General features: G+C 38.7%; 49 protein-coding genes, 11 tRNA genes, 6 rRNA genes and 1 pseudogene (2 of these 67 only partly in view). 66 read left to right on the top strand and 1 reads right to left on the bottom strand.

Annotation, left to right across the window (positions count from 1 at the left end):
* From JFT95_RS25170 to rsmI, 11 genes are all read left to right on the top strand, one after another.
* A 23S ribosomal RNA gene (locus tag JFT95_RS25170) occupies positions 1 to 2,232 on the top strand; it begins 690 nt to the left of the window's first position.
* A gap of 49 nt (positions 2,233 to 2,281) precedes the next feature.
* Positions 2,282 to 2,397 (top strand): 5S ribosomal RNA (gene rrf / locus JFT95_RS25175).
* Positions 2,398 to 2,595: 198 nt separating this feature from the next.
* Complete coding sequence (locus JFT95_RS25180) at positions 2,596 to 2,775, top strand: sigma factor G inhibitor Gin (protein ID WP_002130199.1); 180 nt, start codon at positions 2,596 to 2,598, stop codon at positions 2,773 to 2,775.
* 79 nt (positions 2,776 to 2,854) lie between these two features.
* Positions 2,855 to 4,276, top strand: coding sequence for an aminotransferase class I/II-fold pyridoxal phosphate-dependent enzyme (locus tag JFT95_RS25185; RefSeq protein WP_201053509.1), 1,422 nt, complete (start codon positions 2,855 to 2,857; stop codon positions 4,274 to 4,276).
* 1 nt (position 4,277) lies between these two features.
* On the top strand, positions 4,278 to 4,904 hold the full coding sequence (gene tmk, locus JFT95_RS25190; protein WP_016093696.1) for a dTMP kinase: 627 nt from the start codon (positions 4,278 to 4,280) through the stop codon (positions 4,902 to 4,904).
* A gap of 35 nt (positions 4,905 to 4,939) precedes the next feature.
* A complete protein-coding gene (gene holB / locus JFT95_RS25195; RefSeq protein WP_201053511.1) occupies positions 4,940 to 5,923 on the top strand; it encodes a DNA polymerase III subunit delta' in 984 nt (327 codons plus the stop codon).
* Positions 5,924 to 5,928: 5 nt separating this feature from the next.
* Positions 5,929 to 6,756, top strand: a complete 828-nt coding sequence (locus JFT95_RS25200) for a PSP1 domain-containing protein (RefSeq protein ID WP_002009637.1) — start codon at positions 5,929 to 5,931, stop codon at positions 6,754 to 6,756.
* A 14-nt stretch (positions 6,757 to 6,770) separates the two neighbouring features.
* Positions 6,771 to 7,121 carry a DNA replication initiation control protein YabA gene (gene yabA, locus JFT95_RS25205; protein WP_002009639.1) on the top strand — a complete coding sequence of 117 codons (351 nt, stop codon included), beginning with the start codon at positions 6,771 to 6,773 and terminating at the stop codon, positions 7,119 to 7,121.
* A gap of 120 nt (positions 7,122 to 7,241) precedes the next feature.
* Entirely contained in the window at positions 7,242 to 7,982 is a 741-nt protein-coding gene (locus JFT95_RS25210) for a tRNA1(Val) (adenine(37)-N6)-methyltransferase (protein ID WP_002029328.1), read from the top strand.
* Positions 7,969 to 8,259, top strand: coding sequence for a GIY-YIG nuclease family protein (locus tag JFT95_RS25215; protein WP_201053697.1), 291 nt, complete (start codon positions 7,969 to 7,971; stop codon positions 8,257 to 8,259). The genes JFT95_RS25210 and JFT95_RS25215 overlap by 14 nt, the downstream gene beginning before the upstream one ends.
* Complete coding sequence (gene rsmI / locus JFT95_RS25220; protein WP_201053512.1) at positions 8,228 to 9,103, top strand: 16S rRNA (cytidine(1402)-2'-O)-methyltransferase; 876 nt, start codon at positions 8,228 to 8,230, stop codon at positions 9,101 to 9,103. Before JFT95_RS25215 ends, rsmI begins: the two co-directional genes overlap by 32 nt.
* 20 nt (positions 9,104 to 9,123) lie before the next feature.
* On the opposite strand, the gene JFT95_RS25225 is transcribed toward rsmI, so the two are convergent.
* On the bottom strand, positions 9,124 to 9,408 hold the full coding sequence (locus JFT95_RS25225; protein WP_000843037.1) for a transition state genes transcriptional regulator AbrB: 285 nt from the start codon (positions 9,406 to 9,408) through the stop codon (positions 9,124 to 9,126).
* A 521-nt stretch (positions 9,409 to 9,929) separates the two neighbouring features.
* Between JFT95_RS25225 and metG the strand changes: the two genes are divergently transcribed.
* The 55 genes and pseudogenes from metG to JFT95_RS25500 form a co-directional block, all read left to right on the top strand.
* Complete coding sequence (metG, locus tag JFT95_RS25230; protein ID WP_002029324.1) at positions 9,930 to 11,912, top strand: methionine--tRNA ligase; 1,983 nt, start codon at positions 9,930 to 9,932, stop codon at positions 11,910 to 11,912.
* Positions 11,913 to 12,077: 165 nt separating this feature from the next.
* Positions 12,078 to 12,845, top strand: a complete 768-nt coding sequence (locus JFT95_RS25235; protein ID WP_002009645.1) for a TatD family hydrolase — start codon at positions 12,078 to 12,080, stop codon at positions 12,843 to 12,845.
* A gap of 260 nt (positions 12,846 to 13,105) precedes the next feature.
* Positions 13,106 to 13,663, top strand: coding sequence for a ribonuclease M5 (rnmV, locus tag JFT95_RS25240; protein WP_002029323.1), 558 nt, complete (start codon positions 13,106 to 13,108; stop codon positions 13,661 to 13,663).
* Positions 13,660 to 14,538 (top strand): 16S rRNA (adenine(1518)-N(6)/adenine(1519)-N(6))-dimethyltransferase RsmA, encoded by an 879-nt coding sequence (gene rsmA, locus JFT95_RS25245; RefSeq protein ID WP_002091590.1) that lies wholly within the window; start codon positions 13,660 to 13,662, stop codon positions 14,536 to 14,538. The genes rnmV and rsmA overlap by 4 nt, the downstream gene beginning before the upstream one ends.
* A 117-nt stretch (positions 14,539 to 14,655) precedes the next feature.
* Positions 14,656 to 15,519, top strand: coding sequence for a sporulation peptidase YabG (yabG, locus tag JFT95_RS25250; RefSeq protein ID WP_002009651.1), 864 nt, complete (start codon positions 14,656 to 14,658; stop codon positions 15,517 to 15,519).
* 238 nt (positions 15,520 to 15,757) lie between these two features.
* A complete protein-coding gene (veg, locus tag JFT95_RS25255) occupies positions 15,758 to 16,021 on the top strand; it encodes a biofilm formation stimulator Veg (RefSeq protein ID WP_002009653.1) in 264 nt (87 codons plus the stop codon).
* 91 nt (positions 16,022 to 16,112) lie between these two features.
* A complete protein-coding gene (gene sspF / locus JFT95_RS25260) occupies positions 16,113 to 16,292 on the top strand; it encodes an acid-soluble spore protein SspF (protein WP_002094215.1) in 180 nt (59 codons plus the stop codon).
* A gap of 196 nt (positions 16,293 to 16,488) precedes the next feature.
* Positions 16,489 to 17,358 (top strand): 4-(cytidine 5'-diphospho)-2-C-methyl-D-erythritol kinase, encoded by an 870-nt coding sequence (gene ispE / locus JFT95_RS25265; protein ID WP_012260164.1) that lies wholly within the window; start codon positions 16,489 to 16,491, stop codon positions 17,356 to 17,358.
* Between the two features lie 54 nt (positions 17,359 to 17,412).
* Complete coding sequence (gene purR / locus JFT95_RS25270) at positions 17,413 to 18,261, top strand: pur operon repressor (protein WP_002091587.1); 849 nt, start codon at positions 17,413 to 17,415, stop codon at positions 18,259 to 18,261.
* Positions 18,262 to 18,384: 123 nt separating this feature from the next.
* Entirely contained in the window at positions 18,385 to 18,759 is a 375-nt protein-coding gene (locus JFT95_RS25275; protein ID WP_000869819.1) for a RidA family protein, read from the top strand.
* 152 nt (positions 18,760 to 18,911) lie between these two features.
* A complete protein-coding gene (spoVG, locus tag JFT95_RS25280) occupies positions 18,912 to 19,205 on the top strand; it encodes a septation regulator SpoVG (protein ID WP_000454042.1) in 294 nt (97 codons plus the stop codon).
* 323 nt (positions 19,206 to 19,528) lie between these two features.
* On the top strand, positions 19,529 to 20,908 hold the full coding sequence (gene glmU / locus JFT95_RS25285) for a bifunctional UDP-N-acetylglucosamine diphosphorylase/glucosamine-1-phosphate N-acetyltransferase GlmU (RefSeq protein ID WP_002091584.1): 1,380 nt from the start codon (positions 19,529 to 19,531) through the stop codon (positions 20,906 to 20,908).
* 18 nt (positions 20,909 to 20,926) lie between these two features.
* Complete coding sequence (locus tag JFT95_RS25290; protein WP_002091580.1) at positions 20,927 to 21,880, top strand: ribose-phosphate diphosphokinase; 954 nt, start codon at positions 20,927 to 20,929, stop codon at positions 21,878 to 21,880.
* A 72-nt stretch (positions 21,881 to 21,952) separates the two neighbouring features.
* Complete coding sequence (gene pth, locus JFT95_RS25295; protein WP_002144538.1) at positions 21,953 to 22,513, top strand: aminoacyl-tRNA hydrolase; 561 nt, start codon at positions 21,953 to 21,955, stop codon at positions 22,511 to 22,513.
* Positions 22,514 to 22,583: 70 nt separating this feature from the next.
* Positions 22,584 to 22,808 (top strand): anti-sigma-F factor Fin family protein, encoded by a 225-nt coding sequence (locus JFT95_RS25300; protein ID WP_002091576.1) that lies wholly within the window; start codon positions 22,584 to 22,586, stop codon positions 22,806 to 22,808.
* 105 nt (positions 22,809 to 22,913) lie between these two features.
* Entirely contained in the window at positions 22,914 to 26,444 is a 3,531-nt protein-coding gene (gene mfd, locus JFT95_RS25305; protein WP_201053513.1) for a transcription-repair coupling factor, read from the top strand.
* 135 nt (positions 26,445 to 26,579) lie between these two features.
* Positions 26,580 to 27,116 (top strand): stage V sporulation protein T, encoded by a 537-nt coding sequence (spoVT, locus tag JFT95_RS25310; protein WP_002009670.1) that lies wholly within the window; start codon positions 26,580 to 26,582, stop codon positions 27,114 to 27,116.
* Between the two features lie 231 nt (positions 27,117 to 27,347).
* Entirely contained in the window at positions 27,348 to 28,949 is a 1,602-nt protein-coding gene (locus tag JFT95_RS25315) for a putative polysaccharide biosynthesis protein (protein WP_201053514.1), read from the top strand.
* A 12-nt stretch (positions 28,950 to 28,961) separates the two neighbouring features.
* Positions 28,962 to 30,422, top strand: a complete 1,461-nt coding sequence (gene yabN / locus JFT95_RS25320; protein WP_201053515.1) for a bifunctional methyltransferase/pyrophosphohydrolase YabN — start codon at positions 28,962 to 28,964, stop codon at positions 30,420 to 30,422.
* A gap of 14 nt (positions 30,423 to 30,436) precedes the next feature.
* A complete protein-coding gene (locus JFT95_RS25325) occupies positions 30,437 to 30,712 on the top strand; it encodes an RNA-binding S4 domain-containing protein (RefSeq protein ID WP_002009677.1) in 276 nt (91 codons plus the stop codon).
* Between the two features lie 58 nt (positions 30,713 to 30,770).
* Entirely contained in the window at positions 30,771 to 31,079 is a 309-nt protein-coding gene (yabP, locus tag JFT95_RS25330; protein WP_001059101.1) for a sporulation protein YabP, read from the top strand.
* Positions 31,076 to 31,729, top strand: a complete 654-nt coding sequence (yabQ, locus tag JFT95_RS25335) for a spore cortex biosynthesis protein YabQ (RefSeq protein WP_002091573.1) — start codon at positions 31,076 to 31,078, stop codon at positions 31,727 to 31,729. The genes yabP and yabQ overlap by 4 nt, the downstream gene beginning before the upstream one ends.
* Positions 31,726 to 32,085 carry a cell division protein DivIC gene (gene divIC, locus JFT95_RS25340; protein WP_002091572.1) on the top strand — a complete coding sequence of 120 codons (360 nt, stop codon included), beginning with the start codon at positions 31,726 to 31,728 and terminating at the stop codon, positions 32,083 to 32,085. The genes yabQ and divIC overlap by 4 nt, the downstream gene beginning before the upstream one ends.
* Before the next feature lie 87 nt (positions 32,086 to 32,172).
* Positions 32,173 to 32,658: a S1 domain-containing RNA-binding protein gene (locus tag JFT95_RS25345; protein ID WP_002009683.1), complete on the top strand. Its 486-nt coding sequence runs from the start codon at positions 32,173 to 32,175 to the stop codon at positions 32,656 to 32,658.
* 159 nt (positions 32,659 to 32,817) lie between these two features.
* Positions 32,818 to 32,891, top strand: a tRNA-Met gene (locus JFT95_RS25350).
* Positions 32,892 to 32,904: 13 nt separating this feature from the next.
* A tRNA-Glu gene (locus JFT95_RS25355) sits at positions 32,905 to 32,976 on the top strand.
* A gap of 261 nt (positions 32,977 to 33,237) precedes the next feature.
* A complete protein-coding gene (spoIIE, locus tag JFT95_RS25360; RefSeq protein ID WP_201053516.1) occupies positions 33,238 to 35,709 on the top strand; it encodes a stage II sporulation protein E in 2,472 nt (823 codons plus the stop codon).
* 203 nt (positions 35,710 to 35,912) lie between these two features.
* Positions 35,913 to 37,342, top strand: a pseudogene (gene tilS / locus JFT95_RS25365) (tRNA lysidine(34) synthetase TilS).
* Positions 37,339 to 37,881 carry a hypoxanthine phosphoribosyltransferase gene (hpt, locus tag JFT95_RS25370; protein ID WP_002124550.1) on the top strand — a complete coding sequence of 181 codons (543 nt, stop codon included), beginning with the start codon at positions 37,339 to 37,341 and terminating at the stop codon, positions 37,879 to 37,881. The pseudogene tilS and the gene hpt overlap by 4 nt, the downstream one beginning before the upstream one ends.
* Before the next feature lie 85 nt (positions 37,882 to 37,966).
* Positions 37,967 to 39,868, top strand: a complete 1,902-nt coding sequence (gene ftsH / locus JFT95_RS25375) for an ATP-dependent zinc metalloprotease FtsH (protein ID WP_002091565.1) — start codon at positions 37,967 to 37,969, stop codon at positions 39,866 to 39,868.
* Positions 39,869 to 40,067: 199 nt separating this feature from the next.
* Positions 40,068 to 40,856, top strand: coding sequence for a type III pantothenate kinase (locus JFT95_RS25380; RefSeq protein WP_002009692.1), 789 nt, complete (start codon positions 40,068 to 40,070; stop codon positions 40,854 to 40,856).
* Positions 40,857 to 40,862: 6 nt separating this feature from the next.
* Entirely contained in the window at positions 40,863 to 41,738 is an 876-nt protein-coding gene (gene hslO / locus JFT95_RS25385) for a redox-regulated molecular chaperone HslO (protein ID WP_002009693.1), read from the top strand.
* Positions 41,739 to 41,855: 117 nt separating this feature from the next.
* Complete coding sequence (cysK, locus tag JFT95_RS25390; RefSeq protein ID WP_002130221.1) at positions 41,856 to 42,779, top strand: cysteine synthase A; 924 nt, start codon at positions 41,856 to 41,858, stop codon at positions 42,777 to 42,779.
* A 223-nt stretch (positions 42,780 to 43,002) separates the two neighbouring features.
* A complete protein-coding gene (gene trpE / locus JFT95_RS25395) occupies positions 43,003 to 44,400 on the top strand; it encodes an anthranilate synthase component I (protein WP_201053519.1) in 1,398 nt (465 codons plus the stop codon).
* A gap of 5 nt (positions 44,401 to 44,405) precedes the next feature.
* Complete coding sequence (gene pabA, locus JFT95_RS25400; protein ID WP_002113273.1) at positions 44,406 to 44,993, top strand: aminodeoxychorismate/anthranilate synthase component II; 588 nt, start codon at positions 44,406 to 44,408, stop codon at positions 44,991 to 44,993.
* A complete protein-coding gene (gene pabC / locus JFT95_RS25405) occupies positions 44,987 to 45,859 on the top strand; it encodes an aminodeoxychorismate lyase (RefSeq protein WP_002091560.1) in 873 nt (290 codons plus the stop codon). Before pabA ends, pabC begins: the two co-directional genes overlap by 7 nt.
* Positions 45,834 to 46,694: a dihydropteroate synthase gene (folP, locus tag JFT95_RS25410; protein ID WP_061689485.1), complete on the top strand. Its 861-nt coding sequence runs from the start codon at positions 45,834 to 45,836 to the stop codon at positions 46,692 to 46,694. The genes pabC and folP overlap by 26 nt, the downstream gene beginning before the upstream one ends.
* Positions 46,695 to 47,057: a dihydroneopterin aldolase gene (gene folB, locus JFT95_RS25415; RefSeq protein WP_000358063.1), complete on the top strand. Its 363-nt coding sequence runs from the start codon at positions 46,695 to 46,697 to the stop codon at positions 47,055 to 47,057.
* Positions 47,054 to 47,569 carry a 2-amino-4-hydroxy-6-hydroxymethyldihydropteridine diphosphokinase gene (gene folK / locus JFT95_RS25420; RefSeq protein ID WP_002138868.1) on the top strand — a complete coding sequence of 172 codons (516 nt, stop codon included), beginning with the start codon at positions 47,054 to 47,056 and terminating at the stop codon, positions 47,567 to 47,569. Before folB ends, folK begins: the two co-directional genes overlap by 4 nt.
* The gene (locus JFT95_RS25425; RefSeq protein ID WP_002009706.1) at positions 47,521 to 47,724 is read left to right on the top strand and encodes a helix-turn-helix domain-containing protein; all 204 of its coding nucleotides are present in this window, start codon (positions 47,521 to 47,523) and stop codon (positions 47,722 to 47,724) included. The genes folK and JFT95_RS25425 overlap by 49 nt, the downstream gene beginning before the upstream one ends.
* Before the next feature lie 23 nt (positions 47,725 to 47,747).
* A complete protein-coding gene (gene dusB, locus JFT95_RS25430; RefSeq protein WP_002009708.1) occupies positions 47,748 to 48,746 on the top strand; it encodes a tRNA dihydrouridine synthase DusB in 999 nt (332 codons plus the stop codon).
* A gap of 160 nt (positions 48,747 to 48,906) precedes the next feature.
* Positions 48,907 to 50,406: a lysine--tRNA ligase gene (gene lysS / locus JFT95_RS25435; RefSeq protein ID WP_002009709.1), complete on the top strand. Its 1,500-nt coding sequence runs from the start codon at positions 48,907 to 48,909 to the stop codon at positions 50,404 to 50,406.
* Between the two features lie 401 nt (positions 50,407 to 50,807).
* Positions 50,808 to 52,359 (top strand): 16S ribosomal RNA (locus JFT95_RS25440).
* Between the two features lie 146 nt (positions 52,360 to 52,505).
* Positions 52,506 to 55,427: ribosomal RNA gene (locus JFT95_RS25445) — 23S ribosomal RNA — on the top strand.
* Between the two features lie 101 nt (positions 55,428 to 55,528).
* A 5S ribosomal RNA gene (gene rrf / locus JFT95_RS25450) occupies positions 55,529 to 55,644 on the top strand.
* 5 nt (positions 55,645 to 55,649) lie between these two features.
* Positions 55,650 to 55,725 (top strand) — tRNA-Val (locus JFT95_RS25455).
* Positions 55,726 to 55,729: 4 nt separating this feature from the next.
* Positions 55,730 to 55,805, top strand: a tRNA-Thr gene (locus JFT95_RS25460).
* Positions 55,806 to 55,818: 13 nt separating this feature from the next.
* A tRNA-Lys gene (locus tag JFT95_RS25465) sits at positions 55,819 to 55,894 on the top strand.
* A gap of 14 nt (positions 55,895 to 55,908) precedes the next feature.
* Positions 55,909 to 55,989 (top strand) — tRNA-Leu (locus JFT95_RS25470).
* 29 nt (positions 55,990 to 56,018) lie between these two features.
* Positions 56,019 to 56,093: transfer RNA gene (locus JFT95_RS25475), tRNA-Gly, on the top strand.
* 16 nt (positions 56,094 to 56,109) lie between these two features.
* Positions 56,110 to 56,198: transfer RNA gene (locus tag JFT95_RS25480), tRNA-Leu, on the top strand.
* 3 nt (positions 56,199 to 56,201) lie between these two features.
* Positions 56,202 to 56,275 (top strand) — tRNA-Arg (locus JFT95_RS25485).
* An 8-nt stretch (positions 56,276 to 56,283) separates the two neighbouring features.
* Positions 56,284 to 56,357: transfer RNA gene (locus JFT95_RS25490), tRNA-Pro, on the top strand.
* A gap of 9 nt (positions 56,358 to 56,366) precedes the next feature.
* Positions 56,367 to 56,442: transfer RNA gene (locus JFT95_RS25495), tRNA-Ala, on the top strand.
* Between the two features lie 77 nt (positions 56,443 to 56,519).
* A 16S ribosomal RNA gene (locus JFT95_RS25500) occupies positions 56,520 to 57,671 on the top strand; it runs 400 nt beyond the window's last position.
* The 16S, 23S and 5S rRNA genes sit together here with 9 tRNA genes alongside, the layout of an rRNA operon.

Here is a 57,671-nt window from a genome sequence, read left to right on the forward strand (position 1 = left end):
TAGGGCGTTTAGTACGTGGTCGTAGACCCGAAACCAGGTGATCTACCCATGTCCAGGGTGAAGTTCAGGTAACACTGAATGGAGGCCCGAACCCACGCACGTTGAAAAGTGCGGGGATGAGGTGTGGGTAGCGGAGAAATTCCAATCGAACCTGGAGATAGCTGGTTCTCCCCGAAATAGCTTTAGGGCTAGCCTTAAGTGTAAGAGTCTTGGAGGTAGAGCACTGATTGAACTAGGGGTCCTCATCGGATTACCGAATTCAGTCAAACTCCGAATGCCAATGACTTATCCTTAGGAGTCAGACTGCGAGTGATAAGATCCGTAGTCAAGAGGGAAACAGCCCAGATCGCCAGCTAAGGTCCCAAAGTGTGTATTAAGTGGAAAAGGATGTGGAGTTGCTTAGACAACTAGGATGTTGGCTCAGAAGCAGCCACCATTTAAAGAGTGCGTAATAGCTCACTAGTCGAGTGACTCTGCGCCGAAAATGTACCGGGGCTAAATACACCACCGAAGCTGCGAATTGATACCAATGGTATCAGTGGTAGGGGAGCGTTCTAAGTGCAGTGAAGTCAGACCGGAAGGACTGGTGGAGCGCTTAGAAGTGAGAATGCCGGTATGAGTAGCGAAAGACGGGTGAGAATCCCGTCCACCGAATGCCTAAGGTTTCCTGAGGAAGGCTCGTCCGCTCAGGGTTAGTCAGGACCTAAGCCGAGGCCGACAGGCGTAGGCGATGGACAACAGGTTGATATTCCTGTACCACCTCTTTATCGTTTGAGCAATGGAGGGACGCAGAAGGATAGAAGAAGCGTGCGATTGGTTGTGCACGTCCAAGCAGTTAGGCTGATAAGTAGGCAAATCCGCTTATCGTGAAGGCTGAGCTGTGATGGGGAAGCTCCTTATGGAGCGAAGTCTTTGATTCCCCGCTGCCAAGAAAAGCTTCTAGCGAGATAAAAGGTGCCTGTACCGCAAACCGACACAGGTAGGCGAGGAGAGAATCCTAAGGTGTGCGAGAGAACTCTGGTTAAGGAACTCGGCAAAATGACCCCGTAACTTCGGGAGAAGGGGTGCTTTCTTAACGGAAAGCCGCAGTGAATAGGCCCAAGCGACTGTTTAGCAAAAACACAGGTCTCTGCGAAGCCGTAAGGCGAAGTATAGGGGCTGACACCTGCCCGGTGCTGGAAGGTTAAGGAGAGGGGTTAGCGTAAGCGAAGCTCTGAACTGAAGCCCCAGTAAACGGCGGCCGTAACTATAACGGTCCTAAGGTAGCGAAATTCCTTGTCGGGTAAGTTCCGACCCGCACGAAAGGTGTAACGATTTGGGCACTGTCTCAACCAGAGACTCGGTGAAATTATAGTACCTGTGAAGATGCAGGTTACCCGCGACAGGACGGAAAGACCCCGTGGAGCTTTACTGTAGCCTGATATTGAATTTTGGTACAGTTTGTACAGGATAGGCGGGAGCCATTGAAACCGGAGCGCTAGCTTCGGTGGAGGCGCTGGTGGGATACCGCCCTGACTGTATTGAAATTCTAACCTACGGGTCTTATCGACCCGGGAGACAGTGTCAGGTGGGCAGTTTGACTGGGGCGGTCGCCTCCTAAAGTGTAACGGAGGCGCCCAAAGGTTCCCTCAGAATGGTTGGAAATCATTCGTAGAGTGCAAAGGCATAAGGGAGCTTGACTGCGAGACCTACAAGTCGAGCAGGGACGAAAGTCGGGCTTAGTGATCCGGTGGTTCCGCATGGAAGGGCCATCGCTCAACGGATAAAAGCTACCCCGGGGATAACAGGCTTATCTCCCCCAAGAGTCCACATCGACGGGGAGGTTTGGCACCTCGATGTCGGCTCATCGCATCCTGGGGCTGTAGTCGGTCCCAAGGGTTGGGCTGTTCGCCCATTAAAGCGGTACGCGAGCTGGGTTCAGAACGTCGTGAGACAGTTCGGTCCCTATCCGTCGTGGGCGCAGGAAATTTGAGAGGAGCTGTCCTTAGTACGAGAGGACCGGGATGGACGCACCGCTGGTGTACCAGTTGTTCTGCCAAGGGCATAGCTGGGTAGCTATGTGCGGAAGGGATAAGTGCTGAAAGCATCTAAGCATGAAGCCCCCCTCAAGATGAGATTTCCCATAGCGTAAGCTAGTAAGATCCCTGAAAGATGATCAGGTTGATAGGTTCGAGGTGGAAGCATGGTGACATGTGGAGCTGACGAATACTAATAGATCGAGGACTTAACCATATAATATGAAGCTAATGTTATCTAGTTTTGAAGGAATATACCTTCATAGTTTGGTGATGATGGCAGAGAGGTCACACCCGTTCCCATACCGAACACGGAAGTTAAGCTCTCTAGCGCCGATGGTAGTTGGGACCTTGTCCCTGTGAGAGTAGGACGTCGCCAAGCAAGCTAAAACACAAGTCTTTTGACTTGTGTTTTTTTGTTTTTAAACAGTACATGAAAGAAGTAAAGGGAATACATAAGTAATACAAACACGTTGCCCAAGAATAAATCATATTATATAAAAAATTGATGTATATTTTCCGGAAATTTGTTAAGGAATAGAGGTATATAATATGTTTATTTAAAAAGGGAGGAAAGATTATGAAATTACCAAGTGAAATTTGCATCGTTTGTGAGACAAAAAGAGGGGAAGGAATATATGTATATAATAATTTAATATGTTACGAGTGCGAAAGAAATCTGGTGAATACTGAGACAACTGACCCGAAGTATATACATTATTTAAAACAACTGCGAAAATTAGAAGTATCATATTTTTAAATAGGCATTATGCCTATTATTTTTTTTGCCCTAATATCTGTATAATAGATACAGAATGAATAATAAGGAAGAGATATATATGAATCAAAATCGTATGCCTTTATATGAGGCGCTAATGGAATTTAAAGAAAGGCGACTACTATCTTTTCATGTTCCAGGTCATAAGAATGGTTTAAACTTCCCTCAGAAAGCTTCAGGGGGGTTTAAGGACATATTATCAATTGATGTAACAGAGTTAACAGGATTAGATGATTTACATAGCCCGTTTGAATGTATAGATGAAGCACAGCAATTATTAGCTGAAGTATATGGCGTGCACAAAAGTTATTTTTTAATTAATGGTTCAACAGTTGGAAATTTAACAATGATTTTGTCTTGCTGCGGCGAACATGATATTGTCCTCGTACAAAGAAATTGTCATAAATCGATCATTAATGGTTTGAAATTAGCAGGGGCTAATCCGGTCTTTTTAAATCCATGGATTGATGAAGTACATAACGTACCAGTAGGTGTTCATGATGAAATTATTAAGGAGGCAATTACAAAGTATCCAAATGCAAAAGCACTTATTTTAACACATCCTAATTACTATGGTATGGGAATTGATTTAGAGGCAAGTATCGCTTACGCACATGCACATAAAATTCCTGTTCTAGTAGATGAAGCCCATGGGGCGCATTTTTGTATAGGGGACCCCTTCCCGAAGTCAGCATTAGTTTATGGTGCGGATATTGTGGTTCATTCCGCACATAAAACATTACCTGCGATGACAATGGGATCTTATTTACATATAAATAGCCGTTTGGTGAGCGAAGAAAAAGTTTCTTCCTATTTAAGTATGCTACAATCTAGTAGCCCATCGTATCCAATTATGGCTTCTCTTGATATAGCACGTTTTGCAATAGCAGTTATAAAGGAAGAGGGTCATGATGAAATCGTTGAGTTTTTACGCCGATTTAAAGAAGGATTGCGATCTATCCCACAAATAGCCATTTTGCAATATCCATCGCAAGATGAATTAAAAGTTACGGTGCAAACTCGCTGTCAGTTATCGGGGTATGAATTACAGTCTGTATTTGAAAAAGTCGGTATATATACGGAAATGGCAGATCCATATAACGTCCTATTTATATTACCGTTACAAGTAAATGAGGGGTATATGAAAGCTATAGAGATCATTCGATTAGCTATGCAGCAATATAAGGTAAAAGACAAGATAGCATCAATTCGTTATACTTATAAAGGGGAGATTTCCCCTTTACCGTATACGTATAAACAATTAGAGAGATACGAAACGAAGTTAGTATCTATAGAAGAAGCCGTTGGTATGATAGCTGCAGAAATGGTGATTCCGTATCCACCTGGAATTCCATTGATCATGTATGGAGAGAGAATTACTCAAGAACATACAAAGCAAATTACTCATTTAGAGAAAACAGGGGCTCGTTTTCAAGGTAGTACGAAATATATGAACGTGTATGATATAGAAAGTAGGTTTTAGGATGAAGGGATTATTTGTAACAATTGAAGGGCCAGAAGGTTCGGGTAAAACAACATTAATTAAAAGTTTATTACCATATTTTGAGCAAAAGGAACAAAAGGTAATGGCGACCAGAGAACCGGGTGGTATTGCAATTTCTGAAGATATTAGAACAATTTTACATAAACAAGAGTATACGATGATGGAAGCACGTACAGAGGCGCTCTTATATGCTGCTGCACGTAGACAACATTTAGTGGAAAAAGTTATGCCAGCACTTGAGGAAAACTATCTTGTACTATGTGATCGTTTTATAGATAGCTCTTTAGCATATCAAGGATATGCAAGAGGCTTAGGTATGGATAAAGTATTTGAAATTAATCGTTTCGCAACGGAAGATTGTATGCCTAGTTTAACAATCTATTTAGATATTGAGCCAGAGGTAGGTTTAGCACGAATTGGAAAAGATGCAGGACGTGAAGTAAATCGACTAGATATGGAAGATATCTCTTTCCATAAACGTGTGCGTGAAGGGTATTTACAAGTTGTAGAGCGTTTCTCTAATCGCGTTGTATTAGTAAATGCTGATCAACCAATGAAAAAACTTATAGAAGAAGTTGTTCAGATTATAGAAGATAAATTGTTATAATAGAAGGAAAGAATGAAATAAGTGAGGTATGCAGTATGATAAATACGTGGGAGCAGCTTTCTGCTATACAGCCCATCGGTGTCAAAATGTTGATGAATAGCATTGCAAAAGAGCGTATATCCCACGCTTACTTGTTAGAGGGAGGGAAAGGGACTGGGAAGTTCGCCACAGCAATTCAAATGGCAAAAAGTTTTCTCTGTTCACAAAGAAATGGTGTAGAGCCTTGTCATGTATGTACGAATTGTCGCCGAATTGATTCAGGTAACTACCCAAACTTATATATTGTAAAACCCGATGGATTATCTATTAAAAAACAGCAAATTCATGATTTACAAGAAGAGTTTTCAAAAACAGGATTAGAAGCAAATAAAAAAGTATATATTATTGAGCATGCAGATCGTATGACAGCAAATGCAGCGAATACGCTCTTAAAGTTTTTAGAAGAACCAAGTAGTGATACAACAGCTATTTTACTTACTGAACAAAGTCATCAGATTTTAAATACAATCTTATCGCGTTGTCAAGTTGTTACGTTTAGGCCGTTGCCTACAGAATCTTTAATTAAGAGGTTAGAGGAAGAAGGTATTACAGTTTCTTTATCTACACTTGCTGCGCAGCTTACAAATAGTTTTGAAGAAGCTTTATTAATGTGTAATGATGAATGGTTTGCACAAGCGAGAGCTTTAGTGATAAAATTATGTGAAGCGCTCGAAAAAGATAAGGCCTCTATTTTTTTTGTACAAGAAAAATGGGGGAAGCACTTTGGAGAGAAAGAACAATTACAGCAAGGCTTAGATATGTTACTCCTTATTTATAAGGATTTATTATATGTTCAACTTGGAGAAGAAGATCGTCTTGTTTTTCATGAGCAGAAAGAGATGTTTGAATGCTTTTCTTATGCTCAGAAGCGCATTGTATCAGCTCTCTTTAATATATTAGAGGCAAAAAATAGAATCAACGCTAATGTAAATGCGCAGCTTGTGTTCGAACAGTTAGTGTTGCGGTTGCAGGAGGGATGACCGTTTTGTATGATGTAGTAGGTGTTCGCTTTAAGAAGGCCGGAAAGGTATATTACTTTGATCCAAATCAGTTCGATATCTCAGAAAATGAGTTTGTAATTGTAGAAACGGTAAGAGGTATTGAGTACGGAAAAGTAGTTATTACCAAAAAGCAAGTTGATGAAAATGACGTTGTATTACCGCTAAAAAAAGTTATTCGTATTGCAAATGAAAATGATCGTACCATTGTTGAAGAGAATAGGCATGCTGCGAAAGAAGCATATCAAGTTTGTCAACAAAAGGTAGGAGAACATAATCTTGATATGAAGCTTGTAGATGTAGAGTATACGTTCGATCGTAATAAGATTATTTTTTACTTTACTGCGGATGGTCGGATTGATTTCCGGGAACTAGTGAAAGACTTAGCGGCAATTTTTAGGACAAGAATTGAGCTGAGACAGATCGGGGTTCGTGACGAAGCAAAAATGCTTGGTGGTATTGGTCCATGTGGTCGTATGCTTTGTTGTTCTACTTTTTTAGGAGATTTTGAACCTGTATCCATTAAAATGGCAAAGGATCAAAATTTATCATTAAATCCTGCAAAAATCTCTGGTTTATGTGGTCGCTTAATGTGTTGCTTAAAATATGAGAATGATGAATATGAGGCAGCAAAGGAACAACTTCCTGATTTAGATCAACGTATACAAACACCGCACGGTACTGGCCGTGTTATCGGATTAAATATTTTAGAAAGATTAATTCAAGTGGAACTAGTAGACAAGGAACGGATAGTAGAATATACGTTAGATGAATTAATGAATAAAGGGGTCGTTTCGAGTCAAACCACAGATTAATGAGGTGGGTGCTTGTGGAGAAAAAGGATATTTTTGCATCGGTTTCTAGTATGGAAGAGCAAATTGGACATTTATACAAACAGTTGGGAGAATTAAAACAACATCTTGCAGAATTATTGGAAGAAAACCAACATATAAAAATGGAAAATGAAAATTTGCGACATCGTTTTGAAGAAGTGCAGAACAAGGAAAAACAAAAAACTCAAAAACGCAAAGAAATGAAGGCGAAGACAGATATTGGTGAAGGCTACGATAATCTAGCGAGACTATATCAAGAAGGTTTTCATATTTGCAATCTACATTATGGAAGTGTACGTAAAGAGGGAGATTGTTTATTCTGTCTGTCATTTTTAAATAAAAAGTGAGATTACCTTTCCAATATAATTGGAAAGGTAATTTTTTATACATGAGAGTAGAATGAAATTTATTTTTACATTAATAGAAGATGAAATAGGGTAGGTTAAGTGTAAGAAAGGGAGCAATATATGAATTTATATGAAGATGAGCGTTTAGATTACTTATTAGCGCAAGATATGAAGATTGTACAAAGTCCATCAGTATTTAATTTTTCTTTGGATGCTGTTTTACTTGCAGATTTTGCTTGGGTGCCAATTCAAAAAGGTAATTTACTTGATTTGTGTACAGGTAACGCAGTTATCCCTCTTTTATTAAGTACAAGGACAAAAGGGAAAATTACAGGTGTAGAAATTCAAGAGCGCTTATATGATATGGGAATAAGAAGCGTTCAATACAATAATTTAGCAGAAAGAATTCATTTAATCCATGGAGATTTGAAAGATATGCCGGAGAAACTTGGACGTCATCAATATGATGTTGTAACATGTAATCCTCCTTATTTTCAAACACCACAAACTTCTGAGAAGAATATGAATGAACATTTAGCGATAGCTCGTCATGAAATTATGTGCACACTAGAAGATGTTGTATACGCAAGTAGCCAGCTAGTGAAGCAGGGTGGGAAAGTAGCGTTTGTACATCGTCCAGGTCGTTTGCTCGACATCGTCACATTAATGCGTAAATACAAAATTGAACCGAAACGTGTGCGATTTGTTTATCCTAAGGCTGGTAAAGAAGCGAATACATTGTTAATTGAAGGAATTAAGGATGGGAATGCTGATTTAAAAATCTTACCACCTCTTTTTGTATATGAAGAAAACAATGAATATACAAAGGAGCTTCGTTCAATTTTATATGGAGAAGAATAAGCATTGTTTTTATGTGGTGGAGTGTTCTGATGGAAGTTATTATGCTGGATACACGAATCATATAGAAAAACGGATTCAGACCCATAATAGTGGAAAAGGTGCTAGATATACACGCGCTAGACTTCCAGTTGTTTTAAAATATGTAGAGGATCATGAGGATAAACGAACGGCTATGCAAGCTGAGTATCACTTTAAGCAGTTAACGAGGGAAAAAAAAGAAGAATATATGCAAAAAGGAGAACGCTATGTGGCAGCAAAAAAGCTTTCAGCAAAATGAAAAGGGAGTTTTATATTTAGTACCGACTCCAATCGGAAATTTAGAGGATATGACATTTCGTGCAATCCGAATTTTAAAAGAGGCAGACATTATTGCAGCGGAAGATACAAGGCAAACGAAGAAACTTTGTAATTACTTTGAAATTGAAACACCAGTTATGAGTTATCATGAGCATAATAAAGGAGTAAGTGGACGGAAAATTTTAGATAAGTTAGAAGAAGGTAAGACTGTAGCCATTGTGAGCGATGCTGGTATGCCATGTATTTCAGATCCTGGTTATGATATCGTTGTAGAGGCTGTAGCAGAAAAATATCATGTTATCCCGCTTCCTGGGGCAAATGCAGCCCTTACAGCATTGATTGCATCAGGACTTGAGACAAAACATTTTTATTTCTATGGTTTCCTGCAAAGAAATAAAAAGGGACGTAAGCTTGAATTAGAAAAACTACGCTATATTCCAACTACAATGATGTTTTATGAGGCGCCACATCGTTTAGATGATACTTTAATCTCTATGCAAGAAGTATTAGGAAATAGGGAAATCGTATTATGTCGTGAGCTAACGAAAAAATTTGAAGAATTTATTCGTGGAACAATTGAAGAAGCGATTGAGTGGACGAAGCAAAATGAAGTTCGTGGTGAGTTTTGTATTTTAGTAGCAGGTTCAACAGAAGAACCTACTCCAGAAGAACAATGGTGGGAAGCTATTTCAGTATATAATCATATTGAACATTATATAAATGAAAAAGGTATGAATTCAAAAGAAGCGATAAAAACAGTCGCTAAAGATCGAGATTTGTCGAAACGAGACGTATATCAAATCTATCATGTGGATAAAAAATAAGCTTCTCATAATTGAGAAGCTTATTTTGCTGTTTCGATATAATCTTGAAGTTCGTTTAAGACTTGTTCAGCGCCTTCTTTACTTAAGATAATTTTACCTTCAGCTAAAGATAGGTTACCATCAGATACTTCACCAGTTACTTGGCAAGTCATGTTTGGTTTATATTTCTTTAAGATGATTTTTTCATCATCAACGTAGATTTCAAGAGCATCCTTTTCTGCAATACCTAAAGTACGGCGTAATTCGATTGGAATTACTACACGACCCAATTCATCAACTTTACGAACGATACCAGTAGATTTCATAATTCTTTTCCTCCTAAATAAATAGTTTATAAGTTTCGAGTCTATTTTTTTGATTCGTCATTTTTCGACAAAATACCCTATGGACATATGATACCAATCATTTACATTTCCGTCAATTATTAAATTCTATATTTTTAAAAAAGATTTATAGATTTTTATACTTCTTATATATGATAGAATGTAAGTCATTTCTACAATTGTTTTGTATTATTTTTTGTAATGTTTATACTTTTCGGGAAATATATTGTATATTTTTTTTGAATATGAGTAATAGATGATAAAGATATCGAGCATTAACTCGTTTTTATCCCGCTATTTGCGAGCAGTAAGACTCCCACTTTAAAATTTAGCCAGAGCAAAGAAGTTAAGTGGGAGTCGGGCTGCTCGTAAAAGCCCGATTGGTGTGGGCTAATAATCCATGGGGGATGAACCCTCCCCACGGATTAAAGTTTCACTTTATATATGAGTTTTTGATATACTGTTTATAAATACATATGAGGTTATTCGGGAGGTCCAAAACGATGAAAGAGGAAAATAAGTCCTTTTATATTACTACCCCAATTTATTATCCAAGTGGAAAGTTACACATTGGACATGCTTATACGACAGTAGCAGGAGATGCGATGGCACGATATAAGCGTATGCAAGGATACAATGTTCATTATTTAACAGGAACTGATGAGCATGGACAGAAGATCCAAAAGAAAGCAGAAGAACTAAATGTTACACCACAGGCATATGTGGATAACATTGTATCAGGGATTAAAGAACTTTGGGAGAAGATGGATATCTCTTATGATGATTTTATTCGTACAACTGAAGATCGTCATAAAGATGTTGTTGAGAAAATCTTCAAGCAGCTAGTAGATCAAGGCGATATTTATCTTGATGAATATGAAGGTTGGTATTCTGTACAAGATGAAACATTCTATACAGCGCATCAATTAGTAGATCCAATTATGGAAGGTGACAAAGTAGTTGGTGGAAAAAGCCCAGATAGTGGTCACGCTGTAGAACTTGTTCGCGAAGAGTCTTATTTCTTTAGAATGGGTAAATATGTAGACCGACTATTAAAGTTCTATGAAGATAACCCACATTTCATTCAGCCGGAGTCCCGTAAAAATGAAATGATTAATAACTTCATTAAACCAGGATTAGAAGATTTAGCTGTTTCTCGTACTTCATTTGACTGGGGAGTTCGTGTTCCAGGTAACCCAAAACACGTTATTTACGTATGGGTAGATGCGTTGTCTAATTACATTACTGCATTAGGATATGGAACAGAAAATGAAGAGAAGTATAAAAAATTCTGGCCAGCAGATGTCCATTTAGTTGGGAAAGAAATCGTTCGTTTCCACACAATTTATTGGCCAATTATTTTAATGGCTTTAGATTTACCACTTCCGAAGAAAGTCTTTGCTCATGGCTGGATTTTAATGAAGGATGGAAAAATGAGTAAGTCAAAAGGAAACGTAGTAGATCCAGTTACACTAATTGATCGTTACGGATTAGATGCATTGCGTTACTACTTACTTCGCGAAGTTCCATTTGGATCTGATGGAGTATTCACACCAGAAGGATTTGTTGAACGAATCAACTTTGATTTAGCGAATGATTTAGGTAACTTATTAAATCGTACAGTAGCTATGATTGATAAATACTTTAACGGGGAAATCCCTGCATTTAAAGCAAATGTAACTGAGTTCGATGAAACGTTAGTGACATTTGCCAAAGATACATTGAAAAAAGTAGAAGAGGCAATGGAGAATATGGAATTCTCTGTAGCGCTAAGTTCCATTTGGCAATTAGTTAGCCGTACGAACAAATATATTGATGAAACGCAGCCGTGGGTATTAGCGAAGGATGAGAATGATCGCGAAAAACTTGCGTCTGTAATGGCCCACTTAGCTGAGGTACTTCGTCAAACAGGTATTATGCTTATGCCATTCCTAACAGTAGCACCAAGTAAGATGTTTGCTCAACTTGGACTTACTGAAGAGGCGCATAAATCTTGGGAAAGCCTATCTACAATTGGATGTATTCCAGCTGGAACAAAAGTAGAAAAAGGAAATCCAATCTTCCCTCGTTTGGAAATGGAAGTAGAAGTGGGGTATATTAAAGAACAAATGCAAGGTTCTGCTCCTAAAGTAGAAGAGAAAAAAGCAGAAGAACCAAAGGCAGAAGAAATTACAATTGATGATTTCTTTAAAGTAGAATTACGAGTAGCTGAAGTAATATCCGCTGAACCTGTGAAAAAAGCAGATAAGTTGTTAAAAATTCAGCTTGATTTAGGTACAGAGAAGCGCCAAGTGGTTTCTGGGATTGCTAAATTCTATTCCCCAGAAGAACTAAAAGGTAAAAAGGTTATTTGTGTAACGAATTTAAAACCTGTAAAATTACGTGGTGAATTATCACAAGGTATGATTTTAGCAGGTGAAGAGAATGGCGTATTGTCATTAGCATCAATTGACCAGAATTTACCAAATGGTACAAAAATCAAGTAATTGAGACAAGAAAAGAGATGTTTCACGTGTAACATTGGTGAAGCGTCTTTTTTCTTTTTACATTCCGTTTTTTGCATTAAAATTGAAGTATTGTTATCGTTAAGTTAGAAAGAGTGTAGTTTTTCTATGAGAGAATTGATTTCAATATAAAAGGAGTTATTTATTATGTTGTTTGATACACATTCACATTTAAATGCAGAGCAATTTGAAGAAGATTTACAAGAAGTTATCGCGAGAATGAAAGAAGCGGGAGTTACATATACAGTTGTTGTTGGATTTGATGAAGTAACGATAAAGAAAGCAATTGAATTAGCAGAGGCTTATGATTTTATTTACGCTGCAGTTGGATGGCATCCTGTTGATGCAATCGATATGAAAGAAGAACATTTAGCTTGGTTAGAAGAATTAGCGGCTCATCCTAAAGTAGTTGCAATTGGGGAAATGGGATTAGATTATCACTGGGATAAGTCTCCAAAAGAAATACAGAAGGAAGTATTCCGTAAACAAATTGCATTAGCGAAAAAGGTGAAATTACCGATTATTATACATAACCGCGATGCAACTCAAGATATTGTTGATATCCTAGAGGAAGAGAATGCAGCTGAAGTAGGGGGCATTATGCATTGCTTTAGCGGTAGTGTAGAAGTAGCGCAGCGATGTGTCGATATGAACTTTTTAATTTCATTAGGTGGGCCAGTAACATTTAAAAATGCCAAGAAACCGAAAGAAGTTGCTATGGAGATTCCGTTAGAAAAATTATTGATAGAGACAGATTGCCCGTATTTAACACCACACCCATTTCGAGGGAAACGAAATGAACCTAGTTATGTAAAACTGGTAGCAGAAGAAATTGCGAATTTAAAAGGAATTTCTTATGACGAAGTAGCACAAGTAACAACAAAGAATGCCAAATCCTTATTTGGTGTTGAATAAAAAAGAATGGGGAGTCCCATTCTTTTTTTGTTTTTTGAGAAGAGAGATAGTAGAAGTGATAAGAACCCACTATTTACTCATAACATAAGTGTAGAAATATTGCGGATAAATTAAGATGGAGATAGAAGTGTTACAATAAGGATAGTGAACAAAGATTTTTCTCTTCTACTTTTTAAAATGTACGATTGGGAAAATAATAATGGAAAATTCGTCATTTTTTTGTTTTACTAAGTAGAGATGAAAAGAGTGTGGAGGCAAGCATGAAAATTAAAGAGATTATCGTTGTAGAAGGTAAAGATGATACAGTTGCGATTAAACGTGCTGTTGATGCGGATACAATCGAAACGAACGGTTCAGCAATCGGTGATCACGTTATTGAGCAAGTTAAATTAGCGCAGCAAAAACGAGGCGTTATTATTTTCACAGATCCGGATTATCCTGGAGAGCGTATTCGAAAAATTATTTCTGACAAGGTTCCTGGATGTAAGCATGCTTTTTTAACGAAGGAAGAAGCACTTGCTAAAAGGAAAAAAGGTGTTGGAATCGAACATGCTTCTAATGAGTCGATTCGCCGTGCTTTAGAGAATATACATGAAGAAATGGAAGCTTACACAAGTGAAATTAGTTGGAGTGATCTAGTCGATGCGGGCTTAGTGGGCGGAGAAATGGCAAAGAGTCGCAGAGAAAGAGTGGGTAAGCTATTAAAGATTGGTTATACAAACGCAAAACAGTTACATAAACGTTTACAAATGTTTCAGGTTTCAAAGGAATCATTTGCAGAAGCTTATAAGCAAGTAATACAGGAGGAAAAAAAATGAAGGATATCGCAACACCAAATCGTACGAAAGACATTGTTGAAAAGTATGGATTTTCATTCAAAAAAAGTTTAGGACAAAATTTTTTAATTGATACGAATGTATTAAATCGTATCGTTGATCACGCAGAAATCGGTTCAGAAAGTGGCGCAATTGAAATTGGACCAGGTATCGGTGCGTTAACAGAGCAATTGGCGAAGCGTGCTAAAAAAGTAGTGGCTTTTGAAATTGATCAGAGATTATTACCAATTTTAGACGAGACGTTAGCTCCATATAGCAACGTTACAGTTATAAATAAAGATGTACTAAAAGCAGATGTACATGAAGTGTTTAGTGAGCAATTTGAAGAAGGACAAGATGTAATGGTAGTAGCTAACTTACCATACTATATTACAACGCCAATTTTATTTAAATTGCTTGAAGAAAAATTACCGGTTCGTGGATTTGTTGTTATGATGCAAAAAGAAGTTGGGGATCGTTTAGCTGCTAAACCAGGCACGAAAGAGTATGGTTCTTTATCAATTGCCATTCAGTATTATACAGAGGTAGAAACAGTTATGACTGTACCGCGTACAGTGTTTGTGCCACAACCAAATGTTGATTCTGCGATTATCCGTCTTCTAAAGCGTCCTAAACCAGTTGTAGAAGTGACAGATGAAACTTTCTTCTTTGAAGTAGTACGAGCGAGTTTCGCACAGCGTCGTAAAACTTTAATGAATAATTTATCAAATAATTTAAATGGTTTCCCGAAAGATAAAGAGCTGTTGGATCGAATTTTGACAGAAGTAGGAATTGATCCGAAGCGAAGAGGCGAAACGCTATCTATCGAAGAGTTTGCAACATTAAGTAATGCATTAATTCTTCATAAATTGTCATAAGAATATGAAAGGGACAGTTCAACTTGAGCTGTCCCTTTTGTCACCTTTCCTTTCCTAAATTCATACTTTAAAAACAGGTAAGATGGCCTAACGAGTTTGGAGTTTGGAGGTAGGAGAATGGATTTACATGTTGGAGAATTAGTTGAACGATATTCTCATAATAGGGATATTCTTTTTCGTATTATAGAAATAAAAGGCGATATGGCAATATTATTTGGAGAGGAAATTAGACTTGTGGCGGATGCACCACTTGCAGATTTAGTTAGTATAGATCAACGAGAACATAAAAATAGAGTGAAGCGTGAAAAAGAAACGATGGAGCGTACTTACCGGTTGTTTCAGCAAGATTACGTGTTGATGAAACAAAGACATGAACATAATTCAACTGGTGGATATACAAGTGAAGTGAATTATTTTCAAATGCCAGGACGTGTATTGCATATAGATGGAGATCCTTTATATTTGCGCAAGTGCTTAGATTTATATAATAAAATAGGTGTTCCTGTTCAAGGTATTCATTGTAAGGAAACGGAGATGCATGAAAAGGTAGTAGACTTAATAGATCATTTTCGCCCAGACATTTTAGTTATTACAGGACATGATGCATATACAAAGTCAAAAGGAGTTATGGGAGATTTAGCAGCATATAGACATTCTAGACATTTTGTACAGGCCGTTCGAGAAGTGCGGAAAAAGTATCCATCGTTAGATCAACTCGTTATTTTTGCTGGGGCTTGTCAATCACACTTTGAGGCGTTGATTCGGGCAGGTGCTAATTTTGCTAGTTCACCGTCTAGAATTAATATTCATGCTCTAGATCCTGTATATGTAGTTGGCAAAATTAGTTTCACTTCATTTATGGAAAGAGTAAATGTATGGGACGTTGTGCGTAATACAATTACTGGCGAAAAGGGACTAGGCGGAATTGAAACAAGAGGGATTTTACGAACAGGATTGCCCTTTCAACATTATGACGAATGAGCAAGGTACATACGTATCTTGCTTTTTTATGTGGAAATGATTTAAATGAGTCTGGATAAAAAGCGGCAAGAACGTGCAGACTATACAATGATACTTTTAGAATATAGTATTTCTTCTATCTATTTGAACGCATGATGCTTTTATAATGATATTGTCTGTGAATTGCGGTTAATAATTGGGATAGATATATCGTGTTTTAAGTGTTCAATCTAAATTACAGCGAGGTGTAGCAAAGTATATGTCAAAACGTTTAGATGAAATTAAAAGCGAATTAGATCACCATCTTGGACAGCGACTTATGTTAAAGGCAAATAGTGGGAGAAGAAAAACTGTGGAGCAATCAGGTGTACTTGCAGAAACGTATCGTTCTGTGTTTGTTGTACAATTAGACCAGCAAGAAGATGCATTGCAACGTGTATCTTATAGTTATGCAGATGTTTTAACAGAGACAGTAGAGCTAACATTTTACGATGAATCTCAAAATGAAGTATTTTATAATTAATGTATTTTTTGTTACATATATTCCCATAAATGAAAAGCTATATTATTTTGCATACTAATTATACCGTAGCAAAATAAGGAGGGACTCTGCATTGAGTAGACGAAGAGGAGTCATGTCAAATCAATTTAAAGAAGAGCTTGCAAAAGAGCTTGGATTTTATGATGTTGTTCAGAAAGAAGGATGGGGCGGAATTCGTGCGAAAGATGCTGGTAATATGGTGAAACGTGCTATAGAAATTGCAGAACAGCAATTAATGAAACGAAACCAGTAGTTGTAAGATACTTTCTATGCTACGGTAGCCGAGGAGAGATTCCTCGGCTTTTTGCACGCTAAAAGGTGCCATCATTTGACATAAGTAGTTTCATTCTGAATGCTTTTCGATATAATTAGGGAAGTGTCATCGTCTTACTATAAATTTATGGTAAAATAAACGATAAAAGATTGAGTACATAGAGTGGGTGAATAGATTGAAGCTACTAGTGAAAGCACCAGCAAAGATTAATCTGTCGTTAGATGTACTGGGAAAAAGACAAGATGGATATCATGAAGTGAAAATGATTATGACAACAATCGACTTGGCAGATCGTTTAGAGCTAACGGAATTAGCAGAAGACCGTATTGAAATTTTGTCCCATAATCGGTATGTCCCAGACGACCAACGCAATTTAGCTTATCAAGCAGCGAAATTATTAAAAGTGAAGTTTAATGTAAAAAAAGGTGTGTCTATTACTATTGAAAAAACGATTCCAGTAGCCGCTGGATTAGCAGGTGGAAGTAGTGATGCAGCAGCGACATTACGTGGCCTTAATAAGTTATGGAATTTAGGGCTAACAATCGATGAATTAGCAAAGCTTGGCGCAGAAATTGGATCAGATGTATCGTTCTGTGTATATGGTGGAACTGCTATTGCCACTGGAAGAGGAGAAGAAATTGAACATATAAAGACTCCGCCTTCTTGTTGGGTTGTTTTAGCAAAGCCCCACATTGGTGTATCTACTGCTGACGTGTACGGAAATTTAAAATTAAATCGTGTTACTCATCCAAATGTAGATAAAATGGTTGAAGTCATTAACCATGGCGATTATAAAGGAATTTGTGATACTGTTGGTAACGTTTTAGAAGATGTGACGTTTGCGATGCATCCCGAGGTTGCACGTATTAAATCACAGATGAAACGCTTTGGGGCAGATGCTGTATTAATGAGTGGAAGTGGCCCAACTGTATTTGGTCTTGTACACCATGATTCGCGAATGCACCGCATATATAACGGGTTAAAAGGATTTTGCGAGCAAGTATATGCAGTGCGTTTATTAGGAGAGCGAGAAACGCTTGAATAAAGACGTATAATAAGTTATGATTTGTTTAGAATATTCGTGATTTGAGGTGAGAGTATGAAAATTAGACGAAGTACAAGATTGGTCGATCTGACGTATTACTTGTTACAAAATCCTCGTCAGCTAGTTTCTCTCACTTTTTTTGCTGAAAGGTATCAATCGGCTAAATCTTCCATTAGTGAAGATTTAGTTATTATTAAGCAAACGTTTGAACAACAAGGTGTCGGCACATTGCAAACGGTACCAGGAGCAGCAGGAGGAGTGAAATATATTCCTTATATAAGTGAAGAAGAGGCAAATCTGATTATTAACGAGCTTTGTAGCTTATTTGAAAACCCAGACCGTATTTTGCCTGGCGGTTACTTATATATGACGGATCTTTTAAGTAATCCTCGCCAGATTAATGGCGCAGGTCGTTTATTTGCTTCTGTTTTTGCTAGGCAACCAATTGATGCGGTTATGACGGTAGCGACAAAAGGAATTCCGCTTGCTTATGCAGTAGCGAACTACTTAGATGTACCGGTAGTAATTGCGAGAAAAGATAATAAGGTAACAGAAGGACCCACTGTTAGTATTAACTATGTATCAGGTTCCTCTAAGCGAATCCAAACGATGACTTTAGCAAAGCGTAGCCTTCCAGAAGGGTCCAATGTTTTAATTATTGATGACTTTATGAAAGCTGGCGGAACCATTCAAGGTATGATGAGCATGCTAGAAGAGTTTAAAGCTAATGTTGTTGGGATTGGCGTATTAGTAGAGTCTACGGATATTGAAGAAAGACTTATTAATAACTTTGTATCATTAATTCGTCTGTCAGAAGTTGATGTGAAAGAAAAAGCGATTCAAGTGGAAAAGGGGAATTATGCACTTGCACCATTTGATAAAGGGCTTGTAGAGGCTGAGTAAAAAGGTAAAGCAGATAGCTTTACCTTTTTTTATTCCTATTTATAAATTACAAAATAGATGGACAAACTGCTTTTGGTACACTATTTTTAAAGAGTAAAAATAAATAATAAAAGGGTGAAAAGTATGAAAGTTGTTCAAACAAGCAAAGCACCACAGGCAATCGGACCATATTCACAAGGGATTATTGTAAATAACATGTTCTATAGTTCAGGACAAATTCCGTTAACGGCAAGTGGAGAACTTGTAACAGGAGATGTAACAGTACAAACAGAGCAAGTATTTGAAAATTTACAAGCGGTATTAGCAGAAGCAGGTGCTTCATTTGATACAGTGGTAAAAACAACAGTATTCTTGAAGGATATGGATGATTTTAATGCTGTTAATGAAGTATACGGTTCTTATTTCTCTACTCATAAACCAGCGCGTTCTTGTGTACAAGTAGCAAAATTACCGAAAGATGTTTCTGTTGAAATCGAAGTAATTGCCCTAGTTAAGTAACTCTTTGTAAGCGATAACCTCTACTAATCCTTATATTCAACTACAATAAAAATTTTTATCTTAAAAATTTTTAAAAAATTAAAGGAAAAATAGAAATTTTGTGGAATTTATACAAATATATCGCTTATTTAGAAAAGGGTGGTGAACACAAGATGGAAGTGACTGACGTAAGATTACGCCGCGTAAACACAGAAGGCCGCATGAGAGCAATTGCCTCTATTACTCTAGACCATGAATTTGTTGTTCATGATATTCGTGTAATTGATGGTAATAATGGATTATTTGTAGCAATGCCAAGTAAACGTACTCCAGATGGAGAATTCCGTGACATTGCACATCCAATTAATTCTAATACACGCTCTAAAATTCAAGATGCGGTTTTAACAGAGTATCATCGTTTAGGCGAGTTAGAAGAGGTTGAGTTTGAAGAAGCAGGCGCTTCGTAAAATTCGAATGAAAAGGGCTTTTGAAAGAAAGTCTTATAATTTTGTAGCAAACTCCTGTAAGCATTTACAGGAGTTTGTTTTTTTTGAATAATACACGTTTCTAATTATAAAAATTCATATTTTGAAAAAATAAAGATGAAAAACTTCTAATTTTTTCAAAATCATTTAAAATAGTATAGCTTATTCCTTAAAAAAGATACTAAAGAGTAAAACATCTTATAAGAATTATGGTAAAATTTAATAGTTATAATGTGTTTCTTGAAATATATGATGATTTAGGATAATATCGTTAATGGATAAATAGGTTGCGATGGAGGGTCTATATGTCAAACAGATTTGCAGTGATTCTAGCTGCAGGTAAAGGCACACGTATGAAGTCCAAGCTATACAAAGTGCTGCATCCTGTATGTGGAAAACCAATGGTACAACATGTAGTCAATGAAGTATCTCAATTAGGATTGCAGAAACTTGTAACAGTCGTTGGACATGGTGCTGAAAAGGTACAAGAACAGCTAGGAAACGTAAGTGAGTTTGCATTACAAGCAGAACAACTTGGTACAGCTCATGCTGTCGATCAAGCTGCAAGTGTACTTGCAAATGAAGAGGGAACAACTTTAGTTATTTGTGGTGATACACCTCTAATAACTGCTGAAACGATGGAAGCATTGCTTCAGCAACACGAAGAAGCGGGAGCAATGGCGACGGTACTAACAGCGTACATAGAAGAGCCTGCTGGATATGGCCGTATCGTTCGTAATGAGAATGGTCATGTTGAAAAGATTGTTGAGCATAAGGATGCAAATGAAAAAGAATTAGCTATTAAAGAAATCAATACAGGTACGTATTGTTTTGATAATAAAGCTTTATTTGCTTCACTTTCTAAAGTTTCAAATGATAATGTACAGGGCGAATATTACCTTCCGGACGTTATTGAAATTTTAAAAAATGAAGGTCATATTGTATCAGCTTATCAAACAGAGCACTTCGATGAAACGTTAGGTGTTAACGACAGAGTCGCTCTATCGCAAGCGGAAATTATTATGAAAAATCGTATTAACAGAAAGAACATGGTAAATGGTGTTACAATTATTGATCCAAGTAACACATACATTTCTGCGGATGCAATTATTGGTAGTGATACAGTTCTTCACCCAGGAACGGTTATTGAGGGGAACACTGTAATTGGTTCTGATTGTGAAATTGGACCGCATACAGTAATTCGCGATAGTGAAATTGGAGATCGTACGGTAATTCGTCAATCTACTGTACATGACAGCAAACTTGGTACAGAAGTATCAGTTGGTCCATTTGCACATATTCGCCCAGATTCAGTTATTGGAGATGAAGTGCGCGTTGGAAACTTCGTAGAAATCAAAAAAACTGTTTTTGGTAATAGAAGTAAAGCTTCACACTTAAGTTATATCGGGGATGCACAAGTTGGAGAAGACGTGAATCTTGGTTGTGGTTCAATTACGGTGAACTACGACGGCAAGAATAAATTTAAAACTGTAATTGGTAACGGGGTATTTATTGGATGTAATTCAAACCTTGTTGCGCCTGTAACAGTTGAAGATGGTGCTTATGTGGCAGCAGGCTCTACAATAACAGAGAATGTTCCATCAAAAGCATTATCAGTAGCACGTGCACGTCAAGTTAACAAAGAAGACTATGTTGATCAATTGCTGAATAAGAAAAAATCATAATGTGGAGGGTTAATCTAGATGTCGACTCAATATCTAAATTCTAATTTGAAAGTATTCTCTTTAAACTCTAATAAGGAACTTGCTGAGCAAATCGCAAAGCATATTGGAGTAGGACTAGGAAAATGTTCTGTTGATCGTTTTAGTGATGGAGAAGTTCAAATTAACATTGAAGAAAGTATCCGTGGTTGCGATGTATTCATTATTCAATCTACAAGCTTCCCAGTAAACGAACATATCATGGAATTACTTATTATGATTGATGCATTAAAACGTGCATCTGCAAAAACAATTAATATTGTTATTCCTTACTATGGTTATGCGCGTCAAGACCGTAAAGCGCGTTCTCGTGAACCAATTACATCGAAACTTGTAGCAAACTTGCTTGAAACAGCAGGTGCAACTCGTGTAATCACTCTAGATTTACATGCTCCGCAAATTCAAGGATTCTTTGATATCCCGATCGACCACTTAATGGGTGTACCGATTCTTTCAGACTACTTTGAAGCAAAAGGCCTTAAAGATATCGTAATCGTATCTCCTGATCACGGTGGTGTAACGCGTGCTAGAAAAATGGCGGATCGCCTAAAAGCGCCAATCGCTATTATTGATAAGCGTCGTCCTCGTCCGAATGTATCTGAGGTAATGAACATTATCGGTAACATCGAAGGCAAAACAGCAATTTTAATTGATGACATCATTGATACAGCTGGTACAATTACATTAGCGGCAAACGCTCTTGTTGAGAACGGTGCTTCTGAAGTATATGCTTGCTGTACACACCCAGTATTATCTGGTCCAGCAATTGAGCGTATTCAAAATTCGAATATTAAAGAGTTAGTTGTAACGAACTCTATCGTATTACCAGAAGAGAAGAAAATTGATAAAGTACATGAACTTTCAGTTGCTCCATTAATCGGAGAAGCAATCATTCGTGTATACGAAGAAGAATCTGTAAGTGTATTATTCAATTAATTGGATAGAATGAGACGTAACCAAGCTTGGTTACGTCTTTTCGTATCGAAAAAAGAAAGTAGTGGTACAAGAATGAAATTAATAGTAGGACTTGGGAACCCAGGTAGAGAATATGAATTAACAAGGCATAATATTGGATTTATGGCAATCGATGAACTTGCAAAACGTTGGAGTATTTCTTTGAATGAACAAAAGTTTAAAGGGGTATTTGGCGCAGGTTTTGTTAATGGGGAAAAAGTAATCTTACTAAAGCCACTTACATATATGAATTTATCTGGGGAAAGTATCCGTCCACTCATGGATTATTATAAAATTGATGTCGAGGACTTCATTGTTATGTACGATGATTTAGATATTCCTGTAGGTAAATTACGCCTTCGCATGAAAGGTAGTGCGGGTGGACATAATGGTGTGAAATCAACAATTTCACATTTAGGAACACAAGAATTTCAACGTATCCGCATGGGAATCGATCGTCCGAAAAATGGGATGAAAGTAGTGGATTACGTATTAGGACGTTTTACATCTGAAGAAATATCTGGCGTTAATCAATCCATTGAAAATGCAGCAGATGCATGTGAGGAATGGTTAAATAAACCTTTTCTCCAAATCATGAATACTTTTAATAGTTAAGCGCACAATCTGGAATATTTTATTTTGTTTTATCCCATACTAGTAGCAATTGGATATTTAGGAGGCTAGTATGGAAGGTTATTATTACTGTAGACATTGTGGAAGTAATGTGGGCTCCATTATCGCAGAAAAAGTATATAGCGACGTTTTGTTTCAACTAACAGAGCAAGAAGTAGTGGATATGATTCATTTTCATGAGAATGGAAATATATATATAAAAACGATTTGTGAATCGTGTCAAGAAACGCTCGCATCTTATCCTGAGTATTATGAATATGAAAAATTTCTGCAATAAAATGTTGTCGCTTTGGCATGTCCAAAGCATTTTTCTGTTTTCTTTTTCCAAAATATTTGCATAAAATATAGTAACTTGCTCTTTATGTTGAGAGGAGTTTTGAAAATGATAGGTTTATTAGAGCAATTTTATAAAAATGAAGAAATACAATCGGTTATTAATGGGCTAGAAGATGGGTTGAAAGAACAACTTGTATCGGGTATGGCAACATCCTCTCGTTCATTATTAATGGCAGCTTTATATAAAAAGACAAAGCAATCACAACTTATCGTGACGCACAATTTATACCAAGCACAAAAAGTACATGAAGATTTAGTGGCGTTACTTGGTGAAAAAGATGTTTGGCTATATCCGGTAAATGAATTGATAGCATCGGAGGTTGGTGTTGCAAGTCCAGAATTGAAGGCACAGCGTATTGAAGTGTTAAATCGCTTAGCTGCAGGAGAGAATGGGATTATTGTAGCGCCAGTTGCAGGGCTGCGTAGGTTTTTACCAATAAAAGAATTATGGAAGCAAAGGCAAATTGAAATCAATCTAGGGCAAGAGATTGATTTAGATGCACTCTTGCATACTTTACATCATATTGGCTACGAGCGTAAGTCAATGGTAGAAGCTCCAGGAGAGTTCAGTTTACGCGGGGGAATATTAGATATTTACCCATTAACGGAAGAATTACCGTTTCGTATTGAATTCTTCGATATAGAAGTCGATTCTATTCGATTGTTTGATGTGGATGAACAGCGTTCTCAAGATAAAAAGGAAAGTGTTAAGTTCGGTCCAGCAACAGAGTTTTTATTTTCACAGGAAGAATTGAAATCGGGAATTAAGCATCTTGAAGAAGGTTTGACTAAGACGATGCAAAAGCTTTCCGATGATAAATTAAAGACTACTGTGCTTGAGACGGTTAGTCATGAAATTGAAATGTTGAAAAACGGGCAGAGTATAGAACAAATGTTTAAATATTTATCTATTTTCTATAAAGAACCTGCTAGTCTGATAGATTATTTACCAGAAAATGGTGTTGTAATTTTAGATGAGATTTCCCGTATTCAAGAAACAGCATCACATCTTGAAACAGAAGAAGCGGAATGGTATATCTCACTTCTTGGCGAAGGAACAATTATTCAGGATTTATCTTTCTCCCACTCGTTTGAGGAGTTTCTTCATAATAAAAAAAGAAGTTTTGTATATTTAACGTTATTCTTACGCCATATAGCACACACGCATCCTCAAAATATTGTAAATGTGACATGTAAAACGATGCAAGATTTCCACGGACAGATGCATTTGTTAAAAACTGAAATTGATAGATGGAATGAAGGTAATTTTACGACCGTTGTGCTTGGAACAGATGATGAACGTGTAAAAAAACTACAACATATTTTAAGTGATTATGATATTGATGCAGACATTGTAGAGGCGACAGATATCTTATTGCCTGGAAGGTTACAAATTGCTGTAGGTGATTTACATGCAGGCTTTGAAATGCCGATGCAAAAGTTTGTTGTCATTACTGAAAAGGAGCTTTTTCATAAGAAGGTTAAAAAATCACAACGTAAGCAAAAGTTATCTAACGCTGAACGTATTAAAAGTTATTCGGAATTAAAAGTTGGAGACCATGTAGTTCATGTAAATCATGGTATAGGTAAATTTTTAGGTATTGAGACATTAGAGATTAATGGTGTTCATAAAGATTATTTAAATATTAAATATCAAGGTAATGATAAGTTATACGTTCCAATTGAACAAATTGATCAAGTGCAAAAATACGTAGGGTCTGAAGGTAAGGAACCAAAAGTTTATAAATTAGGCGGAAATGATTGGAAGAAGGTCAAAACGAAAGTTGAAAAATCTGTACAAGACATTGCAGATGACCTAATTAAATTATATGCCGAGCGTGAAGCTTCGAAAGGTTATGCATATACACCAGATACGGCAGAGCAACAAGAGTTTGAATCTTTATTCCCATATCAAGAGACAGAGGATCAATTACGTTCTATTGAAGAGATTAAGAAAGATATGGAACGCGGACGTCCGATGGATAGGCTTCTTTGTGGTGACGTAGGATATGGAAAGACTGAAGTAGCTATTCGTGCGGCATTTAAAGCAATTATGGATGAAAAACAAGTTGCGATTTTAGTACCAACAACAATCCTTGCACAACAACACTATGAAACAATTCGAGAGCGTTTTCAAGATTATCCGATTAATATAGGGTTACTAAGTAGATTCCGTACACGAAAACAACAAAATGAAACGATTAAAGGTTTAAAAGATGGAACGGTGGATATTGTAATCGGAACGCATCGTATTTTATCTAAAGATGTTACTTATAAAGATTTAGGACTTCTTATTATTGATGAAGAACAAAGATTCGGCGTTACACATAAAGAAAAAATTAAACAATTGAAAGCAAATGTTGACGTGTTAACATTAACGGCAACTCCGATTCCACGTACACTTCATATGTCTATGCTTGGTGTGCGCGATTTATCTGTTATTGAGACACCACCAGAGAATCGTTTCCCAGTACAAACATATGTAGTAGAGTATAATCCAGCGTTAATGCGAGAAGCGATAGAGCGAGAGTTAGCAAGAGGCGGTCAAATTTACTTCCTATATAACCGTGTGGAGGATATTGAAAGAAAAGCAGATGAAATTTCGATGTTAGTTCCAGATGCTCGTGTAACATACGCACATGGGAAAATGAATGAAGGTGAATTAGAGTCTGTTATGCTATCGTTTTTAGAAGGGCAGCATGATGTTCTTGTAAGTACAACAATTATTGAGACGGGTGTAGATATTCCGAATGTAAATACATTAATTGTATTTGATGCAGATCGTATGGGATTATCGCAGTTGTATCAGCTTCGTGGTCGTGTTGGGCGTTCTAATCGCGTCGCGTATGCATACTTTGCATACAAACGTGATAAAGTGTTATCGGAAGTTGCAGAGAGGCGTCTGCAAGCAATTAAAGAGTTTACAGAGCTTGGATCTGGTTTCAAAATTGCGATGAGAGACTTATCAATTCGTGGTGCGGGTAATTTGTTAGGGGCAGAACAACATGGATTTATTGATTCTGTCGGATTTGATCTATATTCTCAAATGTTAAAAGATGCAATTGAGCAACGTAGAGGAACAGACGGAGTTGAAAATACCGTTAATGTTGAAATTGATTTAGAAGTAGATGCATATTTACCGGATGCGTACATTTCAGATAGTAAACAAAAAATTATGATGTATAAACAATTTAGAGGTATTTCTGCAATTGAAGATATTGAAGAGCTGCAGGAAGAGATGATCGACAGATTTGGTGATTATCCACAAGAGGTTGGTTATTTATTACAAATTGCAAACATTAAAGTGTTGGCAATGAAAGAAAAAATTGAGTTAATTAAGCAAAATAAATTTGAAGTAACATTCCTGTTTTCTGAACAAGCGAGCCAAAATATAGATGGTGGAAAATTATTCATGCTAGGAAGTAGTTTTGGCCGTATGATCGGTCTTGGTATGGAGGGTTCACAATTGAAAATTGTGATGAAAACGAATGGATTAGAGACGTCGAAATGGTTAACAATTGCTGAAAATTTATTAAAAGGCTTGCCAGATGTAAAAAAAGAAGTAATAAATGCCTAATATAAGATAAAAAATACAATTCGACGTGCATAGAAGAACTAATGTGTAAAATACTATGTTTAATAGTTGGTGATTTTTACATGAACAGGTAAATTCACCACTTTGATCATCAGTAGAAAGTGAGGCAGCATTAGAATGAAAGCAACTGGAATCGTACGTCGAATTGATGATTTAGGCAGGGTAGTAATTCCGAAGGAAATTCGTAGAACTTTACGTATTCGTGAGGGAGATCCACTAGAAATATTTGTTGATCGCGATGGAGAAGTGATTTTGAAAAAATATTCTCCAATTAGTGAACTAGGTAATTTTGCAAAGGAATATACGGAAGCTTTATACGATAGCTTAGGACATAATGTGCTTGTATGCGATCGTGATTCTATTATCGCAGTAGCAGGCGCATCTAAAAAAGAATACTTAAATAAAAGTGTTGGCGATTTAATTGAGAAGACAATGGAAGAGCGTAAGTCTGTAATTATGACAGATGAAAGCGAAATTTCAATTATTGATGGAGTAACAGAAAAAGTGAGCTCTTATACAATTGGCTCGATTATTGCAAATGGAGATCCAATCGGAGCTGTCGTTATCTTCTCTAAAGAGGCTATTATAAGTGAAGTAGAGCATAAATCAGTAAATACAGCTGCAAGCTTTTTAGCGAAACAAATGGAGCAGTAGCGAAGTGTAATTTCTATAAGTAGCAATCTTTCCTAATTATGATATTTCTATTTGAGAAATTAACTACTTGGAGATATAAGTATATTGAACGAAGGTAGCGCTTTGCTACCTTTTTTCATTGAATATTTTTGCTGTTGAAAGAAGTCAGTGAATGTAAGGAATATGAAGGAGAGCCAGTTTTTCTTTGTGATATAATACGAGGGGTGAGAATAGAAAAAGGAGTTTTCTTGTATGGAAGCGAAGAAGTACCAAGCCTTTTGGCGTGGGGCTATTATATTAACAATCGCAAGTTTTGTTACGAAGGTATTAAGCGCTTTTTACCGTATTCCATATCAAAATATAGCGGGTGATGTTGGTTTTTATATTTACCAACAAATTTATCCGTTTTATGGATTTTGTTTGATTTTAGCTACTTATGGGTTTCCCATTATTATTTCAAAAATGGTCGCAGAAAGATTAGAACGAGGAAAACAAAAAGAAGCAGAAGAAATTATTTGTGTATCTTTTTGGTTTTTATTAGGAATTGGATTTATAGGGTTTTTCACATTATTCTTTGGGGCCGAAACAATTGCATCGGCTATGGGCGATATACATTTAGATAAATTATTACGTGTTATTTCGTTTTCATTCCTACTAATGCCATTTTTATCTGTAGCGAGAGGATATTTTCAAGGTTTCAATAATATGATGCCGACGGCTGTTTCGCAAGTAATTGAACAAACGATTCGTGTTTCTATTATTGTATTTTTATCACTATTCCTTATTGCTCATGGATTTGATTTATATACAGTTGGTGCGGGTGCCATGCTAGGTTCAATTGCAGGCGGGCTTATTGGGATTATCGTACTTTTACTTTATATGCGTCATGATTTCCATGCTATTTTCTTCAAAAGATGGAAGGGAATTAGAAATAAAAAAGGGATTGTTCGAATCCTTTTTTGGCAGGGATTAGCGATTTGTGTTAGTAATTTAGTCCTTATTTTTATACAAATGGCGGATTCTATTTCCTTGTATACTTTGCTTATTCGTGCGGGAGAGCAAGTTGAAAATGCAAAGGTACTAAAAGGTGTTTATGATAGAAGTATCCCGCTTATGCAATTAGGTACTGTTGTGACAACTTCTTTCTCATTGTCACTTATTCCTATTATTACAGCGGCGAAAGAAAGAGGAGATCTTTCATTTATTCAAGAAAAGGTAAAGTTAGCAATGAAAATAACATTTGTTATTGGATCTGCAGCTGCTATTGGATTAACTTGTATTATTCAACCTACAAATATTATGTTGTTTGAAAATAGTGATGGATCAGATGTGTTATCGATTTTATCTTTATCTATTTTATTTAGTTCATTGTCAATTACAACTGCTTCCATTTTGCAAGGAGTGGGACAAACATTAAAACCAGCAATATTCGTTGTATTTGGAGGTTGTTTGAAGTTAGTTTTAAACTATATATTAATGCCGTATTTTGGTGTAAAGGGAGCTGCGATTGCAACTTTAGTTGCGCTTATTGTAATTGCCTTGCTAAATAGTGTGTTACTTATGCGAGCTGTATCGGAGCCGCTTATTGATAGGCGGAATATGTTAGGTGTAGCTATTAGTGGTATCGGTATGGGGTTTGTATTAATAATCTTTATGCGTATGTTGCGAATGTCTGGATTAGTAATTGATACAGGACATAGAGGAATTGCGACGCTTGAAGCGCTGTTAGGTGTAGCTATCGGTGGATTAGCATATATGTTTTTAATTTTAAAATTTCGTGTATTTACAAAAGAAGAATTAGGAACCGTTATGAAACAAGAGAAAAAAGAAGGTTCATTGAAGAAGAGTGGATAGAGGTGACTGGTTGTGAGTGGAATCATTACTATTTTAGGATTAGGTGCTGGTGAGTTAGATCAGTTAACGATGGGTGTATATCGAAAGATAAAAGAAGCAGACCATATGTTTGTTAGAACGAAGGAACACCCAGTTATAGAAGAATTGGAGAAAGAAGCTATAAAGTATACGGCCTTTGATAATGTATATGAGGCACATGATACATTTGAAATCGTATATGAAACAATTGCGAATACATTGTTAGAACAAGCTAAAGGCGCAGAAATTATTTATGCTGTTCCAGGTCATCCGCTTGTAGCAGAAAGAACAGTTCAGCTACTTTTGGAAAAAGGAGAAGCAGCAAATATTGAAGTGCGAATTGAAGGTGGACAAAGTTTCCTTGATCCGATGTTTGCAAGTCTAAAAATTGATCCGATTGAAGGGTTCCAATTAATTGATGCTACATCATTTGAAAGAGGACAATTAGAATTACGTCAACATTTAATCTTTTGCCAAGTGTATGATGCATTCGTTGCTTCAGATGTGAAGCTAACGTTAATGGAAATTTTGCCAGATGATTACGAAGTGTATATCGTAACAGCTGCAGGGACTTCATTCGAGCAAGTGAAAAAGGTATCGTTATACATGTTAGATCACGAAACAGAATTAAATAATTTAACGAGTGTGTATGTACCGCCGGTTAAGGAACGTGCGTCCTTATATCAGCAGTTTGATGTGCTTAGAGCAATTATTGCTGAGCTTCGTGGACCGAATGGTTGCCCATGGGATAAAAAGCAAACTCATCAATCTTTAAAGAAATACTTAATTGAAGAAGCGTATGAAGTGCTAGAAGCAATTGATGAAGAGGATGATGATCATTTAGTAGAAGAACTAGGTGATATATTATTACAAGTTATGCTTCATGCCCAAATTGGAGAGGATGAAGGTTGGTTCTCTATAGATGATATTATTCGGACTTTAGCTGAGAAAATGGTTCGTCGTCATCCGCATGTGTTTGGGGATACGGATGTAAATAATGCTGATGAAGTGATTGCAAATTGGGAAGAAATTAAAAAACAAGAAAAGGGATTCGTGAAAGAATCTGTTTTAGCGGGTATTCCAAAAAGCTTGCCACAACTAATGCGTGCTTATGAAATTCAGAAGAAAGCTGGAAAGGTTGGATTTGATTGGGTTGATGTGCAGCCGATGATAGAGAAGGCCTTAGAAGAATGGCAAGAATTCCAACAAGAAGTTGTAAACATGGATGAGAAAAAGATGCTAGGTGAATTTGGTGATTTACTATTTGCATTTGTGAATATAGCTCGTCATTATAAATTAGATCCAGAAGAAGCGTTACGTTCAACTAATGAGAAATTTATGGATCGCTTTTTATACATGGAAGCAAAAGTAGCTGAAATGAATAAGGAAATGCAAGATTTATCATTAGAACAGTTAGATATTTTATGGGAAGAGGCAAAACAAACAGAGCGTTAATAGGGGGATTTGATATGCGTCTAGATAAATTTTTGAAAGTATCACGTTTAATTAAAAGAAGAACATTAGCAAAAGAAGTGTCTGACCAAGGAAGAATTTCGATTAATGGCCAAGTGGCAAAAGCGAGTTCAGATGTGAAGGTAGAGGATGAATTAACAATTCGTTTCGGGCAAAAAATAGTAACTGTGAAAGTAAATGAATTGAAAGAAACAACTAAAAAAGAAGATGCAGCAAACATGTATAGTCTCGTTCGTGAGGAAAAAGTGAAAGCGGAAGAAGGCTTGTTCTAAAATAGGTTAGCCCTTCATACATTACTATTAGCTAGTATAAAGCTATGGGGGGATTTTCGTGAATAATGGTTACTCACCTATGTCTTCTAATCAACAAAATGTTTCTGTAGAGCATGATATTATCATGCGTGGCAGGCGTGTAATCGACATTACTGGTGTAAAGCAAGTAGAGAGTTTTGATAGCGAAGAGTTTTTACTCGAGACTGTAATGGGTTTTTTAACAATTCGTGGTCAAAATTTGCAAATGAAGAATTTAGATGTAGAAAAGGGTGTTGTATCAATTAAAGGGAAAGTTCATGAAATGCTGTATATTGATGAGAACCAAGGGGAGAAAACTAAAGGCTTCTTTAGTAAGTTGTTTAAATGAGCCTAACAATTCAGTTGTATACAATGCTTTCGATGATTGGAATGGGTGCTTGGATTGGTGCTTCTTTAGATACATACCAACGGTTTTTAAAACGCCAAGAGCGTAAACGTTGGCTTGTATTTATACATGATATACTATTTTGGATTGTCCAAGCATTATTCGTTTTTTATGTATTACTGCGTGTAAATGAAGCCGAACTACGTATATATGTATTTTTGGCGTTACTATGTGGTTTTGCAGCATATCAAAGCTTATTGAAAGCACTATACATGAAGATGTTAAATTTTCTCATCTATATTTTTGTACAAACAACACAATTTTTTGTTCGAATTATACAGCTACTCATGATAAAACCTGTTATTATTATAGCACAGCTATTTATTGCATTTATATTATTCTTATTTCGTATACTGCTTTCAATTGGACATGTGTTATGGAAAATGGTGATTTGGATATTACTTTTCATATGGAAAGTTTTTTTCTCGCCTGTTCGGTTTATTGCTTCGCTCATATGGAAACTTCTCCCTAATCGTGTTAAACTTTTTATAATGAAGCATGTAGGGTTCCTGCAATATGTAGCAAAATTGAAGGGACATATCTTCCAATTATGGGTGCGTATAAAAAAGAAGTTAGGGGGACCTCGGAAATGAGGGAACTGAGACAAAGAACAATCGACAAACAGAGTCCAAATCCTGTTAAAGAACATATAATACAAACGGATGAGAACAGGAAGCGACTTTATCGCCGTTTAGCGGTTTTTCTTGTCTTTGCTTTTACAATTATTGCTAGTATTAGTGTGACGTTTTATCAACAAAACAGTTCCATTAAAGCAAAAGAAGCAAAAGTTAAGGACATGAAAAAAGAACTGGATTCATTAACGAAAAAAGAAAAGAATCTAAAAGATGAAGTTCAAAAGTTGAATGATGAAGAGTACGTTTTAAAGATTGCTAGAAGGGATTATTTCTTCTCCGGAAAAGGGGAGATAATTTTTCCTGTTTCTAAGTAGAGTATGTCTTATTGACACTGTATTTTAGGATTATATATAATAAAGTAAAATTTGACTTTTTAACCACTAAGGAGGAGCATTTTTTTTATGTCAATCGAGGTAGGCAGCAAGTTACAGGGTAAAGTAACAGGTATTACAAATTTTGGGGCTTTTGTGGAGCTGCCAGAAGGCTTAACAGGTCTTGTTCATATTAGTGAAGTTGCTGATAATTATGTGAAAGATATTAATGATCACTTAAAAGTAGGCGACCAAGTAGAAGTAAAAGTTATCAATGTTGAAAAAGATGGCAAAATTGGCCTATCTATTAAGAAAGCGAAAGAACGTGAAAAAACAGAAGGAGATCGTCCACGCGGTGAATACCAACGTGGTGGTGATCAACAACGTTCTGGACGTCCACAACGTAATAATCGTTCTTCCAACAGAGACAACCGCGGTGGCGGTAACGAACGAGCTCCAAAAGAAACATTTGAGCAAAAGATGGCACGCTTTTTAAAAGATAGTGAAGATCGTTTAACTTCTTTAAAGCGTAACACAGAATCTAAACGTGGTGGCCGTGGCGCACGTCGCGGATAATAAGTCCGTTTAATTCTTAACATATAGAGAGGTACCCAGAGTAATTACTCGGGTACTTTTTTATGTGAGAGAATATATTTTTAAAAAAGTTTTTGAGATGTATTGACTTTAAAATATATCTGATGTAATATACTAATTGTCCGTTAAATACGACGACATGGCGGTGTAGCTCAGCTGGCTAGAGCGTACGGTTCATACCCGTGAGGTCGGGGGTTCGATCCCCTCCGCCGCTATATTTAATTTAACGGCCCGTTGGTCAAGTGGTTAAGACACCGCCCTTTCACGGCGGTAACACGGGTTCGAATCCCGTACGGGTCATCTAAAAAGATCATGCAAATTTGCATGATCTTTTTTTGTTAAATATAAATTAAGACGTACAATACTTCTACAAAATCATCCTATATTTTCTGAACGTTCTTTCAACTAACTTTAAATAAATTAAATACTATGTATATATGTAGATTTATTTCGAATAAAAAGTCGAACGATTATAAAAGTCAAAACTGTTGTTTTGACAAAAAAACCAATAATCATCTTTTATAATAACAGTAATTAAACTATGCAGGTGGTGTTAAAAATATGCCTAAAGCAGGAAGGAATACTATGAATACAAGTGCATTGGCGATGAATGAAAGTCAGCTTGGAACAATAAAGTGGACGAGTAAGTTGCGAATGAAGTTTGAAAAAGTTTTCTTTAGATGGGGATTCATTATTGCTGTTATTGGTTTTCTTTTGGGACGAGCATATATATTAACAAACATTTTACCGTTTGCATTGCCGTTTTTTGCTGCTGTTTATGTTATGAAGCGAGATAAAATGCCGCTCGCGTTCTTAGCCCTAATGGGGGGAGCACTTTCAGTTTCAATAGATAATTTATTTTTTACTTTTGCATCTATCTTTACCTTCTTTATTTATAATATCTTCTTTAGTCGGTTTACACGTAAAACTGTTGGACTTGTACCATTCCAAGTATTTATCTCCGCATTAACCGCACATTTAGTTGTTGTATATTTTGCACAGCAAACCGTCACCATGTATGATCTGCTCGTCAGTACGATCGAAGCGGGGCTTAGCTTCGTATTAACGATGATATTTTTACAAAGTGTTCCGCTTTTAGTGGAAAGGAAAGGGAAGCAACAAGCGTTAGAAACAGAAGAAATTGTTTGTTTAATTATATTACTAGCATCTGTTTTAACGGGCACAACGGATTGGTTTGTTTATGATGCTTCTATTCAACATATTTTCACTAGATATTTAGTATTAGTATTTGCCTTTATTGCAGGGGCAGCTACAGGGTCCACGGTAGGAGTTGTCACTGGGTTAATATTAAGTTTAGCAAATGTGGCGAGCTTGTCTCAACTTAGTCTCCTTGCCTTTTCAGGATTGCTTGGGGGATTGTTAAAAGAAGGGAAGCGTATAGGAGTTAGTTTAGGTTTATTAATTGGTACAAGCTTAATTACATTATATGTAGACAAGCAAACAAGTATTGTAACAACTTTAATTGAATCTGGTGTAGCGATTGTTTTCTTCTTATTAACACCGAAGCTTGTTATGGATCGTATTGCTAAATTTATGCCGGGTACACAGGAACATTCACAGGATCAACAACAATATTTAAGAAGAGTGCGCGATGTTACAGCAAACAAAATCAATCAATTTGCTAATGTATTTGCTGCTTTGTCTAATAGCTTTTCTGTATACGGGTATGTGGAGAAGGAAGATAAAGAAACAGAAGCTGATTTATTTTTAAGTACAATTACTGCAAAAACATGTCAAACATGCTTTAAGAAGGATCAATGTTGGGTAGTTAATTTTGATAAAACATACGATTATATGAAACAAATAATGAGTGAAACAGAAGAAGGAACGCTGCAGCATAATCGGAAGTTAGTTCGTGAATGGGACAAGCATTGTGTGAGAGGGAAGAAAGTAACGGATTTAGTAGCGGGTGAATTAGATCACTTCTATGAGGGGCAGAAATTAAGAAAACAAATGAAGGAAAATCGTAGAATTGTAGCGGAGCAATTACTAGGTGTATCAAAAGTGATGGAGGATTTCGCTAAGGAGATACAACGAGAAAGAGAGAACCATCAAGCGCAGGAGGAGCAAATTTTACAAGCGTTTCGTGATTTTGGTGTCGAAGTGGAGCATGTTGATATTTATTGTTTAGATAGAGGAAGTATTGATATTGAAATGTTGATTCCGGCTGCATCTAATGAACATGGGGAATGTGAGAAGTTGGTTGCTCCAATGCTTTCAGATATTTTAAAAGAGAATATCGTCGTTAAGCATGAAGAGAAATCCTCATATCCAAATGGGCACAGTTTAATATCATTTGGTTCAGCGAAGACATATTCTCTTGATACAGGATTGGCCACTGCTGCAAAAGGTGGTGGGTTTATTTCAGGTGATTCCTACGCGATGATGGATTTGAGCGTTGGTAAATATGCACTTGCGATTAGTGATGGTATGGGAAATGGACAAAGGGCTCATATGGAGAGTAGGGAAACGGTAAAATTATTACAAAAGATACTTCAATCAGGAATTGATGAAGAAATAGCGATTAAGTCCATCAATTCGATTCTTTCTTTAAGGACGACAGAGGAGATGTATACAACGCTTGACTTGGCTATGGTAGATTTGCGGGATGCGAGTGCGAAGTTTTTAAAGATTGGATCGACGCCGAGTTTTGTTAAACGCGGAAATAATATTTTGAAAATTGAGGCAAGTAATTTGCCGATGGGAATCATTGAAGATGTTGAAGTTGATGTGGTTGGTGAGCAATTAAAAACGGGTGATCTTCTTATCATGATGAGTGACGGCATCTTTGAGGGAGCGCAACATGTGGAGAATCACGAATTATGGATAAAACGTAAAATTAAAGAACTACAAACAGAGGACCCACAGGAAATCGCTGATATCATTATGGAAGAAGTAATTCGCTCTGGTGATGGTTATATAAATGATGATATGACTATTGTGGTGGCGAAAGTAAAGAAAAATATGCCGAAGTGGGCTACGATTCCAATAGTAGGAATGCAGGCGCAATAAAATAATCAAAAAACCTAGGTAGATGCCTAGGTTTTTTTGATTAAAAAGGTAATGTGATTACTTTGTTAAATATACAGGAGGGATGTAAGATAAAAATATGGATTTTGTACATCTTTTTTTTGCACAATGTTTGTAAAAGTTGTACCATTATATACAAGGTAACTAATGTTGTTGTTCTTGTTTAATGAAAGGTGATTGCGAAGTTGAAAGATGCATTTGTTGAAAAAGTAGATGACTTTGTAAAGCAGCATGATGTATTAAAGAAACATTCAACAATTGTTGTAGGGGTTTCTGGTGGTCCTGACTCTTTGGCTCTTTTATATTATTTGTTAGAAAAAAGGGCAGAAAAACAGCTAGAAATTGTAGTAGCACATGTGGACCATATGTTTAGAGGTAATGAATCTTATGAGGATTTACAGTTTGTACAGGGTCTTTGCAAAGAGCTAGGAGTTATTTGTGAAACGCTAAGGATTAATGTGTCGCAATATCAACAGCAATATGGAATGAATGCACAAGTTGCAGCTAGAGAATGCAGATATGCATTTTTGGAAAGAATAATGAAGAAATATGATGCGAGATATGTAGCTCTTGGTCACCATGGAGATGATCAAGTAGAGACGATTTTAATGCGCCTTGTACGAGGGAGTACTCCGAAAGGATACGCAGGAATTGCAGTGAAGCGATCTTTTCATAATGGATATTTAATTAGGCCGTTACTTGGGGTAACTAAGGAAGAAATTGTTGATTACTGTAATAAATTAAAAGTTATTCCGCGTATAGATCCGAGTAATAAAAAAGAAGTATATACAAGGAATCGATTACGTAAATATGTCCTTCCTTATTTGAAAGAAGAAAATCCACAAATGCATGAGAAATTTCAAAAATTTAGCGTGCAGATGCAAGAGGATGAGGCTTATTTGCAGGAATTAGCTTTTGAGAAAATGAATAAAGTAATTACAAAAAAAGCGATAAACAAATTAGCTTATCAATTCCTGCCTTTGAATCCATGTCTATGCCTTTACAAAGAAGAGGGATTCAACTAATATTAAACTATCTTTATGAATATAAGATTCCATCTTCGCTTTCTTCTATACATATTGACAAGGTGATTGAATTTTTTAAGCGGGCACAACCTTCAGGTTCACTAGATTTTCCAGGTGGTTTGAAAATTGTTCGCACATACGAAGAATGTGGTTTTGGATTTAAACAAGAAATTGTTTCTCCTTTTTCGCAAGATTTATCAGTACCTGGGACAATTATATTGCCGAATGGGGATAAACTTGTAACAGAGGTGAGCGAAGATATACCGAGTAACATGAATGAAACAGTATTTGTTGCTAAGTATAATGATATATCGTATCCACTTCGTATTCGGTCTAGGGAAAATGGAGATCGCATGTCAATGCAAGGTATGGATGGTACAAAAAAGATAAAAGCTGTTTTTATCGAAGCAAAAGTACCAAAAGAAAAAAGAGAAGAATGGCCGATCGTTTGTGACGCAAGTGGAAATATTATTTGGGTACCCTTGTTGAAACGATCTGCGTTTGCTACTTCGAAAGAGCTAGCAAAGAAGGGTAAATACATGATTATTCACTACAAAAGCAAGGAGTCTTCCGGGAGGATAATGAAATGATGAATCAAGATATCGAAAAAGTATTAATTTCTGAAGAACAAATACAAGAAAAGGTGCACGAACTAGGTGCAGTTATTGCAGAGGATTACAAAAATACAGTACCTCTTGCGATTGGTGTACTAAAGGGTGCAATGCCATTTATGGCAGATTTATTAAAGAGAACAGATACATATCTTGAAATGGATTTTATGGCTGTATCTAGCTACGGTCACTCTACAGTTTCGACAGGCGAAGTAAAAATCTTAAAAGATCTTGATACTTCGGTAGAAGGTCGCGATATTTTAATCGTTGAAGATATTATTGATAGCGGTCTTACACTAAGCTATTTAGTGGATCTGTTTAAATATCGTAAAGCGAAATCTGTAAAAATTGTTACTTTATTAGATAAGCCAACAGGCCGTAAGGTTGATCTGAAAGCAGATTATGTTGGATTTACTGTTCCTCATGAATTTGTTGTAGGATATGGATTAGATTATAAAGAGCAGTACCGTAATCTTCCTTATGTAGGAGTATTAAAACCAAGTGTTTACTCAAATTAATTAAATATAGGCGTTACAATTGTATAGGAAATTTTTTTTATGTTACGATTTACTATAGTGTTTATGCCGTGAGAGGAGGTTAGGAATGAATCGTATCTTCCGTAATACCATCTTTTATTTACTGATATTCTTAGTAGTAATTGGAATCGTGAGCTATTTTAATGGTTCGACGCAAAAAACGACATCAGTTAGCTACGATAAATTCATTACTCAACTTGAAAAAGGTGAAGTGCGTAATGTGCAGCTTCAACCGAAAAATGGTGTGTTTGAGGTAAAGGGACAATTCAAGACTTCTAGCCAAGGAGAACAATTTGTTACTTATGCACCAAATACTGAGGAATTACAAAAGAAAATTAATGATAAAGCGCAAGGGGCTGAAGTTAAGTATCAACCAGCAGAAGAAACAAGTGCTTGGGTAACGTTCTTTACTTCTATCATTCCGTTTGTCATTATCTTCATTTTATTCTTCTTCTTATTAAACCAAGCTCAGGGCGGCGGTAGCCGTGTTATGAACTTCGGGAAAAGTAAGGCGAAGCTATACAATGATGAAAAGAAAAAAATTCGTTTCAGAGATGTTGCTGGAGCGGATGAAGAGAAACAAGAACTTGTTGAGGTAGTTGAATTCTTGAAAGACCCTCGTAAGTTCGCTGAAGTTGGTGCCCGTATTCCGAAGGGTGTTCTATTAGTAGGACCTCCAGGTACAGGTAAAACTTTACTAGCACGTGCTGTTGCAGGTGAAGCAGGCGTTCCGTTCTTCTCTATTAGTGGTTCTGACTTCGTAGAGATGTTCGTCGGTGTCGGTGCATCCCGTGTACGTGATTTATTTGAAAATGCAAAGAAAAATGCTCCTTGTATCATTTTCATTGATGAAATTGATGCAGTAGGACGTCAACGTGGCGCGGGTCTTGGCGGTGGTCATGATGAGCGTGAACAAACGTTGAACCAATTGCTTGTTGAAATGGATGGATTCGGTGCAAATGAAGGTATTATTATCATCGCTGCGACAAACCGTCCTGATATTCTTGATCCAGCGTTATTACGTCCAGGTCGTTTTGACCGTCAAATTACAGTAGATCGTCCAGATGTAAATGGTCGTGAAGCTGTACTTAAGGTACACGCTCGTAATAAACCGCTTGATGAGAATGTCAACTTAAGAGCAATTGCAACTCGTACACCAGGATTCTCTGGTGCCGATCTTGAAAACTTATTAAACGAAGCTGCTTTAGTAGCTGCGCGTCAAGATAAGAAGAAAATTGATATGAGTGACATCGATGAAGCGACGGATCGTGTTATTGCAGGTCCAGCTAAGAAAAGTCGCGTTATCTCTGAAAAAGAACGTAATATCGTTGCATTCCATGAGGCCGGCCATACTGTAATTGGTGTTGTCCTTGATGAAGCAGATATCGTTCATAAAGTAACAATTGTCCCTCGTGGTCAAGCTGGTGGATATGCGGTAATGCTTCCGAAGGAAGATCGTTACTTCATGACAAAACCAGAGTTACTTGATAAAATCACTGGTTTACTTGGTGGTCGAGTAGCTGAGGAGATTGTATTTGGTGAAGCAAGTACAGGTGCTCACAACGACTTCCAACGTGCGACTGGTATTGCAAGACGTATGGTCACAGAATTCGGGATGAGTGATAAGCTTGGACCGATGCAATTTGGTAGCTCACAAGGTGGTCAGGTATTCTTAGGAAGAGACTTCCATTCAGAACAAAACTACAGTGATGCAATCGCGCATGAAATTGATGTGGAAATGCAAATAATTATTAAAGACTGTTATGCTCGTGCGAAACAAATTCTTACTGAAAAACGAGATAAGCTTGATATTATCGCGAAAACGTTACTTGAAGTAGAAACATTAGATGCAGAGCAAATTAATCATTTATATGATTATGGCAGATTACCTGAGCGTCCAACATCTTCAGATGATGTGAAAGTAAACATCAATATGAAGAAAGACGATGAAGATACAGAAGATAAGTAAGAAAAAAAGGAGTGACAATAGTCACTCCTTTTTTTTGTGGAATGAATTTAAGTGGCAAAAAAAATTGAAATAGAGAGTAATCTTTTTGTACAATGATGAGTATAGAAAAACTGATTATATAAGTATGTGTGATATGATGTTTTTATAAGTTTTATACATACTGCGCAAATATAGATTAAATAAGATAAGTGGTGAGAATATGATTTTTGTATTGGATGTAGGGAACACAAATGCGGTACTAGGTGTGTTTGAAGAGGGAGAACTTCGTCAACATTGGCGCATGGAAACAGATCGTCATAAAACAGAAGATGAGTATGGGATGCTTGTAAAGCAGTTACTTGAGCATGAAGGTCTTTCTTTTGAAGATGTGAAAGGTATTATTGTGTCTTCAGTCGTACCGCCAATTATGTTCGCTTTAGAGCGTATGTGTGAAAAGTATTTTAAAATTAAACCGCTTGTAGTGGGGCCTGGGATAAAAACTGGTTTGAATATTAAATATGAAAATCCACGTGAAGTAGGCGCGGACCGAATTGTAAATGCAGTAGCAGGAATCCACTTATATGGAAGTCCGCTTATTATTGTTGATTTTGGTACGGCTACTACATATTGTTATATTAACGAAGAGAAGCATTATATGGGTGGCGTCATTACGCCAGGAATTATGATTTCGGCAGAGGCTTTATATAGCAGGGCAGCAAAGCTTCCTCGTATTGAAATTACAAAACCGGGTAGTGTTATCGGGAAGAATACAGTAAGTGCAATGCAATCAGGTATTCTTTATGGATACGTTGGACAAGTGGAAGGTATTGTTAAGCGTATGAAGGAAGAAGCTAAGCAAGAACCGAAAGTTATTGCAACAGGTGGATTAGCAAAATTAATTTCAGAAGAATCAAATGTAATTGATATTGTAGATCCGTTTTTAACGTTAAAAGGTTTGTATATGTTATATGAGCGTAATGCAAATTTACAACATGAGAAGGGTGAATAAATAAGTATGAAAGATTATTTAGTAAAAGCGTTAGCGTTTAATGGAGAGGTTCGTGCTTATAGTGTACGTACAACAAATACAGTAAGTGAGGCGCAAAAGCGTCATGATACATGGAGAACAGCTTCAGCGGCACTTGGTCGTTCTTTAACTGCGGGTACAATGATGGGTGCTATGTTAAAAGGCGAGCAGAAGTTAACGATTAAAGTAGAGGGTAACGGCCCGATTGGTCCTATTTTAGTCGATGCTCATGCAAATGGGGATGTACGTGGTTATGTAACGAATCCGCATGTTGATTTTGAAGGAACGGAACAAGGAAAATTACGTGTATATCAAGCGGTAGGTACAGAAGGGTTTGTAACGGTAATTAAAGATATCGGTATGCGTGAACCGTTTATTGGTCAATCTCCCATTGTTTCAGGAGAACTAGGGGAAGATTTCACATATTATTTCGCGGTTTCTGAGCAGACACCTTCTTCTGTAGGTGTTGGTGTTCTTGTAAATGGAGATGATAGCGTATTAGCGGCGGGTGGATTCATTCTTCAAATTATGCCAGGTGCGCAGGAAGAAACAATTTCATTTATTGAAGAGCGTCTTCAACAAATCCCGCCGGTATCACAATTAATCGAACAAGGTCTTTCTCCAGAAGAATTACTGTATGAAGTGCTTGGAGAAGATAAAGTGAAAGTGCTAGAAACAATGGATGTTCAATTTAATTGTACATGTTCACGTGAGCGTATTGAAAGTGTGCTAATTAGTTTAGGTAAAGCGGAGTTAGAACAAATTCGTGCAGAAGAAGAAGAGACGGAAGTTCACTGTCACTTCTGTAATGAACGACATAAATTCGCTAAAGAAGATATTACAAGTCTAATTGAGAAGCTGTAATAAAGAAGTTTAGGTGGAGAATCAGCCGCCCAAATAGATTGACAAACAGGGAATTTTCTGACAAAATCTAAATATAGATAAAACCAATAAAAATACTCGGTGTTAGGAGTGACAGGAATGCGAGTGGCACAATCAGTTTCAGAATTAATCGGGAAAACGCCGATCGTTAAGTTGAACCGCATCGTAGAATCAGACAGCGCAGATGTATACTTAAAATTAGAATTTATGAATCCGGGGAGCAGTGTTAAAGATCGTATCGCGTTAGCTATGATTGAAGATGCTGAAAATAAAGGATTATTAAAAGAGGGCGATACAATCATTGAGCCGACAAGTGGTAACACAGGTATTGGCTTAGCGATGGTAGCAGCTGCTAAAGGATATAAGGCAATTTTAGTAATGCCAGAAACAATGAGTATTGAGCGTCGTAATTTATTACGCGCTTACGGTGCTGAATTAGTATTGACTCCAGGACCTGAAGGAATGGGCGGAGCAATTCGAAAGGCAACTGAATTAGCAGAAGAACATGGGTACTTTATACCACAACAGTTCCAAAATCAAGCGAATCCAGAAATCCATCGTATAACAACAGGTCCAGAAATTGTTGAACAGATGGGGGATCAATTAGATGCGTTTATCGCAGGTATTGGTACAGGTGGAACAATTACAGGTGCCGGTGAAGTGCTGAAAGAGGCTTATAAAGATATCAAAATTTACGCGGTAGAACCTGCGGATTCACCAGTATTATCTGGTGGAAAGCCAGGACCACATAAGATTCAAGGAATTGGAGCGGGGTTTGTTCCGGAGACATTGGATGTAGAGGTATATGATGAAATTATTCAAGTGAAAACGGAGCAAGCGTTCGAATATGCGAGAAGAGTGGCTAAAGAAGAAGGTATTTTAGTTGGTATCTCTTCGGGAGCAGTCGTTTATGCAGCGACAGAAGTTGCGAAGAAATTAGGTAAAGGGAAAAAGGTACTTGTTATTATCCCAAGTAACGGTGAACGTTATTTAAGTACACCACTTTATCAATTTGAGTCATAAGTGAATGTGATTTGAAAAGCATCCTTAAAAAAGGATGCTTTTTCTTTTTTGATTGGAAAAAGGAAAAGAGTGAATGACTAGAAAACTTCATGTAAAATAAGAAGTAGTATAATTAATTTATTTTCACTAGCCCTCAAGTATAATCATTCTCTATATAAATAATTTTATGTAGTTTGATTTGATTGGCTTAAGAGGGTGGGATAACAGAAGACGGGGTGTTGATATGCAACGAAGAAAATCTTTAGCGCTTTCTATTCCATATCAGTTAGATTTCTTTAAGCAATATAAATTTCTTTCTCAGGATAAGCCGCAACATATTTTGTTAGAAAGTGGACGTGGTGGTCGTTATAATATTGTTGGGCTGGATCCAGTAGCGGTAATTCAGGGTAAGAATGAGACGTTACATATAAGTGAAAGTGGTAAGGAAACAATAAAGCGAGGGAATCCGTTAGATTTAATGCAAGCGTATATGGAGAAATGGAAAACGGATTATAATCCGGAGTACCCACCTTTTCAGGGTGGGGCAATTGGATACTTTAGTTATGATTGTATCCGTTATATTGAAAAACTTTCTTCTCTTGCGAAGGATGATATTAATATACCTGACATATTCTTTTTGTTATTTGATGACGTGTTTGTGTATGATCAACAGGAGAGAGTATTATGGATTATTACGCATTATGTAGATGAGTGTGAAGAGGCAGAAGAACGATTAAATGAATGGAAGGGTCTTTGGATGAAAGAAGCCCCCGAAGTGACTATGCCGTTTGAATCTCCTGAAAAGAAAAATGAAGCAGTCGCTTTTACGGAAGAGGGCTTTATGAAGGCCATTGAACGTATTCAAGAATATATTGGAGCGGGTGATGTGTTTCAAGTAAACTTGTCGACAAGACAAGAAAGAACATTACAAACACATCCACTAGAAATATATACAAGTCTTCGTGAAATTAATCCATCTCCATATATGGGTTACTTGGAGTTTGGAGATTTTCAAATTGTTAGTGCTTCGCCTGAATTGCTAATTAAAAAGCAAGGAAAAGAAGTGAGTACAAGACCGATTGCTGGTACGCGCTCTCGAGGAGCAAGTGAGCAAGAGGATGAAGAATTAGCGAAAGAATTAATTGAAAATGAAAAGGAAAGAGCAGAGCATGTAATGCTTGTGGATTTAGAACGAAATGACTTGGGCCGGGTTTGTAAATATGGCACTGTTGAAGTAGATGAATTTATGGTGATTGAAAAATACTCACACGTTATGCATATTGTTTCTAATGTGCGTGGTGAGGTGGAAGCAGATAAAGATGCTTTCGATTTGGTGAAGGCTGTATTTCCTGGTGGGACAATTACCGGTGCCCCGAAAATACGTACGATGGAAATCATTGAAGAATTAGAACCTGTTCGCCGAGGGATTTATACGGGTTCAATTGGTTGGATTGGTTATTCTGGAGATACGGAATTGAATATTGTAATCCGAACACTACTTACTAAAGATGGACAAGCGCATGTGCAAGCTGGAGCGGGTATTGTAATTGATTCAAATCCAAAAGATGAATATAAAGAGTCGTTAAAAAAAGCAATCGCTTTATGGCGTGCAAAAGAAAGTAGCGAAGAAACGGTTAGGTGAGAGAAATGATATTAATGATTGATAATTATGATTCTTTTACATTTAATTTAGTGCAATTTCTTGGAGAACTTGGACAAGAGCTTGTTGTTAAGCGTAATGATGAAGTTACTATTTCGGATATTGAGAATATGAAACCGGATTTTTTAATGATTTCGCCAGGTCCATGTAGTCCTAATGAGGCGGGAATCAGTATGGATGTTATTAAATATTTTGCAGGTAAGCTTCCGATTTTTGGGGTCTGTCTTGGACATCAATCAATTGCACAAGTATTTGGAGGGGATGTTGTCAGGGCAGAGCGTTTGATGCATGGAAAAACATCTTTAATGCATCATGATGGGCAGACGATTTTTTCTGATATCCCAAATCCATTTACCGCGACACGTTATCACTCTCTTATCGTTAAAAAAGAGACGTTACCGAATTGTTTAGAGATAACATCTTGGACTGAAGAAGGTGAAATTATGGCGCTTCGTCATAAAACGTTGCCGATTGAAGGGGTACAATTCCATCCGGAATCTATTATGACTTCTCACGGGAAAGAATTGCTACAGAATTTCATTCGCAAATATAGCCCAAGTGTGACATCGTGTTAATTTACGTAAATGGCGCGTATGTAGAAGCGAGTGAAGCGAAAATTTCTCCTTATGACCACGGTTACCTATATGGACTTGGGGTTTTTGAGACATTTCGTATTTATAATGGTCATCTCTTTTTATTGGATGATCATTATGAACGCTTAATGGATGCGCTCGATATATTGCAAATCAAATGGACAATGACAAAAGATGAAGTGATGCTTATTTTAAAGAATCTACTTGTTAAGAATGGGTTAAAGCATGCATATGTGCGCTTAAATGTATCGGCGGGTATAGATGAAATAGGATTACAAACGGAAGTATATGAAGAACCGTCTGTTATTGTTTTTATAAAACCTTTAGCAGCTCCAGGGAATGTAGTGGAAAAAGAAGGAGTTATTTTAAAGCAAGTGAGAAATACACCAGAGGGTGCATTTCGCTTGAAGTCCCATCATTATTTAAATAATATTTTAGGGAAACGCGAAATTGGAAATGTTGTGAATAAGGAAGGTATTTTTCTTACCGAAACAGGTTATGTTGCAGAGGGTATTGTTTCGAATCTCTTTTTTGTTAAAGGAGATATTTTATATACTCCTTCATTAGAAACAGGGATTTTAAACGGAATCACTCGTGCGTTTATTATAAAGGCTGCTGAAGAGCTAGATATAGAAGTAAAGGAAGGTTTCTTTACAAAAGATGAATTGCTTTCAGCGGATGAAGTGTTCGTAACGAACTCTATTCAAGAGATTGTCCCCCTTTATCGTATAGAGGAGAAAGATTTCCCGGGTAAAGTGGGAGTGGTTACAAAAAGACTTATGGATCTTTATGGAGTGCAGAGAGAGAAATTGTGGAGCAGAAATGAATTGCGAAGAGGAGATGTGTAGTTTGAAGTGGGATTATGATTTGCGCTGCGGCGAATATACATTGAACTTAAATGAAAAGACATTAATTATGGGGATTTTAAATGTAACGCCAGATTCATTTTCTGATGGTGGGAGTTACAACGAAGTAGATGCTGCGGTGCGACATGCGAAAGAAATGAAAAGTGAAGGTGTCCATATTATTGATATTGGCGGCGAATCTACCCGTCCGGGTTTCGCTAAAGTTTCAGTAGAAGAGGAAATAAAGCGAGTTGTTCCAATGATTCAGGCAGTGTCAAAAGAAGTAAAGCTACCTATTTCTATTGATACGTATAAAGCTGAGGTTGCGAAACAAGCGATTGAAGCTGGTGCTCATATTATTAATGATATTTGGGGAGCGAAGGCGGAACCGAGGATTGCTGAAGTTGCAGCCTATTATGATGTGCCCATTATCTTAATGCATAACCGAGATAATATGAATTACCGCAATTTAATGGCCGATATGATTGCTGATTTGTATGAAAGTATTAAAATTGCTAAAGATGCTGGTGTGCGAGATGAGAATATTATTTTAGACCCAGGTATCGGTTTTGCGAAAACACCTGAGCAAAATTTAGAAGCGATGCGCAATTTAGAACAGTTAAATGTACTGGGTTACCCAGTTCTCTTAGGTACTTCAAGAAAGTCCTTTATTGGCCATGTGTTAGATTTACCAGTGGAGGAACGTCTTGAAGGAACGGGAGCTACCGTTTGTCTTGGTATTGAAAAGGGCTGTGAGTTTATCCGTGTTCATGATGTGAAAGAAATGGCGCGTATGGCTAAGATGATGGACGCGATGATTGGTAAGGGGGTAAAGTAATTGGATAAAATTTATATCCATGATATGGAGTTTTACGGTTATCATGGTGTATTCCCAGAAGAGAATAAATTAGGTCAGAGATTTAAAGTAGATTTAACGGTGGAGTTGGATTTAAAACGCGCAGGAGAAAGTGACGACTTGGAGCATTCTGTCAATTACGGGGAACTTTTTGAGCTGTGTAGAAAAGTTGTTGAAGATAGAACGTATAAGCTTGTAGAGAGTATCGCTGAAAATATCGCTACAGATATATTGAAACAATATGAGAGTATTTCACGGTGTACAATTAAGGTAATTAAACCGGATCCGCCGATACCAGGACATTATCGTGCTGTAGCGGTAGAAATTACGAGAGAGCGTCCATGAATAATATAGCGTACATTGCATTAGGTTCCAATATTGGGGAGCGTTATACTTATTTAACTGAAGCAATTCAGTTTTTAAATAAAAACCAGCATATCCAAGTTGATGATGTTTCGTCTGTATATGAAACTGATCCGGTTGGCTATACTGACCAAAATTGCTTTTTAAATTTAGTTATAAAAATTTCTACCAATTTATCACCGCAAGAATTATTGAAAGTAACACAAAGGGTAGAGAATGACCTAGGAAGAAAAAGGGAAATTAGATGGGGCCCGAGGACCATCGACCTTGACATTTTACTATATAATCAAGAAAATATTGAAGCAGAGAATCTTATTGTTCCGCATCCGCGGATGTTCGAAAGAGCTTTTGTTATCGTTCCGTTGTTAGAAATCAATCAAGATATAAAACAAGACATTTCACGTTCACAAGTAGAAGAAATGAAAAGGCGAGAGGGAGTAACGGTATGGAAGCAGAAAAATGGGGAAGACGCATTCGTGCTTTTCGAAAGCTAAAAGGCTATACGCAAGAAGGTTTTGCGAAAGAATTAGGGGTATCTGTATCGGTTTTAGGTGAAGTTGAGAGGGGCAATAGATCACCTTCCCAAGATTTTGTAGTAGAAGTCGCTAAAACATTAAACGTTTCAATAGACGAATTGATGCCAAAGTGACCGTAAAGGAAGGAGTAAGTCGGGTGTTAAAGATTGCAAATATTGAGATGAAAAATCCAGTTGTACTAGCACCGATGGCGGGAGTGTGTAACTCTGCATTCCGTTTGACGGTAAAAGAATTTGGTGCAGGTTTAGTTTGTGCTGAAATGGTAAGTGATAAGGCAATATTACTTAATAACAAAAGAACATTAGATATGTTATATATCGATGAGAGAGAAAAGCCATTAAGTTTACAAATTTTTGGTGGAGAGAAAGAAACTCTTGTAGATGCTGCGAAATACGTAGATAAATATACGACAGCAGACATTATTGATATTAATATGGGGTGCCCAGTACCGAAAATCACTAAGTGTGATGCAGGAGCAAAGTGGCTTTTAGACCCAAATAAAATATATGAGATGGTAGCGGCGGTTGTAGATGCTGTTGAAAAGCCAGTTACAGTTAAAATGCGTATTGGTTGGGATGAAGAACATATTTTCGCAATAGAAAATGCTAGAGCTGTTGAGCGTGCTGGTGGACAAGCGATAGCGGTTCATGGGCGTACACGAGTGCAAATGTATGAAGGTAAAGCGGATTGGAATATTATTAAACAAGTAAAGCAGGCTGTAAATATTCCGGTTATCGGAAATGGTGATGTCGAAACACCACAAGATGCAAAGCGTATGCTTGATGAAATTGGTGTAGATGGTGTTATGATTGGTCGCGCTGCTCTTGGAGATCCGTGGATGATTTATCGTACGGTAAAGTATTTAGAGACAGGTGAGTTAATGCCGGAACCAACAGTGCGTGAGAAAATTGATGTATGTATGTTGCATCTAGATCGTCTTATCGATTTAAAGAACGAAAATGTTGCCGTAAGAGAGATGAGAAAGCATGCAGCTTGGTATTTAAAAGGTGTTCGTGGTAATGCCAGTGTGCGTAATGGTATCAATACTTGCGACACACGTGAGGACCTTGCGAATGTATTAGGTGCATTTGTAGAAGAAGTAGAAGCGAAACAACAAACAATTTATGTTGGTTAATAAGGGGGCATAGGAGATTGACATTCTTCTATACACTTCCTATAATTACGTGAAAGAAAGAAGAACTGCCAGTTAGTTGCTGGCAGTTTTTCTAGTTGAGTAGAAAATGCTATACTGTATATATTGTAAAAATTAATAGAGCTGGAGTGATATTAATATCATGGATAACATGAACCACGAAGAATTAAACGACCAATTGCTTGTTCGTCGTGAAAAGCTACATAATTTACGTGAGCAAGGAATCGATCCGTTCGGTAAACGATTTGAACGCACAAATTCAACAACTGACTTAGTAAGTCTATATGGAGAATTCTCTAAAGAAGAATTAGAAGAGAAAGAAATCACTGTTTCTATCGCTGGTCGTATTATGACAAAACGCGGTAAAGGAAAAGCGGGATTTGCGCATATTCAAGATTTACAGGGGCAAGTTCAAATTTATGTGCGTAAAGATACTGTTGGAGATGAAGAGTACGAGTTATTTACGACAGCAGATTTAGGTGACTTAGTAGGTATTGAAGGTAAAGTGTTCAAAACAAACGTTGGAGAACTTTCAGTAAAAGCGATAGGATTTACACTTTTAACGAAATCCCTTCGTCCATTACCGGATAAATACCATGGATTAAAAGATGTTGAACAACGCTATCGTCAACGTTACTTGGACTTAATTACAAGTATGGAAAGCCGTGAAACGTTCGTTACCCGTAGTAAAATTATTCGTGAAATGAGAAGATATTTAGATGACAACGGTTATCTTGAAGTGGAAACGCCTATGATGCACGCGATTGCAGGTGGAGCGTCTGCTCGTCCTTTCACTACACACCATAATGCGTTAGATATGGAATTATATATGCGTATCGCAATTGAACTTCATTTAAAACGTCTTATTGTGGGTGGATTAGAAAAGGTTTATGAGATCGGCCGTGTATTCCGTAATGAGGGTGTATCAACTCGTCATAACCCTGAGTTTACGATGATTGAATTATATGAAGCGTACGCTGATTATAATGATATTATGAAACTAACAGAAAATATGGTTGCTCATATCGCGAAAAAAGTATTGGGTACAACAACAATCCAATATGGTGATTATGAAATTAATCTAGAGCCAGAATGGACACGTCTTCATATGGTAGATGCAATTAAGCAACACTCTGGAGCAGATTTCTGGAATCCAATGAGTGTAGAAGAAGCGCGTGAACTTGCAAAAGAACATAATGTGGAAATTAAGAATACAATGGAAGTTGGTCATATTATTAATGAGTTCTTCGAACAAAAAGTAGAAGATAAATTAATCCAACCAACATTTATTTACGGTCATCCGGTAGAAATTTCGCCACTTGCGAAAAAGAATGACGAAGATCCACGATTCACAGATCGTTTCGAGTTATTTATCGTTGCGCGTGAACATGCAAATGCATTCACTGAGTTAAATGATCCAATCGATCAAAAAGAACGTTTTGAAGCTCAACTAAAAGAGCGCGAGCAAGGTAATGACGAAGCTCACATGATGGATGATGATTATATCGAAGCTCTTGAGTACGGTATGCCTCCTACGGGTGGGTTAGGAATCGGTATTGATCGTCTTGTTATGTTATTAACAAACGCACCATCTATTCGTGACGTACTATTATTCCCAGCTATGCGCCATAAACAAGACTAAGCTTTGGAGATTTCTCCAAAGCTTTTTTTATTTCTTTATTTGAGGGGAGAGAAACCTTCTATTAAAAGGAAAGCGAGATTATTGCTCGTTAAGTGGATGCCAGATTAAAAAACTATACTTATATAGAAGAAAGTTGCTGTTTTTATGCTTTTTTACTAAGTTAAAAATTTTATTAGAAAAACTATTGCATTTCATTTTTCTACATGATATATTAATAACCGTCGCTGATGCGGAAACGCAGAAAACGACAAAAAAGAAATTGAAAAACTTAGTTGACATCGAAAAATGAAGATGTTAACATAAGGAAGTCGCAAATGAGCGACTAAGTAGTTCTTTGAAAACTGAACGAAACAAACAACGTGAACGTCAATTTTTATTTTTAGATGCTAGACAAACTAACTTTATTGGAGAGTTTGATCCTGGCTCAGGATGAACGCTGGCGGCGTGCCTAATACATGCAAGTCGAGCGAATGGATTAAGAGCTTGCTCTTATGAAGTTAGCGGCGGACGGGTGAGTAACACGTGGGTAACCTACCCATAAGACTGGGATAACTCCGGGAAACCGGGGCTAATACCGGATAATATTTTGAACTGCATAGTTCGAAATTGAAAGGCGGCTTCGGCTGTCACTTATGGATGGACCCGCGTCGCATTAGCTAGTTGGTGAGGTAACGGCTCACCAAGGCGACGATGCGTAGCCGACCTGAGAGGGTGATCGGCCACACTGGGACTGAGACACGGCCCAGACTCCTACGGGAGGCAGCAGTAGGGAATCTTCCGCAATGGACGAAAGTCTGACGGAGCAACGCCGCGTGAGTGATGAAGGCTTTCGGGTCGTAAAACTCTGTTGTTAGGGAAGAACAAGTGCTAGTTGAATAAGCTGGCACCTTGACGGTACCTAACCAGAAAGCCACGGCTAACTACGTGCCAGCAGCCGCGGTAATACGTAGGTGGCAAGCGTTATCCGGAATTATTGGGCGTAAAGCGCGCGCAGGTGGTTTCTTAAGTCTGATGTGAAAGCCCACGGCTCAACCGTGGAGGGTCATTGGAAACTGGGAGACTTGAGTGCAGAAGAGGAAAGTGGAATTCCATGTGTAGCGGTGAAATGCGTAGAGATATGGAGGAACACCAGTGGCGAAGGCGACTTTCTGGTCTGTAACTGACACTGAGGCGCGAAAGCGTGGGGAGCAAACAGGATTAGATACCCTGGTAGTCCACGCCGTAAACGATGAGTGCTAAGTGTTAGAGGGTTTCCGCCCTTTAGTGCTGAAGTTAACGCATTAAGCACTCCGCCTGGGGAGTACGGCCGCAAGGCTGAAACTCAAAGGAATTGACGGGGGCCCGCACAAGCGGTGGAGCATGTGGTTTAATTCGAAGCAACGCGAAGAACCTTACCAGGTCTTGACATCCTCTGAAAACTCTAGAGATAGAGCTTCTCCTTCGGGAGCAGAGTGACAGGTGGTGCATGGTTGTCGTCAGCTCGTGTCGTGAGATGTTGGGTTAAGTCCCGCAACGAGCGCAACCCTTGATCTTAGTTGCCATCATTAAGTTGGGCACTCTAAGGTGACTGCCGGTGACAAACCGGAGGAAGGTGGGGATGACGTCAAATCATCATGCCCCTTATGACCTGGGCTACACACGTGCTACAATGGACGGTACAAAGAGCTGCAAGACCGCGAGGTGGAGCTAATCTCATAAAACCGTTCTCAGTTCGGATTGTAGGCTGCAACTCGCCTACATGAAGCTGGAATCGCTAGTAATCGCGGATCAGCATGCCGCGGTGAATACGTTCCCGGGCCTTGTACACACCGCCCGTCACACCACGAGAGTTTGTAACACCCGAAGTCGGTGGGGTAACCTTTATGGAGCCAGCCGCCTAAGGTGGGACAGATGATTGGGGTGAAGTCGTAACAAGGTAGCCGTATCGGAAGGTGCGGCTGGATCACCTCCTTTCTATGGAGAATTGATGAACGCAGTTCATCAATAAACGTTGACTTGTTTTGTTTCGTTCAGTTTTGAGAGAACTATCTCTCAAGTTTAAATGTATGTTCTTTGAAAACTAGATAACAGTGTAGCTCATATTTTTTTAATTTTAGTTTGGTTAAGTTAGAAAGGGCGCACGGTGGATGCCTTGACACTAGGAGTCGATGAAGGACGGGACTAACGCCGATATGCTTCGGGGAGCTGTAAGTAAGCTTTGATCCGAAGATTTCCGAATGGGGAAACCCACTATACGTAATGGTATGGTATCCTTACCTGAATACATAGGGTATGGAAGACAGACCCAGGGAACTGAAACATCTAAGTACCTGGAGGAAGAGAAAGCAAATGCGATTTCCTGAGTAGCGGCGAGCGAAACGGAATCTAGCCCAAACCAAGAGGCTTGCCTCTTGGGGTTGTAGGACATTCTATACGGAGTTACAAAGGAACGAGGTAGACGAAGCGACCTGGAAAGGTCCGTCACAGAGGGTAACAACCCCGTAGTCGAAACTTCGTTCTCTCTTGAATGTATCCTGAGTACGGCGGAACACGTGAAATTCCGTCGGAATCTGGGAGGACCATCTCCCAAGGCTAAATACTCCCTAGTGATCGATAGTGAACCAGTACCGTGAGGGAAAGGTGAAAAGCACCCCGGAAGGGGAGTGAAAGAGATCCTGAAACCGTGTGCCTACAAATAGTCAGAGCCCGTTAATGGGTGATGGCGTGCCTTTTGTAGAATGAACCGGCGAGTTACGATCCCGTGCGAGGTTAAGCTGAAGAGGCGGAGCCGCAGCGAAAGCGAGTCTGAATAGGGCGTTTAGTACGTGGTCGTAGACCCGAAACCAGGTGATCTACCCATGTCCAGGGTGAAGTTCAGGTAACACTGAATGGAGGCCCGAACCCACGCACGTTGAAAAGTGCGGGGATGAGGTGTGGGTAGCGGAGAAATTCCAATCGAACCTGGAGATAGCTGGTTCTCCCCGAAATAGCTTTAGGGCTAGCCTTAAGTGTAAGAGTCTTGGAGGTAGAGCACTGATTGAACTAGGGGTCCTCATCGGATTACCGAATTCAGTCAAACTCCGAATGCCAATGACTTATCCTTAGGAGTCAGACTGCGAGTGATAAGATCCGTAGTCAAGAGGGAAACAGCCCAGATCGCCAGCTAAGGTCCCAAAGTGTGTATTAAGTGGAAAAGGATGTGGAGTTGCTTAGACAACTAGGATGTTGGCTCAGAAGCAGCCACCATTTAAAGAGTGCGTAATAGCTCACTAGTCGAGTGACTCTGCGCCGAAAATGTACCGGGGCTAAATACACCACCGAAGCTGCGAATTGATACCAATGGTATCAGTGGTAGGGGAGCGTTCTAAGTGCAGTGAAGTCAGACCGGAAGGACTGGTGGAGCGCTTAGAAGTGAGAATGCCGGTATGAGTAGCGAAAGACGGGTGAGAATCCCGTCCACCGAATGCCTAAGGTTTCCTGAGGAAGGCTCGTCCGCTCAGGGTTAGTCAGGACCTAAGCCGAGGCCGACAGGCGTAGGCGATGGACAACAGGTTGATATTCCTGTACCACCTCTTTATCGTTTGAGCAATGGAGGGACGCAGAAGGATAGAAGAAGCGTGCGATTGGTTGTGCACGTCCAAGCAGTTAGGCTGATAAGTAGGCAAATCCGCTTATCGTGAAGGCTGAGCTGTGATGGGGAAGCTCCTTATGGAGCGAAGTCTTTGATTCCCCGCTGCCAAGAAAAGCTTCTAGCGAGATAAAAGGTGCCTGTACCGCAAACCGACACAGGTAGGCGAGGAGAGAATCCTAAGGTGTGCGAGAGAACTCTGGTTAAGGAACTCGGCAAAATGACCCCGTAACTTCGGGAGAAGGGGTGCTTTCTTAACGGAAAGCCGCAGTGAATAGGCCCAAGCGACTGTTTAGCAAAAACACAGGTCTCTGCGAAGCCGTAAGGCGAAGTATAGGGGCTGACACCTGCCCGGTGCTGGAAGGTTAAGGAGAGGGGTTAGCGTAAGCGAAGCTCTGAACTGAAGCCCCAGTAAACGGCGGCCGTAACTATAACGGTCCTAAGGTAGCGAAATTCCTTGTCGGGTAAGTTCCGACCCGCACGAAAGGTGTAACGATTTGGGCACTGTCTCAACCAGAGACTCGGTGAAATTATAGTACCTGTGAAGATGCAGGTTACCCGCGACAGGACGGAAAGACCCCGTGGAGCTTTACTGTAGCCTGATATTGAATTTTGGTACAGTTTGTACAGGATAGGCGGGAGCCATTGAAACCGGAGCGCTAGCTTCGGTGGAGGCGCTGGTGGGATACCGCCCTGACTGTATTGAAATTCTAACCTACGGGTCTTATCGACCCGGGAGACAGTGTCAGGTGGGCAGTTTGACTGGGGCGGTCGCCTCCTAAAGTGTAACGGAGGCGCCCAAAGGTTCCCTCAGAATGGTTGGAAATCATTCGTAGAGTGCAAAGGCATAAGGGAGCTTGACTGCGAGACCTACAAGTCGAGCAGGGACGAAAGTCGGGCTTAGTGATCCGGTGGTTCCGCATGGAAGGGCCATCGCTCAACGGATAAAAGCTACCCCGGGGATAACAGGCTTATCTCCCCCAAGAGTCCACATCGACGGGGAGGTTTGGCACCTCGATGTCGGCTCATCGCATCCTGGGGCTGTAGTCGGTCCCAAGGGTTGGGCTGTTCGCCCATTAAAGCGGTACGCGAGCTGGGTTCAGAACGTCGTGAGACAGTTCGGTCCCTATCCGTCGTGGGCGCAGGAAATTTGAGAGGAGCTGTCCTTAGTACGAGAGGACCGGGATGGACGCACCGCTGGTGTACCAGTTGTTCTGCCAAGGGCATAGCTGGGTAGCTATGTGCGGAAGGGATAAGTGCTGAAAGCATCTAAGCATGAAGCCCCCCTCAAGATGAGATTTCCCATAGCGTAAGCTAGTAAGATCCCTGAAAGATGATCAGGTTGATAGGTTCGAGGTGGAAGCATGGTGACATGTGGAGCTGACGAATACTAATAGATCGAGGACTTAACCATATAATATGAAGCACTGTTATCTAGTTTTGAAAGAATATAAAAAACTTATTGACTTTCAAAATTAAATAAGTTATAATAATTCTTGTCTTAAATGAATACAGTCTGGTAATGATGGCAGAGAGGCCACACCCGTTCCCATACCGAACACGGAAGTTAAGCTCTCTAGCGCCGATGGTAGTTGGGACCTTGTCCCTGTGAGAGTAGGACGTTGCCAGGCAATTCGGAGGATTAGCTCAGCTGGGAGAGCACCTGCCTTACAAGCAGGGGGTCGGCGGTTCGATCCCGTCATCCTCCACCATTTAGCCGACTTAGCTCAATTGGTAGAGCAACTGACTTGTAATCAGTAGGTTGGGGGTTCAAGTCCTCTAGTCGGCACCAGTTTTTATCGCAAGAGCCATTAGCTCAGTTGGTAGAGCATCTGACTTTTAATCAGAGGGTCGAAGGTTCGAATCCTTCATGGCTCACCATTTTAATGGAATATGCGGGTGTGGCGGAATTGGCAGACGCACTAGACTTAGGATCTAGCGCCTTTGGCGTGGGGGTTCGACTCCCTTCACCCGCACTTTTAATAAAATAACTCAAACATGTCTTGCGGAAGTAGTTCAGTGGTAGAATACAACCTTGCCAAGGTTGGGGTCGCGGGTTCGAATCCCGTCTTCCGCTCCAATTTTCAGTATGACATGCCGGGGTGGCGGAACAGGCAGACGCACAGGACTTAAAATCCTGCGGTGGGTGACCACCGTGCGGGTTCGACCCCCGCCCTCGGCACCATATGCGCCCGTAGCTCAATTGGATAGAGCGTTTGACTACGGATCAAGAGGTTAGGGGTTCGACTCCTCTCGGGCGCGTTTTCTTTCGGGAAGTGGCTCAGCTTGGTAGAGCACCTGGTTTGGGACCAGGGGGTCGCAGGTTCAAATCCTGTCTTCCCGATACTTGTTTGGGGCCTTAGCTCAGCTGGGAGAGCGCCTGCCTTGCACGCAGGAGGTCAGCGGTTCGATCCCGCTAGGCTCCACCAAAAAAGTTCTTTGAAAACTGAACGAAACAAACAACGTAAACGTCAATTTTTATTTTTAGATGCTAGACAAACTAACTTTATTGGAGAGTTTGATCCTGGCTCAGGATGAACGCTGGCGGCGTGCCTAATACATGCAAGTCGAGCGAATGGATTAAGAGCTTGCTCTTATGAAGTTAGCGGCGGACGGGTGAGTAACACGTGGGTAACCTACCCATAAGACTGGGATAACTGCGGGAAACCGGGGCTAATACCGGATAATATTTTGAACTGCATAGTTCGAAATTGAAAGGCGGCTTCGGCTGTCACTTATGGATGGACCCGCGTCGCATTAGCTAGTTGGTGAGGTAACGGCTCACCAAGGCGACGATGCGTAGCCGACCTGAGAGGGTGATCGGCCACACTGGGACTGAGACACGGCCCAGACTCCTACGGGAGGCAGCAGTAGGGAATCTTCCGCAATGGACGAAAGTCTGACGGAGCAACGCCGCGTGAGTGATGAAGGCTTTCGGGTCGTAAAACTCTGTTGTTAGGGAAGAACAAGTGCTAGTTGAATAAGCTGGCACCTTGACGGTACCTAACCAGAAAGCCACGGCTAACTACGTGCCAGCAGCCGCGGTAATACGTAGGTGGCAAGCGTTATCCGGAATTATTGGGCGTAAAGCGCGCGCAGGTGGTTTCTTAAGTCTGATGTGAAAGCCCACGGCTCAACCGTGGAGGGTCATTGGAAACTGGGAGACTTGAGTGCAGAAGAGGAAAGTGGAATTCCATGTGTAGCGGTGAAATGCGTAGAGATATGGAGGAACACCAGTGGCGAAGGCGACTTTCTGGTCTGTAACTGACACTGAGGCGCGAAAGCGTGGGGAGCAAACAGGATTAGATACCCTGGTAGTCCACGCCGTAAACGATGAGTGCTAAGTGTTAGAGGGTTTCCGCCCTTTAGTGCTGAAGTTAACGCATTAAGCACTCCGCCTGGGGAGTACGGCCGCAAGGCTGAAACTCAAAGGAATTGACGGGGGCCCGCACAAGCGGTGGAGCATGTGGTTTAATTCGAAGCAACGCGAAGAACCTTACCAGGTCTTGACATCCTCTGAAAACTCTAGAGATAGAGCTTCTCCTTCGGGAGCAGAGTGACAGGTGGTGCATGGTTGTCGTCAGCTCGTGTCGTGAGATGTTGGGTTAAGTCCCGCAACGAGCGCAACCCTTGATCTTAGTTGCCATCATTAAGTTGG

Origin of the sequence: Bacillus sp. TH17, from assembly GCF_016651125.1 — a bacterium.
GTDB classification, from domain to species: domain Bacteria; phylum Bacillota; class Bacilli; order Bacillales; family Bacillaceae_G; genus Bacillus_A; species Bacillus_A mycoides.

What these genes read in the sequence shown, in the direction of transcription:
- JFT95_RS25180 (WP_002130199.1), top strand. Translation starts at nt 2,596, where the DNA reads ATGAAATTACCAAGTGAAATTTGCATCGTTTGTGAGACAAAAAGAGGG.
- JFT95_RS25185 (WP_201053509.1), top strand. Translation starts at nt 2,855, where the DNA reads ATGAATCAAAATCGTATGCCTTTATATGAGGCGCTAATGGAATTTAAA.
- tmk (WP_016093696.1), top strand. Translation starts at nt 4,278, where the DNA reads ATGAAGGGATTATTTGTAACAATTGAAGGGCCAGAAGGTTCGGGTAAA.
- holB (WP_201053511.1), top strand. Translation starts at nt 4,940, where the DNA reads ATGATAAATACGTGGGAGCAGCTTTCTGCTATACAGCCCATCGGTGTC.
- JFT95_RS25210 (WP_002029328.1), top strand. Translation starts at nt 7,242, where the DNA reads ATGAATTTATATGAAGATGAGCGTTTAGATTACTTATTAGCGCAAGAT.
- JFT95_RS25215 (WP_201053697.1), top strand. Translation starts at nt 7,969, where the DNA reads ATGGAGAAGAATAAGCATTGTTTTTATGTGGTGGAGTGTTCTGATGGA.
- rsmI (WP_201053512.1), top strand. Translation starts at nt 8,228, where the DNA reads ATGTGGCAGCAAAAAAGCTTTCAGCAAAATGAAAAGGGAGTTTTATAT.
- JFT95_RS25225 (WP_000843037.1), bottom strand. Translation starts at nt 9,408, where the DNA reads ATGAAATCTACTGGTATCGTTCGTAAAGTTGATGAATTGGGTCGTGTA.
- metG (WP_002029324.1), top strand. Translation starts at nt 9,930, where the DNA reads ATGAAAGAGGAAAATAAGTCCTTTTATATTACTACCCCAATTTATTAT.
- JFT95_RS25235 (WP_002009645.1), top strand. Translation starts at nt 12,078, where the DNA reads ATGTTGTTTGATACACATTCACATTTAAATGCAGAGCAATTTGAAGAA.
- rnmV (WP_002029323.1), top strand. Translation starts at nt 13,106, where the DNA reads ATGAAAATTAAAGAGATTATCGTTGTAGAAGGTAAAGATGATACAGTT.
- rsmA (WP_002091590.1), top strand. Translation starts at nt 13,660, where the DNA reads ATGAAGGATATCGCAACACCAAATCGTACGAAAGACATTGTTGAAAAG.
- yabG (WP_002009651.1), top strand. Translation starts at nt 14,656, where the DNA reads ATGGATTTACATGTTGGAGAATTAGTTGAACGATATTCTCATAATAGG.
- veg (WP_002009653.1), top strand. Translation starts at nt 15,758, where the DNA reads ATGTCAAAACGTTTAGATGAAATTAAAAGCGAATTAGATCACCATCTT.
- purR (WP_002091587.1), top strand. Translation starts at nt 17,413, where the DNA reads ATGAAAATTAGACGAAGTACAAGATTGGTCGATCTGACGTATTACTTG.
- JFT95_RS25275 (WP_000869819.1), top strand. Translation starts at nt 18,385, where the DNA reads ATGAAAGTTGTTCAAACAAGCAAAGCACCACAGGCAATCGGACCATAT.
- spoVG (WP_000454042.1), top strand. Translation starts at nt 18,912, where the DNA reads ATGGAAGTGACTGACGTAAGATTACGCCGCGTAAACACAGAAGGCCGC.
- glmU (WP_002091584.1), top strand. Translation starts at nt 19,529, where the DNA reads ATGTCAAACAGATTTGCAGTGATTCTAGCTGCAGGTAAAGGCACACGT.
- JFT95_RS25290 (WP_002091580.1), top strand. Translation starts at nt 20,927, where the DNA reads ATGTCGACTCAATATCTAAATTCTAATTTGAAAGTATTCTCTTTAAAC.
- pth (WP_002144538.1), top strand. Translation starts at nt 21,953, where the DNA reads ATGAAATTAATAGTAGGACTTGGGAACCCAGGTAGAGAATATGAATTA.
- JFT95_RS25300 (WP_002091576.1), top strand. Translation starts at nt 22,584, where the DNA reads ATGGAAGGTTATTATTACTGTAGACATTGTGGAAGTAATGTGGGCTCC.
- mfd (WP_201053513.1), top strand. Translation starts at nt 22,914, where the DNA reads ATGATAGGTTTATTAGAGCAATTTTATAAAAATGAAGAAATACAATCG.
- spoVT (WP_002009670.1), top strand. Translation starts at nt 26,580, where the DNA reads ATGAAAGCAACTGGAATCGTACGTCGAATTGATGATTTAGGCAGGGTA.
- JFT95_RS25315 (WP_201053514.1), top strand. Translation starts at nt 27,348, where the DNA reads ATGGAAGCGAAGAAGTACCAAGCCTTTTGGCGTGGGGCTATTATATTA.
- JFT95_RS25325 (WP_002009677.1), top strand. Translation starts at nt 30,437, where the DNA reads ATGCGTCTAGATAAATTTTTGAAAGTATCACGTTTAATTAAAAGAAGA.
- yabQ (WP_002091573.1), top strand. Translation starts at nt 31,076, where the DNA reads ATGAGCCTAACAATTCAGTTGTATACAATGCTTTCGATGATTGGAATG.
- divIC (WP_002091572.1), top strand. Translation starts at nt 31,726, where the DNA reads ATGAGGGAACTGAGACAAAGAACAATCGACAAACAGAGTCCAAATCCT.
- JFT95_RS25345 (WP_002009683.1), top strand. Translation starts at nt 32,173, where the DNA reads ATGTCAATCGAGGTAGGCAGCAAGTTACAGGGTAAAGTAACAGGTATT.
- spoIIE (WP_201053516.1), top strand. Translation starts at nt 33,238, where the DNA reads ATGCCTAAAGCAGGAAGGAATACTATGAATACAAGTGCATTGGCGATG.
- hpt (WP_002124550.1), top strand. Translation starts at nt 37,339, where the DNA reads ATGATGAATCAAGATATCGAAAAAGTATTAATTTCTGAAGAACAAATA.
- ftsH (WP_002091565.1), top strand. Translation starts at nt 37,967, where the DNA reads ATGAATCGTATCTTCCGTAATACCATCTTTTATTTACTGATATTCTTA.
- JFT95_RS25380 (WP_002009692.1), top strand. Translation starts at nt 40,068, where the DNA reads ATGATTTTTGTATTGGATGTAGGGAACACAAATGCGGTACTAGGTGTG.
- hslO (WP_002009693.1), top strand. Translation starts at nt 40,863, where the DNA reads ATGAAAGATTATTTAGTAAAAGCGTTAGCGTTTAATGGAGAGGTTCGT.
- cysK (WP_002130221.1), top strand. Translation starts at nt 41,856, where the DNA reads ATGCGAGTGGCACAATCAGTTTCAGAATTAATCGGGAAAACGCCGATC.
- trpE (WP_201053519.1), top strand. Translation starts at nt 43,003, where the DNA reads ATGCAACGAAGAAAATCTTTAGCGCTTTCTATTCCATATCAGTTAGAT.
- pabA (WP_002113273.1), top strand. Translation starts at nt 44,406, where the DNA reads ATGATATTAATGATTGATAATTATGATTCTTTTACATTTAATTTAGTG.
- folP (WP_061689485.1), top strand. Translation starts at nt 45,834, where the DNA reads ATGAATTGCGAAGAGGAGATGTGTAGTTTGAAGTGGGATTATGATTTG.
- folK (WP_002138868.1), top strand. Translation starts at nt 47,054, where the DNA reads ATGAATAATATAGCGTACATTGCATTAGGTTCCAATATTGGGGAGCGT.
- JFT95_RS25425 (WP_002009706.1), top strand. Translation starts at nt 47,521, where the DNA reads ATGGAAGCAGAAAAATGGGGAAGACGCATTCGTGCTTTTCGAAAGCTA.
- lysS (WP_002009709.1), top strand. Translation starts at nt 48,907, where the DNA reads ATGGATAACATGAACCACGAAGAATTAAACGACCAATTGCTTGTTCGT.